The following is a 53,130-nucleotide window of genomic DNA, read 5'->3' as shown; positions in this document are numbered from 1 at the left end:
GCTGAGGCAGGCTAGGAAGCTTCCCAAGTCGTATGCAGTCGAGATAATCGACGTCTATGGGCAGAAGGTGTCGATAGACGGCGTCAGGCAGGTCTTCCGCACCTACGATGCCGCAGAGTCGTACGCGCGCATGTACCGGCAGAGCTTCTCGCAGTACCGGTTCAAGGTAGTGGGCTCGCAAGAGCCTGCGAAAGGTTATTAGTCGAGCAAGGTTCGCTTCCCCGCATGGACCTGAGCCAGTTCCTGACAAGCGCCAAGCCAAAGGTCTTTCTTGCGCCAAACACGTCTGACCAGGAGCTGATAGGCAGGGCAAAGGCCAGGCTGGCAGAAAACGGCATCAGGCCAGAAGTAATTGAGGTAAATTATGACATGCAGCTGCTTGACCCCGGCGACCTGTTTGTCAGCTACGATCCGCCCGACCTCGTGGTCAGGACAGTCTACGACAAAAAGCCAAGCGGTATTGTCAAGATGAAGAGCGTGGCGATGATAAAGCTCTAGCCCTCCATACTCCTTATCATTTCTATAATGCCTTCAAACGGCTGCTTGTTTTCCGTGCCGTCCTTCATCGACCGTACTGTAACCTTGCCCTCTGCCATGTCGCTTGCCGCGACTATTACTGCTATCGTGGCGTCCCTGCTTGCCGCGTCGTCAAGCTGCTTGCGCAGCGCCCGTCCGAGGATGTCATAGTCTGCCGGTATGCCGCTGTTGCGCAAAAGCGACGCCATCTCTAGCGCCCTGCCCTTCATGTCGTCGCTTGCGTACGCGACGTACACAAGCGGCCGGGCCTGCTTTGTTACCGCGCCGCGCTTTTGGAGCGCCATCAGGATGCGCTCTATCCCGCCGGCCGCGCCCGTAGCGCCGATGTCCTTGCGGCCAAACGCGTCTGTCAGCCTGTCGTACCTCCCTCCGCCCACGAGCGCGCCCCCGTCCGAGTTTGCGTCAAAGACCTCAAAGACCATGCCAGAATAGTAGTCAAGCCCGCGCACTATGCCGAGGTTCAGAAAGGCGTTGTCGACCTTCCTCGACTTGAGCGAGTCCATGAGCGACACGAGCCTGTCCCAGCCTTCGAGGTTCTGGATGTCTGCTGAAATGGTGGCATAGTCGACAGAGCCCTTTATCTGCGACAGGTCGAGCAGCGCCTGCAGCTTGATGGGGTCTACCGACTCTTTGTATTCTTCAATGACTGCCGGCGCGCCCTTTTTTGACACCTTGTCGACTGCCCGGAACATCTCTAGCACCTTTTCTTCTTCTGTTATGCCGAGTTTTTCCCTGATGAACTGCTCGATTACCTGCCTGTCGTTTACCTGAATTGACACTTCAAGGCCCAGCTTTTTGAAGAACGAGGCCACAAACTCTATAACTTCTGCGTCGGATTCCTGCGACTTGGGGCCGTAGACTTCGATGTCCCACTGGTGGAAATACCGATACCTGCCTGCCTGCGGCTCGTCGTAGCGCCACACGCCGGCAAACGACGCGAGCTTGACTGGCATCTTCAGGTCGCGTCTAAGCGCCACATACCTGGTGAGGCCAATGGTCAGGTCAAAGCGCAGGGCCACGTCGCGGTCGCCCTTGTCCTTGAACGCGTAAATCTCGTTTGAGATAGAAGCCCCGCTCTTTGCCTCTAGAGTCGACAAAAGCTCGATGGGCGTTGGCTCCATCATCTTGAAGTTGAAAAGGCGCGCGGTCTCGAAGAACCTGTCGCGCACATAGTTTATGCCGTCAAGGTCTTCGGGCTCGACGTCCCGCATCCCGCGGGGAAGCTCTATCTTCACACCTTCAACACAAGGTTGTCAGCATTTAGATTTTGCGTTAGGTAGTTATAGCAAACCGTGTGATCAGCCCTGATGGCCGGCGGCTACCGATTTCTGGAGCACATGACAGACGCTGTCATCGAGGCCTACGGCGAGACCCTGGAGGAGGCGTTTGAGCAGGCGGCTAAAGGCCTCAACGACACCATGATAGACCTGAAAGATGTCAGGCCGGACCGCGAGATCAGGATAGAGGCGGAAGGGCACGACCTGGAGTCGCTTTTGTTTGACTGGCTGGACAAGGTGATGCTCGTCCTTGTCGCAGACGGGATAGTGATGTCCGAGTTTTCTGTGAAAATCAGCAAGAAAGACGGCGGGTATTTGCTTGCCGGCGTTGCAAGGGGCGAGAAACTGGACCTGAAAAAGCACGCGTACAAGGTGGAGATAAAGGCAGTCACCTACCACGAGATGATGGTAAAGCAAGAGCGCGGCAGGACAACGGTGCGGTTTCTGCTCGATCTTTGAGAATCCTTATTAGCGCGTACCCTCCCCGCCTACCCGGACAGTAGGATGACTGAAGAAAAGATAAACGTCGTAGGCATCAACGTGCTGAAGCAGAACGGGGCAAACGTGGACGAGATACTGAAGCAGCTGATATACAACGCGTCGGTAGAGTTCACCGCGTACTATTACTTTACAAACCTGCGCGCGCACTGCACCACGCTTGAAGGCGAGGGTCTAAAGGGTGTCATAGAGGACGCGCGCCTTGAAGACCTGAGCCATTTCGAGTCGTGCATACAGCGCATCTATGAACTGGGCGGTTCACTGCCAGACGACGCAATGGAGTTTGTGCGCATGTCAGGCTGCGAGTTCCTGCAATTACCAAAGCCGACGCCGACTGACCACAAAGAGATAATGAAAAAGTGCCTGGCGGCAGAACAGGGTGCAATCGTGAACTGGAACAAGATGTGCAACCTCACTTTAGGAAAGGACCCGTCCACGTACGAGATTGCCAAGGACATCCTGAAGGAGGAGATAGAGCACGAGTCGTGGTTCCTTGAATTGCTGTACGGCCGCCCGTCGGGCCACATGCGCCGGAAATACGCCGGCGAGCGTCCGCACACGCACAAGCACTCTAGGGCTCTGTCGCAGCTCTAGGCCTCTTTTTCTGCCTTTTTCACAAAGATATAGTTCATGACAAAGGCAGCGATGAGCGCGCCGATTATGGGGCCTGCCCAGTACACCCAGTGAAAGTCCCAGTAGCCTGACACGAGCGCAGGCCCAAACGTCCTTGCAGGGTTCATGCTTGCACCGGTCAGCGGGACGCCTACTAGGTGGAGCAGAAATATCATGCCGCCGATTGCAATGCCTGCAAAGCCGGGCGCCGCCTTTTTGTGGACTGCCACCATGTATATCGTAGTCATAAGGAAGAAGGTCAGTATCACCTCAACTGCAAACGCCGCGCCGGCGCTGCCTTCCAAGAATTCGCTCGGCCCGCCCTGTACGCCATAGTTGACCTCGCTCGCAAAAGTCGGGATGATGGCTGCAAGCGTCGCAGACGCCAGGACCGCGCCTATCAGCTGGAAGGCGATGTACGGCCCGCCGTCTTTGGGGCTCATCCTCTTTGTAGCCATCATGGCTATGGTCACAGCAGGGTTGATGTGCGTGCCTGACACGTGGCCGAACACGTAGACCATGAGGCCTATCACTGCGCCGTGCGCAAACGAGATTATGAGGAGGGCGTCCGGCCCCATGCCGAGGTCAAACATCGCTATCGCTATTGTGATTGCAAGCGGTCCAAAGAAGACCAGCGCATAAGTTCCGATGGCTTCAGCAAGCCATGCTCTTGGGTTTACCACAGCCCCTAAGCCAGAATAAGTCTATATAAAATAATCGACCTTTCTTCTCATAGCAATTCGAGAAAGGCCCTGCAAAGTCTGATGGCGCGTTTTGCGTCCTTTATGGCCTCGGCCTTTGTGTTTCCTTGCCCCCTTGCCTGCGGGATCTCTGGGCAGTAGCCGACGTAGAACTTGCCGTCTTTTTTCACAGCAATATTGTATTCTCTTTTCGCCACGGTATCACTTGAAGCATCTGCTTATAAGAAAATTACTTCTTTTTAGGCCGACATGGCAAGATGTTGCCACAAGTGACGATGAGGACTGCCCCTGTGTTTTTGTGGAATATATTCCAACCCACGCTCAAAATATTCCAATCCCGGAATATCATTCCGCTAGCCGAACCACTTTTCAAGCGACTGGCTCCTGCTGTCCTGGGCCTTCTGCAGCCTGTCAAGCGTGCCTGCAACCCTGTCTGTAGAGAAACTTTTCTGCACGCACAAATAGTCAAGCACCTTTTCCCTGTCGACAGCTCCAAAGTCAATCCTGTCTATCTTGGGTACTTCCGGCTTCAAGAAAATGTCGCGTATTTCCTGGTACGGTACTTCCTGCAGCTGGTCCTTTACCTTGGCGACGTTTTCAAGTTTGCCACTTTCTTTTATCAGCTTGAGCGCGGTCTTGGGGCCAATGCCGGAAAACCCGCCGGGGTTAAAGTCGGTGCCTATCAGTATGCCGACGTCGACCAGCTGCTCGTGCGAAAGGCCGGTCTCCTTCAAGACGTTGTCGTGCTCTATCATCTCCGGCTCGACGTCCACGTACGCGTTGCGGTTTGGCACCTTGCGCCGGCCGCTGACTGCAAGGTTGCGCACGAGCCTTTTTGCGCCAAACAGTATCGAGTCATAGTCCTGGCTTGCAGCAGCGTATGCAAGGTCTGCCTTTGTCAGGTGCGCGGCCGCAGCCTCGCCGTCTGCAGGCGCCTGTACGTGCGGTATGCCAAGCGCCGCCAAAAGTCTCTTCGATTCTTCCACCATGCTTTCAGTCAGAACAGAGGTGCGCTTGCCGTACTTCACCGCGTCTTCCATCCTGCCCTCTTCAAGCGCCTGGCTGTACTGTTTCATCGCTTCCTGCTTGACCTGCTGTCTGCGCTCTACCTCCTGGGTCTTGAGCGCGTGCATCTTGCCGTCAAAGACGTAAACTGGCTTGATGTTCTCCACAAGCAGGTTGACGTTGCGATAGAAAAGGCCGCTCAGGTGGCTCGTTATCTCGCCTTTTCCGTTCATGAGGGGCTCTCCCGTCGGACCTCTTATCGTGGCAAGGAACTGGTAGATTGCGTTAAAAGCGTCGATTGCCACAACCTTGCCTGACAGCTCGGCAAGCTTGATAGGCTGCGCCGTCACAAGCGGCTTTAGGTCAAGCCCCATACGCAGTACTTGGAAAAAGCAAATCTAATATGTTTACTGCCGGTAGTTGCGGAGCGTCTGGGCTATCCAGCCGACGTCCTCCTTGCTCTTTGCAAGCCTGCCGAGCTTTATGCAGTCGCGGATGTCCCTCGACTTCAATCTGTTCCACACCGCGTCCGCTATTGCCCCTGCAACTTCGGCTGAAACGCCGTCCCTGCCAAGGATGTGGGTGCACACCTCTGAAAAACTGCCAAAGGAGTAGGGCTTGAAGTGGAGCACCATGAACCTTGAAAGAAGCGGCGTCAGCATCCTCTCGGTGCCGTTGCTCGTCGCAAACACCCACGTTTTCAGCTGCGTGTTGCGTGTCTTCTGGAACTTGGTCTCTGCAAGTATCCCTGTCTCCATGAGGCTCAAGAGCGCGGTCTGGTCCTTTGCAGGCATGTGCTCTATCTCGTCGACTACCAGATACCGGGGCCTCTTCTCGAAAAGGTAGTCTATCATCCCGGATTTCGTACTGTGGCTTCCGAGAGTGAAAAACGAGCGCTCTAGCTTCATGCACTCCAGCATGAAAAGCGTTTTTGCAGACGCCGGTGGCCCGACGAGGAGTATGTGCACCGGCCTTTCTGACGCAAGCGACATCTTGAACAGTCGCTTCACGTCGTCGTAGCCCACTATGCTCTCAAACAAAGGCTCGCTTGCTGTGGAGCCTTCGACGCGCTGCTTGACATCCTCTATGCGCAGGTCCTCTGCCACTTGTCTGTGTTCGCGCCGTGCGGTATTAGCGGTTCCTGCTAAACATAGGTGCCAACAGGCTCTAATTTTCTAGACCCGAGTATCAGGCGGAAGGAAACGAGCGTATGGCGGCAAGGACGCTCTCGCTCAGCTTCAGCGTGAACGCGGAAGCATCGTCTGACGACATCTTTGATAATTCTTCAAGAAACTGGGTCTTGTCCCGCCCTCGCTCGTACATCCCGCCTGACTCTTTGATGCACAGCGGGAATTTCTGCATCTTTATTCCCTTTGAGTTCAGGTGCCGTATGAACCTGCGGTACGCGTCTGCGTCGTACCACTCTCTCTTTTGCTCCTCGCAGTAGGCTATCCACACGTCTATGGTGTTCTGGAAGAACGCCTTTTCACGCAGCTGTTCTAGCGTCATGCTAAAAGTCGGCGCGCCTCATCTTTGAGCCGCACCTGGGGCAGGCGCCGCCCTTGAACTTGTGGCCGCAAGCGATGCACACGTAGCTGATGCCGCTGCCTCCGCCCAGCATGCCACCAAACCCGCCTCCCTGCCCTCCCATGCCCATCCGGGCCATCGCGCGCCGGCGGACGATGTACGAGATTCCGAGGAACACGGCTATTATGGGAATGAGCGTGAAGAAGCCGAGGTATGGCCAGAGCAGGAAGTTCAGCGCTATGCTTATCGCAAGCGAGACCATTATCCACATCATTGACTGGGCCATCCAGTTCATTTGTTGTGTTTACTTGTCAAGTTTCTTTTATTAAGTTTTCCAACCCGGTTCCGGAAAGAGCTTAAAAGCGCGGGTGTGCTACCTGCCGCGTGCTCAGGGCGCAGGCTCAGCCTTCGATATTTCTGCTCTGCGAGTCGTGCCACTGGTGCGCGACGTTCCTTGACAAGACAAAGGTCAAGGACAGGTGCCTAATCTGCACGGGCGCGTCGCTGTCAAGCTTTCCCATCATGCCCGACGAGTCGTTCACGCTTGGATTTGACGACAAGCGCGGCCTTGAAATGGACTTTGGCCGGCGCAGGAAATGATCAGGTTTCTATTGTGACTTCAAGTTTGTTGCCTTCCCTGTCCCAGGCGCCTATAGTCTCGTCCTCGTAGGGAAAGCTGATTATGACAGAGACTAGGCCGAAAAAGTGGTTCAGGTCCTCAAGCGACGGCCTGTTGGACGCGCCGGGGTGGGAATGCGCCGTGCCGATGTATGCGCCGTCCAGTGGGAGGTCGTAGAGCGAAAAGCCCGAGTAAAACGGCCCGTTTGCAGAAAAAGGCGGGATTACAAGACCGTCGATGGTCACGACGTTGTCCTTCTTTTTCCCCTGCAAAATCAAGATGGCCTCGTTTGGGTGCCACGTCTTGGCAAAACTGATGATGCCGTCGGCTGCCTCGCGCGTGATTACTATGCGCCGCTTCGGCCTCTCGCCTTTCTTCTTGAACACTGCAACAATTTTTGTTCACTTTGATATTTTAACATTGCAAACCAAATGGATAATAAGCAGAACATCCTAGGTGGAGCTGACGATGACGCCGCGATGCTGCTGAGGAAAATAGAAAACAAGATTATAGTCAGGAGGGGCGAGGTCGGAAACGACAGGGACGGGACCCCTCTTCTGATAAACTACAGGGGTGAGGCCTACCGCGTCAACGACACCGCAATTTCTCTTTGGCATCTCTGCAACGGCATAACTTTTGACGACCTTTTGCTTGAAGTCATGCGCATTTCATCCGGCGACGAGGACGACGTGAGGGAGTCGCTTGAAGAAATGGTCTGGCAGTTCCACAAGATTTCAGTCGTGGAAATGAAGGACGAGCTCAGCGCTGCCCACAGATCTGGAACGCGAACATAAAGTAGCCTGCAACCTTTCCGGCGCGCCTGTACGGGTAAAAGTTGCCCCACTCTTTTGGAGCAAGCTCGTGCTTTAGCTCCCTTGCGTCTGATTTTTCCATCGACACTTTTGCAAGCCTCTCGCCAAGTATAGCAGACCACGGAAGCTGCGGCATCGAGTCCTTCTTGTTGACGATTATTGCCACCACGCGGTTTGGGTTCTCCCTGTCAAGGACCACGGAATACGTGCAGTCGTCCTTTTCGCCAAACGGGTCTGCGACTCCCTGCGTGAACGGATCAATCTGGACAAACTCGCGCAGGCGGTCCCTGAGCGAGTCGGCAAGGCCCGAAGCTATGGCAAGGTCTGTTATCGTCAGTTTCTTTACTTCCTCGACTGTCGGCGGCCTGGTGGATGTCGCAAGCACGGTATTGCTCTTGAGGCCTTGATTATATAATTTTTGAGCCTGCAACAAAGGCATAAATTGCAACACCTAAGCAGACTTGATGCTGAGGTACCCAAGCTAGGTAAGTCGTCCTAGACCCTGAACGGGGTCAGCCTCGAGATCTAACGCAGACGTGCTAGCTGATGTCCTTCGGGACTCGTGGGTTCGAGTCCCACCCTCAGCGCTTTTTACAATACCGTTAAAAATCCCCGCGGCTTTGCACACTTGTGGCAAAGGCGCCGGACTCGCTTGAAAAGATATCCGCCGAAGTCGTAGGCTGCCCGCTCTGCAAGCTTGCAAGGACAAGAAAAAACGCGGTGCCCGGTGAGGGTCAGCTTGCAGCCAAAATAATGTTTGTCGGCGAGGCGCCCGGGAGAAGCGAGGACGACAAGGGCCGGCCTTTTGTCGGCGCGGCCGGCAAAATATTGGACGAGATGCTTGCAAAGGCCGGCATACAGCGCTCGCAGGTGTTCATAACAAACGTCGTGAAGTGCAGGCCGCCAAACAACCGGGTGCCTGAAGACGACGAGGTTGCTGCCTGCATGCCCTACCTTGACAGACAGATAGCGCTGATAAGGCCGCGTATAATCTGCATACTTGGCAGGACCGCCTACTCGTCGCTTCTTGGCGGGAGCTCGATAACTGCAAACAGGGGCAAGGTCATCGAAAAGGCGGGCCAGAAATATTTCCTCACCATCCATCCCGCGGCTGCGATATACAACAAGAGCATGCTCTCGCTCCTCGAGGCGGACCTGAAAAAGCTGGCAAAGGAAGTGCAAAAAGTGGAAGGAGGCGGCGCTTCGCTGGAGGATTTTATGTGATGCTGCCCGGCTCGTTTTACCAGAGGAGGACGGAGGAAGTGGCGCGCGACCTTGTAGGGATGGTCCTTGCGCGCACCATTTCACTTGGCAACAAAAAGCACAGGCTTGCCGGCGTTATAGTAGAGACAGAAGCGTACGGCCACGCCGACGACGAGGCAAGCCACGCGTGCCGGGGAATGACTGAAAGAAACGCCGTCATGTTCGGGCCGGTCGGCAGGGCATACGTCTACTTTACCTACGGCAACCACTTTTGCGTCAACGTCTCTGCGAGGTCGCCCGACGCGCCAGCAGGCGCAGTCCTGATACGCGGCATAGAGCCTGTGGAAGGAATCGACATCATGAAAAAGCTGCGCAGAGTCGACGACATGCGTCTGCTTTCATCCGGCCCGGGCAGGCTAACGCAGGCACTTGGCATAACGCGCGCCCAGAACGGGGCGGACATGACTGACCGCGGATCGGAACTGCGGATAGAAAAGGGCGTGCCGCGGGAGGCAATGGCCACGACGCGGGTCGGGATAACCAAAGCAGCAGATAGGCCCTGGCGGTTTGCCGACCCCTCAAGCACGTACGTTTCGCGCAGGGTTGCGGCCGTTGGCCGGCAAGTAAAATAGAGCTCTTTGACCGGTTTTTTACGCAATCCTGACAGGCATGGCCGGTGAATTGATTGGCCACATACAACCTTGTTATGGACGACGACAGGCTGGACCTGAAGCCGGGGGTCCTGTTCAAGATGTATGGCGACATGGACGCGCAGGCAAGGCAGCTGGCAGACGCCGGTATCCGGCACGAGCTTCGAATATCGAGGGATGGCAGGATAAAGACGCGGTTCTACATTGCCGTGTCTGACAGGATGGCGCCGCACCTGCTGTCGGCTGTACAAAAGCAGGCAGAGTCTGAGTCCGGCATCGGCCTGAAGACGTATCTGCACAGGCTTGAGGAGCAACTGATGGCGCAGATGTTTGCCGGCGCAAGCGACCAGATAAACGTCAGGTTCGGCTAGGGGCGCGCTCTATCGACGACGCGTACTCTTTTTCTATTGCAGAAAGGAGCTTTTTGCCAGTTATCCTGCCCCTCGACTTTATCATGGCAGCTATCGACGAGCCGCCTGCTCCTACTCCTTCTTTCACGAACCCCTGGGCAAACGCCCTGAGGCCCGGCTTTTTTGATTCTTCAAAATGCAGGTCGCACGAAAGTATCGGCACGCCGGGCGCAACAGCCCTTACAAGCCCTGCAAGGTCTGCCGACTGGTCGCCGGCAACATATTTGGTTGTTCCGACGCACACGTTTTTCAACGGCACCTCAAGCGACTTTAATACGGCAAGCACCGGGGCCATCTGCGTGCCGCCTGCAAGCATCACCTTTGCGCCGGCCATGACTGCGCCGGCTGCGATGCCTGCGACTGACGGCATCATAGGGTCGCCGACCAGCGCGACTGCCGCAAGCGCGCCTATTCCCTTTTTGGGCTTTGAGCGGGAGATGGCCTGCGCCACCACCTTGTTTTTCAGCGCGTGCGGGTTGTCGGGCATGCTGCTGCTCACCTTTCCCCTGGCGTCGATTCCGATAGCAGTCAGCACGGCAAGCGCGGTCGTCGTGCCGCCGGGGATGCTCTCGCCTATCACTACGAGGTCTGACGCCTTTGCGAGTTGCAATCCAAGCACCTGGCCGTAGTCTATTGCCCTGTGCACGTCGCCTGCGCTCATGGCGTCCTCTGTCGAGATGTTGCCGCCCGGGATGAGGCCAAACGAGACTGCCGGGATGGCCGGCTTGACCTTTGTGCCTGCCTCTACTACCAAAAGCGGGATTTCTGCAAGTGCAAGCGCGGCGCGGGTTATCACAGCCGGCGTCGGCTTGCCGTCAGGTGTTGCAGGCACGCCGGGTATGCACCTGCAGCTGCCATAGTGCAAGAATTCTGCGTCTGCCGGCGACGTGAGCTTTACAAGCTCTGGGTTTGCGCCGGCGACTGTCAGGCCCGGGATTTCGCTTGTTGCGGTGTGCGATATGACGCACGCAAACGCCGGCCTTGACGACGAAAATCTGGCAAGGGCCTGCCTGCTTCCTGAAATGTCCGGGTACAAGCGTCAGTCACCGTGGCCCATGAATTCCAGGAACTCGCGCTCTGTCTTGTGCTGAAGGACGTAGTTGAACTTTTTCTCGTGCCCTATGGTCGACGTGGCCGTAGAACCATAATCATGGCCCGGGTAAACAACGAGTTTCTCGTCCAGCCTTCCCACCTTTTCAAAGAGGCTTTTGTACATCTCTTTGGGGTCGCTTCCCGGCAGGTCGACCCTGCCGCAGTTGCCCACAAACAGCGTGTCGCCGGTGAAAACAAGCTGGCCGTCGAGCACCAGGCACATGCTGTCCTTGGAGTGTCCCGGCGTGTGCACGACGCGGAGCTTGATGCTCCCGACGGTTATCACGTCGCCGTCTTTGACCGTGATGTGGTTTTCAAGCTGCGACGCCTCGTGCTGGACTATCTTGGCGCCTGTTACTTTCGCGACCTGCTCGTTTCCAAGAACGTGGTCAAAGTGCGAGTGCGTGTTGATAACGTACTTTGCCTTCCAGCCGTTTTTCTTGAGTGCGTCAAATATCTCTTCAAGGTCCCACGACGGGTCGATAACCGCGGCCTCATCTGTCTCCTCGTCTGCAACTATGTAGGTAAAGTTTGACATCTGGCCCACTGGAATCTGTAATATCTTCAAAGCACTCCCCTCTCTGCCTCCGGCGGTATTCCTATCCGCTCGACGTGGACAGGGCCCGTGAATTTCCTTGCGGCTTTTGTCGCCAGCCCTTTTTTCATCCTGTGAAATGTTATAGTCGCGTCCGCCCTTACCGCCCTGTCGTGGATGGAGCCGGTGTTGGGGTCAAGGCCCGACGGGACGTCGATTGCAAGCACGTACGCCTTGGACCTGTTTATGGCGTCTATCGCAGACGCGTGCGGGTCAGAGATGTCGCGCTTTATGCCTGTGCCAAATATGCCGTCAAGTATGACGTCTGCAGAGAGGATTTTCCTGCGCACCGCGTCGCTCACCTCTTTTCCGAATATTATCTCGATGCTGTCCATCTTTTCGACTATGCCCCAGTTGAGCCGGGCTTCCTCGCTCTTGACGTCGGAAGGGCTGCCAAGCAGGATGACAGAAGTCTTTGCGCCGTAACCTGCAAGATGGCGAACAGCAACCAGGCCGTCGCCCCCGTTGTTGCCGGTGCCGCAAACGGCCACCACTTTTTTTCCTTTCAGGCTCTTGAACTTGGCTGCCACAAAATCTGAAATGCCGTGGCCGGCGTTTTCCATCATCAAAAAGCGCTTCATGCCTATTGCCGTGTGGCCGTTTTCCTCAATCCTGTACATCTGGTCGGACGTTATGGCCCCGCCTCTCATCTGAAAGGCAGCTCCCGCTCCAACATAAAAACTAATTTTCGTCGTCCTTTGCGAGGAATTCCCTGAGCTCTTTGCTCATGTCAGCCACGTCGCCAAGGGTCAGATCGTCAGGTTTGTCCTTTCGGACCCACGTTATGTAGCCGTCGTTGTCCACGATTATCGCCTTTGAGCGCTCCAGAAAGCGCAGGATCACGGTTATCTTGTAAGTGTTCATTGACGGCAGCAGCCTGCCGAGGTCCCGAAGGCGCGGGTAGCCTTCAAAATTTCTGATGGCCGCAAGAAACTCGTCGACTTCCTGCTCTGTTACCTCGTTTGCCGGCCTTGCCTTTCTGTCTGGCTTTCTGCGCTTCATTTCAGAAACGGGAATTCAAGCGTCGACCTGTCAAGCCCGAGCACCGGCACGTAGAGCGACTGGGCGTCGCTTCCAAGGCTGTCGACGTAGGAATAGTCGCCGGTGAGCCTCTTGAGCTGGATGAACTTTTTCGCCGGCTTGGCTTCCTGAACGACATAGTGGACGGTGGAGTTACCGACGGCGCCGGTCTGTATGAAAAGCACGTGCCTGCCGCCCTGGTTTATGTGGTACAGCATCGGAACGACGCCGAGCATGGACTGCGACGAGTAGATGATGACCTTGAGCATGTCGCCCAGGTTCTCGTATTTCAGGTAGACTATGTCTGACACGCCGGGGATAAGATGGCCTCTACATATTTCCTTTTTGAATTTCTATCCGCTTCTGCGCAGCCCTGACGTATTCCTCGCTTGTGTCATAGCCCACAAAGCGCCTGCCTGCCTGCATGGCTGCTATGCACGTGGTGCCCACGCCGCAGAACGGGTCCAGGACCACGTCGCCGGCAAAGGTATACAGCTGGATGCACCTGAGCGGCAGTTCCACCGGGAACGGCGCGGGGTGGCCTACCTTCCTTGCCGACTCGGCGGCAAAGTCCCAGACGCTCTTTGTGTATTCCAGGAATTGCGCCTTTGATATGGTGCTTTTCTTCCCTTCTGCCTTTCTTGAAAAATCGCCCTTTGAAAACACCAGTATGTATTCGTGCACATCCCTCAGCGTGGGGTTTGAAGCGGACTGCCAGCTGCCCCACGCAGTCGACGTGCCGGCGCTGGAGCCCTTGTTCCATATCACCTCGCCGCGCATCTGAAAGCCAGAGGCAAGCATGTCCTGTATGACGTAGCTGTGGAGCGGTATGTACGGCTTTCTGCCCAGGTTTGCCACGTTGATGCACGCCCGCCCGCCGTCTGCCATGACGCGGTAGAGCTCTGAAAAGACCCGCTGCAAAAGCGAGCGGTACTGCTCAAGCGTGAGGTCGCGGTCGTACTCCTTTCCCACGTTGTATGGCGGCGACGTCACGACGAGGTGGACGCTCCTGTCTGGAAGCTCGTCCATGCTCTCGCTGCTCTTGCAAAAAACGCGATCTATTGATTCAGGCGGTACGATGTTTTCCTGCGCGCCTGCGGCGCTCCCGGATTTTGCAGAATAGAGCTTGCGGCTGTAAAATGCCGACGAATCGTGGCTTTCTCTTCGCGACACTCCAAAGTCGCTTGTCTTTGTGGGGCCGCGCCTTGCCAACGCACTTGGGATGCAGGTCAGGCCTTATAACTTTGCAAGCCCCGGTGTTTTCATACAGTGGCTGACTCTATGCCCCGGCTTCACGGCGCTTTTATACAATTCTCTTGAAGTCTGGTCGAGCATCGCGAGGTAGCGGACAGGATGAAAACAGACATAGCTGCAAAGAGCGCCATTGCGGTATTTCTCACACTCCTGCTAGCTGGAAATGTAGCTTATGCGCAGGGAGGGCCGCCTGACGTCGAGCTTCCCAAGCAGCTTACAGTTGCACTGAGCGACGGCTTTTCAGTCTCGGACATCCTGACAGCGACGATCCCCATGATCACACGTTCTATAACAGACACGCTTTCCATCGACGATTCCACGCAGCCTAACAAAGCCTCGGCAATCAAAATGCTGACAGAGAGCAAGGTCACTATCAAGACCGATGTGAAAAAGAAGCTCAACGCATTCCGCTTCGTCTTCGAGAACCTCGATGTGAGCGATCCTGTTTCAGTCAAGGGGCCTTCTGCGATATCCATATCAAACCCGATTGGCATCACGGACTCGATCGAGCTGTCCGGAGCCCTTGCGCCGAGGGCGCAGCCCGTCATATCGCTGCAGCCTGGGCCGGCCACAGTGCTGTCTCCTGACGGCGACGGCGTTGACGACACGGTAGAAATATCCTTTGACTCGACTGCGAGGGGCACGTACGTCTTTGAGATAAAAGACGCGCAGGGCAATTTGGCATCATCTATAGAAGGGGCGATGGTGGCAGGCCGCAACTCGGTGACATGGGACGGCAAGGATTCATCTGGTAGCGCCGTTTCTCCGGGCACATACACCTACTTCATTTCCGCACGCAGCGAGGGCGGGCTGCGCGCTCCTCCTGCAGAAGGGGACGGGATAATAGTCGTCCAAGGGCCTTCGACTGTTCCGAACTTGCTGCCTGACTTTGAGCTCAATTACGTGACTATCATTGCTGCCGTTGCAGTTGCAGCGGGCGGGACCGCCCTTCTTCTGTTCATGCGCCGGAGAAAAGAGCTCGTGCTTTACCTGCCTGCCGCCGCGTCGGAGGTGATAGGGGACATAAAGGAAAAGTACCCTTCTGCGACGGTAGAAGACTTTATCGAGCAAGTTGAGGGCGGCTCCAAGCTGTACAAAGGGGTGAAGATAGAGAACCCCGGCAAGGACGACGAGAACTGGTTTACCGAGGTCATAAACAAGGCCAAACAGCTTGCTGGCGTGGACTCGGTCAACGTTAGTTACAAGGGCAAAGTACGCGCGGTCTAGGCAATCCGATAACATTTAACTGGCATGAAAGAGGTAATGCCGGTGCCCCGAACAACAGAGAGCGTGCTTGTACTGGTTGCAGCATTTACAATATTGTTGCCGCTGTCATACGGGCATGCACACGGGTCCGGCTCTGTCATTGTAGAAATCGTCCCCGGGGCGACGTACCTTGCCGACAAGGCGTACAGCCCAAGTCCCGTGACTGTCAAGGTCGGAGACACCGTGACTTGGATAAACAAAGACTCCGGCCCGCACACGGTGACGTCGGGCGACAGCTGGTTTGACCGCAACGCCGCCAGGGTTTTTGATTCAAAATTCATATTTCCAAAAAATGAATTCTCGTACACTTTCAAAGAGCCTGGAATCTACAACTACTTCTCAAACATCCAGGGGCAGTATTCGATGGTCGGGCAGGTGATAGTGGAAGAGGCCCCGCCGCGGCTGGCGCTGACAACACAAAAACAGTCGTATGCAGCCGGCCAGACGGTGGTGCTCCGGGGCGAGACTTCGATAGTGCAAAGCGTCCCGGTAGAAATCCAGGTGTTCAACCCGCAGGGCCGGGCCTACCTGTTTGACAGCGCGACTGTTGCAAACAACGGCTCGTTCACGTATTCCTTCATCGCTTCAGACACGCAGGGGACCGGCTCGTACAGGGTCGTTGCAACGTATCTTGGCTCCACCGCCGAAGCGACCTTCAGGCTTGACAAGTCTGCCGGCACCGGTACGGCCCAAAGTTCTGCCATTTCAGTCGCCGCCACATCAAAGGGCGCAGGCTCCCCGGTCACAATAACCCTGAAAAACACAGTTGCAAGCGGCATTTACAGATTCGCTCTCACATTGCCTGACGAGCCGACCTCTGTGCAGGCTCCGCGTGGATGGTCCGCGGACACCGATGGCACGACTGTCGTGTTCTACACCGACGACCGGCCAGTCGAGAGTGGCAAGCGCGTCGCCTTCCGCGTGGCTGCCGGCCCTGCCGTCTCGAGCTTTGACTGGACGGCCTTTGCAGGCAACGGCAGCGAGCTTGACAGCGGCACCGCAAGCGTCCGGGTCAGGCGCTAAGGCAGCTGCCGACAAACTCGGGCTTTAGAGTAAACACTGCTGCTGATTGTTGAGCACGCAAGCGCAGTCACAAAGATATTTATGCAATACGCATTTGTGATAGAAGCGGATACTTTTGGCAGACGCCATCTCGCACGACGTTCTGATAATAGGTTCAGGTCTGGCCGGCCTTCGCGCCGCCATATCTGCTGCGGCTGCCGACAGGAGCCTGAGCGTCGCCGTGCTGTCAAAGGTGCAGGTCATGCGCTCGCACTCGGTGTCTGCCGAGGGCGGGACGGCGGCGGTGCTGTACGAGGAAGAAGGAGACAACCCCGAGTCGCACATCTACGACACGATAAAGGGGAGCGACTTTCTCGGCGACCAGGACGTGGCCGAGCGCCTGGTTAAGAACATGCCCTTTGAGATATACCAGATGGACCACTGGGGCATGCCGTGGTCGAGGCGCAAGGACGGCAGGATAGCGCAGCGCAAGTTCGGCGGCTACTCTTTTCCCCGCGCCACTTTTGCGCAGGACAAGGTCGGATTTTACCTGATGCAGACGCTGTACGACACCTGCCTGAAATACGACAACATCCACTTTTACAACGAGTGGTTCTGCACGTCCATACTGCGCGACTCTGCCTTCCGCGGAGTGACTGCAATAGAGATGAAGACCGGCGACTTTACGGTGTTCAAGGCTCCGGCAGGCATCATCTGCACGGGCGGCGCCGGCAGGATATTCTCATTTTCCACCTACGCGTTTTCGTCAACGCCCGACGGCCTTGACATGGCGTTCCGCGCAGGCCTTGCGCTCAAGGACATGGAGTTTGTGCAGTTCCACCCAACAGGCATCATGCCGTCTGGCATACTGATAACCGAAGGCGCAAGGGGCGAAGGTGGCTATTTGATAAACAACAAGGGCGAGCGCTTCATGAGCAAGTACGCGCCGGGCAAGATGGAGCTTGCGCCCCGCGACGTAGTGTCCCGCTCTATGATAAAGGAGATCCAGGAAGGCCGGGGCTTCAAGCACGAGACGGGCTTTGACTGCATGAAGCTTGACCTGACGCACCTTGGAGCCGAGCGCATAAAGGAGGTGCTTGCAGGAATCCGCGAGATTGGGATAAAGTTTTCCGGAGTTGACATCATCGACGAGCCGATTGAGGTGAGGCCTGTCTGCCACTACATGATGGGCGGCATACACGCAAACGTGGACGGTGCCACGGAGCTGCCGGGGCTCTGGACCGCAGGCGAGGCCGCATGCAACAGCACGCACGGCGCAAACAGGCTTGGCGCAAATTCCACTTCAGAGTGCATAGTCTGGGGCAGGATAACTGGCGAGCTTGCAGCCGAGCACGCAGTCGCAGAAAAGACGCGCTCGTCAAGCATATCGCAGGAACAGGTGGCCGCCGAAGAAAAGCGCATCTACGACGGCATATTCCGCGGGGCCGGGAGCGTCAACCCCTACGACGTGCGCAAAGAGATGACAGACACGATGGACGCAAAGGCCTACGTTTTCAGGAACGAAGAAGGCCTCTCGTCTGCACTGAAAAAGGTGCGCGAGCTCAAGGCGCAGATGTGGAAGCACGTCGACGACAAGGCCAAAGAGTACAACACCAACTTTACAAACGTCATGGAGATAGACTCGATGCTGCGCACGGCAGAAGTCGTGCTGGTGGGCGCGCTCAACCGCAAAGAGTCGCGTGGCGCGCACGCACGCACAGACTATCCTGTCCGCGATGACGCCAACTTCTTAAGGCATACGCTCGCATACCATACTCCGGAAGGGCCGCGCATGGACTGGCACCCTGTAGTATTTACGCGCTACGCGCCTGTGGAGAGGAAGTACTGATGGAAGTCGCAGACCGGAACAACCGCGAGGGGCTCAAGGGCTGGCTCAACCCGGGCCGCTACGGCTGGGAGCGGGTGTCGTACTGGCTGCAGCGCCTGACAGGCGTCGGCCTGCTTGCGTATTTCGTGGGCCACGTCTACGAGACAAGCAGCCTTACGCAGGGGATTGACGCGTGGAACGCCATGCTTGAACTTACGCAGACGCCGCTTGGACACTTGATACTACTGCTCGTGATAGGCATGAGCACTTTTCACTCTGCAAACGGCATACGCCTGATATTCGCCGAAGGCGGCAAGGGTCTGGGCAAACCCGGCAGGCCCGACTACCCGTACGACGCAGTCTCGCTGAACTACCGCCAGAAATCCGGGATATGGATAGCGCTCATACTTGCAGCCGTTGCGATGCTGTACGGAGCGTCGGTGCTCTTTGGAGGCGAATAGCATGCTCAAAGAAAGCCAGATAATGAAAATCCACTACATGACAGGCATAGCCGCGCTTTTCGTAGTGGCAGTGCACATACTCATGCGCCTTGTCATGCCCTACAACCTGAGCCTTGAATACGACAACGTGATACTGAACTACCACAACCTGCCATACGCTGTATTGCTTGAATCTATACTGGTGCTTATTGCGATACACGGCTTTAACGGGCTCCGGATAATCCTGCTTGAGATGCGGCAGAGCAGGGGCTGGGAGGGCTTTGTAACAGTGGTGACTATAGCCGCCATGATGGGCGTGATAGCGTACGGCACGCGCACGATAATCGTAGCCAACGGGCTGTCGCTTGGGTGATAACATTGACAGAGACAATAGAGAAAATCGAACATCTGGACAAAAAGCGTGCAAAGGAGCACAAGGAAAAGGAGATACTGCGCTCGTCAGTCACGCTCAAGGTGCTGCGGGCAAACAGGGCCGCCGGCGAGCCTGCGAGGTACGACACGTACGAGGTGCCCGTGCAGCGCTCGACTACTGTGCTTGACGCGCTCTTGTGGGCAAAGCAGAGCAAGGACCACAGCATAGGCATAAGGTATTCCTGCAGGATGGCGTCGTGCGGCTCGTGCGGCATGAAGATAAACGGCATCCCGCGCCTTGCCTGCTACACCAAGGTGTCCGAGCTTGAAGGGAGCACGATTACCTGCGAGCCACTTGCAAACTTTCCGCACCTGCGCGACCTTGTCACCGACTTTTCCCAGTTCTTTGCGCACCACAAGGACATGAAGCCGTACGTCCAGAACAAGGCCGCGGATCTTGATCCAAGCCAGATAACGAAGCTGTCAGAGTTTCTGCAGACGCCCGAAGACGTCGACAAGTTCTTGCAGTTCTCGTACTGCATAAAATGCGGGCTGTGCTACTCGGCGTGCCCGACAGTCGCAATGGACACCCGGTTCCCCGGCCCCCAGGCACTAGGGCAGGCGTACAGGTACTTTGCCGACACCCGAGACGGCGCTTCAAAGGACAGGCTTGACATGGTGGACGAAAAGCACGGGATATTCAGGTGCCACTTTGCCGGCTCGTGCAGCACGGTGTGCCCGAAGGGAGTCGACCCTGCGCTTGGCATACAGCTTCTCAGGGGCCACCTGCTTGGCTTTTCAAAGAGCGAGAAAAAGGCAGCAGAATTGAAGGACAGAAGCAAGGCCTAGGCGGCCTTTGCCGGGTACTTGCTCTCGTTCACCTGCTTGTTTATGGCGTCGGCCATAAAGTGGTTGCTGACCTTCACCTTGACGTCGTTTATGCCTGCAAGTTTGTAGATGTTGTCCCTCACGTCCTGGGCTATCTTGAACCCGAAAACAGCTGGGCAGAACGGGCTTGTCAAATGAAGATCGACTGCGACCTTGCCGGAATCGATGTCTACTTTGTCCACGAGCTCGAGCTCCATTATGGACACGCCGATCTCGGGGTCCACTATCTTTGTAAGCTCGTCAAAGATCTTCCTGCGCGTCGCCTGCAGGTCGTCGGGCTTGCTTTCGGTGCCACTCATGATGCAGTTAATTCATTCAAAACACTATTTATTCATTGATTAGAGGAAAAAGATGTGCGCCTGGCCGCACTCGGGCGCAAGCCTGCAGGCTATCTCCTCCCTGCCTGACTCGTGCACGGGCTCGATGAGGTCCTTTGTCACCACGTCCTCCTTCTGGCCTGCGTAAAACCCGAGCACGACCACAAACTGCGTGCTGTCTGTCTGGGAGCGCAGGTACAGCAGCTGCCTGTCGCCGACTTGAAGCGAGTCGCAGCCGGAAAGGTCGCTTGGGTACTCTATGAGGCGGACTGGCTGTGCAAGGGCCGATTCCATGCAGACTCGACTGCGAGTTGGCTTAACTTTGCGCAAGCTAGCTTGCGTTAACAAAACGATGTATGCGAGCTAGCTGTTGTAAAATATTAAAATAAAGCGCTCAACGATGCAACTGCATGTACCGCTCCCTGCCCAAGGGCACGATGGACGAGGACGTGCTTGCCTTCCTCTCGTCAATCCAGCACGACCAGTCTATACTGTACTACGACATCGTGGGGAGCGAGGCGCACTCGATAATGCTCAAGGAGCAGGGGATAATCTCGCTTGAGGAGCTGAAGAAGATACTTGCAGCTCTTGAGGAGGCCAAAAAGAATCCCGCCGTCGTCGAGACGGAAGGTGCAGAGGACATACACGAGGCGCTTGAGGCGTTTGTGATAAAGCAGGCGGGGATGGGCGCCGGCGGCAAGATGCACACCGCCCGGTCTCGGAACGACCAGGTGGTGCTTGACATGCGCATGAAGGTGCGCGACGACATAAACGCGCTGTGCGCGTCTTTAATCGACCTGATAGGCGCGCTTGTAAAGCAGGCTGGCAAGAACCGCGACGCGGCGATGCCGCTTTACACGCACACGCAGCAAGGGCAGTTGGGAACGCTTTCGCACGTGCTCCTGTCGTACGCGGACGCGCTGTTCAGGGACCTTGAGCGCGCCTACCTGTGCTTTGGCAGGATTAACCAGTCGCCCCTTGGGGCATGCGCCATCGGCGGAACTAGCATAAACATAGACCGCAAGCGCACGGCTGTTTTGTTAGGTTTTGACGGTCTGGTGCGCAATTCAGTCGACGCCACAACTTCGCGCGACGCGTTCGTGGAATACGTCGCGTCGCTCTCGATACTGTCTACCACGCTTGCAAGGATGGCAGAGGATCTGATAATCTGGTCGACTGCGGAATTTGGGTTTGTCGAGCTCGACGACAGGTTCAGCTCGACTTCAAGCGCGATGCCGCAGAAAAAGAACCCTGACCCGCTAGAGCTTGTCCGCGCCAAGGCCGCGGTGATTGCCGGCCGGCTCGTGTCGGTACTTGGGATAACAAAGGGGCTGCCTTCAGGCTACAGCCGCGACCTGCAGGATCTAAAGCCGCAGCTGCTTGAAGCGTCGACAGCAGCGATAGGCGCCGTCCGCGTAATGAAAGGCGTCGTCGAGACTCTCAAGGTGAACAAAAAGAGGATGCTTGCCGTGTCAAAGACGAGCTATGCTATTTCGCTTGACATTGCAGAGCAGCTGGTCGCAAAAGGGCTGCCTTTCCGCAACGCACACAAGATAGTGGGCGCGCTCGTGGCAAGGGCAGCGGCAAAAGAGGCTCCACTTTCTGAAATCACGGTCAAAGACGCTGCGGCGGTGTTGAAGAAGGTCAGGCCGGAGAAAAAGCTGGGGGCAGAAGAACTTGCGCGCATCGCAAAAGGGATGACACCTGCAAGGTCTATAGCACTTCGCAGGTCCGCCGGCTCGCCAAACAAGAAGGAGCAGGACGAGATGATAAAGGCGGCCCGGACAAAACTTGCCGGCTACGAGGCTGGCGTCGGCAAGAGGACGAAATTCGTCCAGGGCGCGCTTGACAACCTGGCAAAGACAGTCGACAAGTATCTTGCCGCGTGACAAAACCTGCTGGGCTCGCACATTTTGCCCTCCTTTTTACTGCTTTTCGCTTTTTCAAGGTTCGAAATGGGCGGTTTCAGTCAAGAAACCTTATGAAATTCGCTATTTCAGGTGCGATAAGGTTTATATCGAGTCCGAATACTGTTGGATAATGGCAGAAATGTCGCTAAAATCAGACGATCCGAACTACTACGCGCACATGTACAACAAGATGGGGGGCCAGGACGCCGCCACATCCGGAAGAAAGGTTAGGATACTTGACAGCACTCTTAGGGAAGGCGAGCAGCACCCGGGCGTTGCCTTCACCATCAAGCAGAGGATCCAGATAGCCTGGATGCTCGACTCTTTTGGCGTCGACCAGATAGAGATAAGCCCGGTCGTGTCGCCGGACCACGTCGAGGCCACAAAGACAATAATCAAACAGGGCCTGCGCGCCGACATCGTGGCGCACGTGCGCGCGATAAAGTCAGACGTCGACGTGGCAATCGACTGCGGTGCGACGTGGGTCGCCACATACATGGGCATTTCTGACATTCATTTGGCGGCAAAACTAAAGATAAGCCGCGAAGAGGCAAAGATCCGCGCGCTTGAAGTGGCCGACTATATCAAGGCGCACGGGCTAAAGTCGCGCTTTACAATGGAAGATGCAAGCAGGACCGAGCCCGAGTTCCTCGTCGAGATGTGCAAGGAGATGAACAGGCGCGGCATCGAGCGCATCAGCATCCCTGACACAGTTGGCATCATGCGCCCAAGAGGAATGTATCAATTAGTGAGGATGGTCTACGACAACATTGACCGCTCGCGAACGTCGCTTGACGTGCACTGCCACAACGACGTGGGGCTTGCCCTTGCCAACGCGCTGGCAGGCTGCGAGGCAGGTGCAGACCAGATACACACCACAATAGACGGCTTTGGCGAGCGCACCGGCATCCCGTCGCTTGCCGAGACCGCGGTCGCGCTCTCGCTGATATACAAGTCAAACAACGACCTGCGCCTGCACATGCTCAAGGATCTGTCAAAGACGATATCAGAATACGTCGACCTCGGCGTCCCCGAGTCAAAGCCAATTGTCGGCGACAGCGCCTACAAGCACAAGGCAGGCACGCACCTCGCGGCCATCCTGCGCAACCCGGCCGCATACGAGATAATCGAGCCAAAGATAGTGGGCAACCGGCGCAAGATAGTGTTTGGCGAGCTTGCAGGCAAGAACGGCGCCGCCTACCTCCTCTCGCTCTTGGGGCTAGAGACTACCAAGCACGAGGCAGAGCAGCTTGCGAAAGGCCTCAAGGAGCTTCGCATGGGAGACATACTGGAGCTCTACCTTGACGAAAGGCTCGAGAGAAAGATACTTAATGACGAGCCGATGAAAGTAGGCAAGAAGGAATAAGGAAATGGTCAGCTGTCCAGAATGCGATGCAGAGATAAAGGTCCCGACTGACTCTATAGAGGGCGAGATTGTCACCTGCCCCGACTGCGGCGCCAGCTACGAGCTGGTCAAGGGCGCAAACGGGTTTGACATAAAACCAGCTCAGGTTGTCGGAGAGGACTGGGGACAGTGAGCGCCGGCGACGGCAACACCCTTGCTATTCTCTACGATACCATCCGGTGGGAGGAAAAGGCGCTCTACGAGGCAGCCCGGAAAAAGGGAGTCTCGGTAGAAAACGTCGACATCAAGGCGCTGCGCCTGAGGCTCGGCGGTCAGTCCGACTTCAAAGACAGGGTGGTACTCCAGCGTAGCGTGTCTTATTTCAAGAGCCTGCACGCAACGGCGGCACTTGAGGGGCTCGGCGCCAAGGTGATAAACCCGCTCAAAGTCGCAGGCATTACGGGTAACAAGCTGTTTGCCCACATGGAGCTTGAAAAGGCCGGCGTCAGGACGCCAAAGGCGATAGCCGCGTTTTCAGAAGAAGCAGCAATCCAGGCGCTTGACGAGTTTGGCTATCCTGCCGTGATAAAGCCAACCGTCGGAAGCTGGGGCAGGATGATAGGGCTCTTGCGCGACAGGGACGCCGCGCGGGCGGTAATCGAGGACAGGGAGCACATGTTCCCACTGTATCACATCTATTACTTTGAAGAGTTTGTAAAGCGCCCGCCCCGGGACATCCGTGCTATTGTCGTTGGCGACAGGGTGGTTGCGGCAATCTACCGCTACTCTGGCGACGGCGAGTGGAAGACCAACATGGCGCTTGGCGGCCGGGCAGAGGTGTGCCCCGTCACAGAAGAGCTGAACGACATCTGCATGAAAGCCACGAGGGCAGTCGGCGGCCAGATAGTGGGCGTCGACCTGATGGAGGGCGACGACGGGCTGATGGTGCACGAGGTGAACAACACGACAGAGTTCAAGAACACGGTCCGGGTAACGGGCGTCGACATCCCAAGCCTAATGGTTGATTACGCCCTGTCACTTTACAAAAGGTAAGAAAATTGGTATCGCCAAGCTACGCGGTGGAGCTTTTGCAAAAGGCGCTAGAGCTGTACACGCCTTCAAGGTCAGAAGCGGCGCTAGCAAACATGCTCAAGGACAAGTGCACAAACGAGCTTGGCTTTGAGCAGGTGTCAATCGACAGCGTCGGCAACGTGATTGCTTCAAAGGGCACGGGCGAGCCGCGCATACTGCTCTGCGGCCACATGGACACCGTGCCGGGACAGGTGCCCGTGCGCATCGAGGACGGCCACCTGTACGGACGCGGCGCGTCGGACGCCAAGGCGCCGCTCATCGCAATGCTCCTTGCGGCATCGCAGTTTCCAAAGCAGAGCGGCACCGTAATATTTGCAGGCGTGGTCGACGAGGAGGGAAACGCGACCGGCGTCAAGCACCTCGTGAAGAGCAAGCTTGCAGTTGACTATGCCATGTTCGGCGAGCCTTCCGGCATCGAGAACATCACAATTGCGTACAAGGGCAGGCTCGCTCTCCGGCTCACCTGCGACGTGGGCGACAGCGCGCACGCAAGCGCCCCCTGGCTTGCGCGAAACTCCGTGGAAGAGATGTACGATTTCTGGAAGGCTATCAAGTCAGAGATAGAGCGCGTAGGCACGGCTCCAAACAAGGCCAACTCTATCAGCTGCAGCCTGACAGAGATAAGCGGAGGCTCGAGCCACAACGTGACGCCGCAAAAGTGCAAGATAACGATTGACATGCGCATCCCGACTATAACAAACTGCCAGAGCGTGCTTGACACCGTGGACGCGGTGATAAGCCGCGTGGCAAAGGAAAAGGGCGTGAAAGCAACGTACCGCATAGAGGACAAGACCGAGCCTTTTGAGGCGGACCACTCGTCTGCGCTCGTTCGCGCCCTGTCGCTAGGCGTCCTTGACGTGCGCAAAAAGCGCCCGACGCTTTTGCGCAAGACGGGAACCGGTGACATGAACGTGCTTGGAAACGCGTTTAGGATACCCGTCGTGACATACGGCCCCGGCGACCCACACGACTCGCACACAGCCGACGAGCGCGTGAACGTCGACGAATACGTGGCAAGCATCGACGTGTTCAGCAGGGCGCTTTTCCACATGTCGCGCATACACAAGATGCGCAAGGACAAAAAGTAACATCATATAGGCCGCAAGCTGCCCCGGTTGCATGCTCTGGTTCGTAGGCACCGGCATCAACGGCCACCTCGGCCTCAGCCTGGCCGCGGTCGACGTCCTGAAAAAGTGCGACATTGTCTACATCGAGAGGTTCACAAGCCTGCTTGGGAAAAAAGAGCTTGCCGGGCTTGACAGCATCATTGGGAAAAAGGCCGTGCCTGTACAGCGCTGGTTTGTCGAAGACGGCCGGGAGATACTTGAAGCCGCAAAGGAAAAGCAGGTGGCGCTTGTCACGTACGGTGACCCGCTCATAGCAACCACGCACAGCGAGCTCCGCACAAGGGCCGCCGCAGGCTCGATAAAGACAGGCGTGCTCCACGCCGCGTCAGGCATTGCCTCGATAATGGGCGAGTGCGGCCTTCACATGTACAAGTTTGGCAGGACAGTCACGATGATGTCAGAGCCCAAGTCTGCCATAAGCGTCTACAACACGGTATTTGACAACCTGCTTCTCGGCTGCCACACGCTTGTCCTTACAGAGTACAGCCACGACGAGCAAAAAGGCGCGTTCTTTCTGGACCCGTGCACTGCAGTAAGGATGCTTCTTGACGTCGAGCGCGACCAGCGCCACGGCGTCATTTCTGAAGACACGTTTGTCATAGTCGCGTCGCGGATAGGCGCTGAAGACTCGCGCATAGTGTCAGGAAAGATAAAGTCGCTTGCAGGCGTGGGCTTTGGGCAGGGGCCACATTCTCTGATAATACCCGGCTCACTGCACTTTACAGAACACGATGCCCTTGAGGCGCTCACGGTGAGCCTGGATCCGCCTTCTGACAACGCCAAGTCGACAAGGCGCATATCTGTGCAGATGGTGGAGCGCTACGCGCCAAAGGCAAAGGAAGCGCTTTCGCAGATGCGAAACATCCTGCGAAAAGAGCAGGGCGACAACAAGGGCATGTTCGAGGTCCTTGACAACGCAGAATTTTACATCGCAGACGCGGAGCGCTTTTTGTCGCAGGGCAAGCACGAGCTTGCGGTCCTCAGCATGGGGTATGCGGAGGGGCTCATCGACGCGCTGCGGTTCCAGAAGGGAATAAACCCCTGGAATCCCTGAAATTATATATGTGGTTGACCAATGGAACAGGTCGTGTCAAGCCAGGGCGAAAGTCTGCTCACTGAAGGCAAGGTAGCCGAGTTTAACAGGTGGAGGATGTCAAACCTCACAATCAAGCTCGACTTTTCAGGCAAGAACTTTTCAGGCAAGAACCTTGCAGGGGCGTACCTTAACGGCGTGGTCGCGCCAAACGCCAACTTTGCCGGCGCAAACCTGTCAGGAACAAACTTTGTCCAGGCGGACCTGAACGGCGCAAATTTTGAGCGCGCCAACTGCACAGAGACGCTGTTCATGTACGCAGAGATGAAGGGAGCCAAGCTTGCAGGGGCAGACGCCACGCGTGCAAACTTTATGTGGGCAAACCTGCAGGGCGCCGACATGACCGGAATAAAGATGTCGCAGACAGTTTTCGTGGAGGCAAACCTGACAGGCGCCAAAGTCGAAGGCGCGGACAGCGCGGGCGCGCACTTGAAGTACGCCAAGCTCGAAGGCACTCCTTGGGCCGGCAGCAGCTGAGCACCACTGTACATCTCGGACAAACGTTTATTAAGAAATTCAAAGAGGTTTTTGCTGTATGGCGCAGACCCCTCCAGCTACAGGAGGAAAGGTGTCCCGGCGTGACTTTCTAAAACTGATGGCCGCCGCGGGTACCGTCATGACATTTACGCCATTTGTTGACTGGGGCAAGTTCCTGCCAAACCCCGCTGGCGCTGTAAGCGAAAGGCAACCAGTGATTCTGCCAAGCAGCGGAGAGCAGGCCAACGTCCGGGACGTTCCTGTCAACAGTTCTGAGGCCATCGTCTACCCGAGGAGCGAGGACGAGGTCCTCAACAAGGAGGCGTTCAGGACCTGGCAGTTCATCAGGCTCCCTGAAGAGCTCGGTGGCGCAAAGAACGACGCTTCTGCTTTTCGCGTTTACAGCATGGTGTGCCTTCACCTTTGGTGCCTGTGGAAGTACTTCCCGCAGGACGGCCGCAAGAGGGGCGAGTGCCCGTGCCACGGCAGCATGTACGACCCGCTGACCGGCAAGGCGTTTGCAGGGCCAGCGTCGCTGCAGGGTCCGCCTTCAAACGTGCTTCCGAAACTTGACGTCGAAATCGACAGCGAGGGCAAGATATGGATAGTTCCACCCGTGTGGAGTCCCGATAGAAACGGAGTAATTGGATATGGGCGTTTCCTTAACGTATGAGAACAGCCTGACGAGGTTCTTCCGGTGGGTGTACGCCGGGGTAGAGCGAACTATATTCATGGGGATGAAGTTCACGTTCCCCGGCAGGTTCGTGAGCCCGCTTGGCTTCCTCGGCATGCTCACTTTTGTCGTTTTCATCATACTTGGCATAACGGGCGCGCTGCTCATGCTCTGGTACGAGCCGATACTTGACAGGGCCTGGCACAGCGTGGAAAACATCAACGACACCATACCCTACGGCTTCCATATCCGCAACATACACTACCACGCTTCAAACGGCATGGTCATGCTTGCCCTGCTCCACATGTACTACCAGTACTTTAGCGGCAGGTACAAGATCCGAAACGAGATCCTGTGGGTGACAGGCGTCATTCTCGGCGTCCTCACTATTCTCGAGGCGTTCACCGGCTATGACATCATATTCTCCGAGCGCGCAGAGCTGGCAATATCCATCGCGGCGTCGCTGACAAACTCGATACCTATAATGGGGCCGCAGATGCGCGACGCGTTCTTTGGCGCAGGGTTCCACGACTTTATCCTGCGCTTCTACACTTTCCACGTGTTCATGCTGCCAATAGCGTTGCTCGGGCTCATGGTGGTGCACTTCCCGCGCTTTCTGGTATTCGACGTGCCGATGGTCATGGCAGTATCAGGCGCAATGATGCTGACAGGAGGCGTGTTCCCTGTTGGCTTGGGCCTGCCGTTTGAGCCTGACAAGCCGCCGGGCATCACCGTTCCAGAGTGGTACCTCACAGGTCTGTACGCCTTTTTGCGCACCATGTACGACAAGTTCGTGACAGGCGTGGCGTGGCCGGGGCTGTTCATAGGGGCGCTATTGCTGATACCGTTTGTCGACAAGTACAAGAAATTCTCCTGGAAGGACAGGCCCATCATCACCGCGGTGGGCATCACGAGCCTTGCGCAGATAATAGTAACCACGTACTGGGGATTCTACATCGACCCCGACAGGGCAAAGCCGCTGCTCGAGCGCCTTGTCATCGACCCGATATTCTTCTATCTGGTCATGATACTGCTGGTCCCGCTGTCGTTTGGCTTTACCTACATGATGATAAAGCTCGCCAAGCACGCGGAGGCAAACGCCAAGGCGCAGCCCAAGAAGGCAGGCAAGTCCTCGATAGAGATATCGCAGAAATGGCTTTATGCGTTGTTTGTCGTGCTTCTGGGCTTCCAGGTGTACCTCAATATCGCGGCCTACTATGCGATGCTTGACGGCATGAAGAACTACTCGCTGTTCATAGTCGGCATCATGATGCTCGTGTTTGCAGGCATGTTCCACCTGTACAGGTACGGCAAGGCACAGGCAAAGGCTCCTCCGCCCAAGCCGACGCCTCCGGCTCCAAAGGCAGCACCTGCTGCACCCAAGCCCGCACCGGCGGCACCCGCGCAGGAAAAGCCGCTTGCCGCGCCGCCAGGCCAGCAGCCGGCAAAGCCTGTTGAAAAGCCTGCAGAGCTCCCGCCGCAAAAGACTGCAAGCGCTCCGGCAGGAACCAAGTCTGCACAAGCGAGCCCACAAGAGAATCCCGAGCCCAAAAAGACCTGATTCTCAAACTTTATATGTGAAAATAAAAACAGAGTGATCAAGATGGCAAGCAACGCCGGCGGCATCAGCATCGTGGCTTTTGTGATTGCAGTGGGCGTGAGCATCGGCTACTACCAGTACGTCTACATCCCGGAGGTAAACGCCAAGCCTCACCTGCCAGAAGAGGTCCTCAATCCGCCAGAAACGCTGACCATCAAGATCGCGCCAGGTTCGTCTGTTGAAAGCAACGGCAAGTTCTTTGAGCCAAAGCACGTGCGTTCCACGATCGGCATCGACAATCACATCATCTGGCAGAATGATGACGAGGTCGCCCACACGGTGACAAGCGATGACGGCTATGTGGATGCCATAAATGGACCGTTTAACACTATAGACAGCATCGGACTGGTGGCTGGCGGCGAAACATACGAGTTTACATTCACGAAGGTGGGCACGTACGCCTACCACTGCGAGCCGCACCCTTGGATGCAGGCCGAGATTGAAGTAATCGAGAACTTTGCCTAGGCCTTTACTACCTTGATGTATGCAATGTCTGAGAATATCTCCTTGTGCTCCTGTATGAGCGAGACGCGGAACTTGACGCTTGAAGACTCGCCGGCAGGCACGTGATTTGTAGACGAGACAAACTCGACAACTGTCTTGCCTTTCAGCTCGTCCTTGAATATCGAGAGCCTGGCGTAGGGGTGCCTGATCTTTTTGCCGTTGAGCAGGCTGTACGAGAACACGTCGCTTGAATTTTCTATCTGCGAGTTGATGACGACAGAGTCCCACCTGCCGGTGTAGTTTATCGTGACCGTGCCGTGGAGCTCCTGGCCTGCGGCAACCTGCTTTTCCTGAAGCGATATCTTTACCTCGTCGCTCAAGCCGGTCTTAAGCCGCAACGGGCGGGATTTAAACCAATTCTAGCAGTTTATAAAAAATCGTTGAGCAGCATGGTAGAAAAGCTATCGCGAAATGCTTGCGCATGTTCGCCGCCTGCCCTGCCTGCGGCAAAAGGCTGTACGAGTACCGCGACGGACGCTGGACCGAGCAGATATGCTGGCACTGCGGCCACTACTCCTCAAACACGCCGGCGTTCAGCGCCCAGCCCGAGCTTTTCAGGGACGTTGTGCGCAAGAACGGCGCGTTTTTCATGAAAAAATACGCGTACTATGCGCGTTGTCTCACATAGTTGAACGGCTGGTAAATTTTTTGTGAGCAGTGAGGGCATAAAGAAGGGTATCCGTATAAAGTCACGGATTGCGTCTCTCAAGCATCACGATTGATGCCGACGGATCGCCTTCTGGATACATTGCCTGGTACAACCACTCTACAAACGCAAGCAGGATACGCGCGCTCAGGCCTTCGATTCGAAACGACAGGTACGGCGTGCAGCGCATGGAGATGCTTGCCATCTACTTTGCACTTGCAGACAACCAGCGGAACATAAGGAGGATGGCCGAGGGCCAGAGGAAAAAGCGCGTCGTGGTCAACATACGGAGCGACTCCAAGACCTCGATAGAGCAGCTGCAAGGGATATCCGAGGTGCGCGACGGCCTCATGCAGAGGATATACGCCGCAATCAGGAACCTGCTTGAGCGCATGTCGTACATGATAGTCTTCAACCACCTTGACCGGACGCGCAACATAGCCGGCCTGCTTTTGGAGCAGAGGCGCAGGAAGGAGGAGGAGCGCCGGATTGCCTACTGGTCGGAAAGGGGTGTCTATGCGTTTTCACCGCTCCTGGTTACGCCGTCGCTCTCGTGCAGCATCTCTACAGCATAGCCGTCCAAAGAAGGGCCAGGGGAGATTTTGTGAAGTACAGTTGTTTCCAGCCAACCCCCTGACCCTACTCCGTTGCTGGACCAACTTCCAGGAGCAGCTACTCTACGAAGTGAAAATTATAATGACTTTCTGCCGGGTCCTAAAAGCTGACAATACTTCCAGTCTTTGCCCCGTGGCGCTATCGGCGGCACTCTCATCGTGATAACTATATTAACTGACGCTCGATAGTAGTATCGACACTATCTGTTGCAGGAACAAGACACGCCGCAGCGGATGACCAAGGTTGACGATTACACGGTGAGGTACCTCGACTATGGCCTTCCGCGTGAAGGGGCAGAGGACCTGATTCTCCTGCACGGGCTTGGCGCGTCCTCGGAGCGCTGGCTCCGCGTAGCGCCGGCTCTGTCGCGGTACTTCCGCGTGCTCGTTCCTGACATAGTGGGCTTTGGGTACAGTGACAAGCCCGACGTGGAATACACCGTGGACTTTTTCGTCGACTTTTTGGACAAGTTTTTGCAAAACGTGGGCGCAAACAGGCCGCACATGATTGCCTCGTCGTTTGGCGGCCACATCGCTGCAGAATATGCGATAAGGCGCGGGAGGGCCCTGCGCAAGCTGGTGCTGGCGGCGCCGGCAGGCATGATGAAGACCTCGACGCCGGTGCTCGACGGCTACATCATGGCCGCGCTCTACCCTACTTACGAGAACGCGCTCAAGGCGTTTCGGGACATGGCCTTTGACCCTGCCAGCGTGAGCGAGGAGACAGTGCTTGACTTTGTAAACAGGATGAGGCTTCCAAACGCCAAGTACGCGTTCATGTCCACGCTCCTTGGGATAAAGTACGCGCCGCCGCTGAGGGGGAGGCTGTCAGAAGTCATCAACCCGACGCTCATACTCTGGGGCGACTCGGACAAGATGATACCGCTCCAGTACTCGAAAGAATTCAGAGAAATCCCGGGAAGCGAGCTTGTGGTGCTAAAGGACTCGGGCCACACGCCCTACGTGGAAAAGCCCATGACCTTTAACAGGATAGTGATAAAGTTCCTCGCCGGCAAGGACCTGGCGCCCTAGCCTTCCTTCTTTCTCTTCCTCTCTATTGGTATGACGATTACCTGCACCAGGTCGCCGTCCTCGATGTCAAGCGCCTGCCTCTCGGCCTCTGGAATCGAGATCCTGCTGCCGCTCTGGACGGTGGTCTTGAACATCGCGTTGTAAAAGCTGAGACCCCTCAGCATCGCAAAGTAGTTCTGCATTGCATCCATCTGTATGGACGAGACCTGCTTGGCAAGCTCCTTCTGGGCTTCGCTCCCCTTCTCCACTGCCTTCTTGAACGCATCCACCGGGTCGGCCGGGTTGTTGCTAGAGCTCATATGCAGAAGCACAGAGGGCCTGTCATTTATTTAACGTTTGAGGGCGACAGGTTCAATAATGCCTAGAGCCGGCTAGATGGCATGTCGGTTCTGCAGCACCTCAACGCAGAGCTTTCTATAAACAGCGGCCAGGAATTTCTGTGGGAACGCGTCGGGAACAACTGGTACGGCATTCATGGGGGTTCTGTCGTCAGGTTTTCTGCAGCAGATCCGCTGGACCTCGAGTCGTTCCCGGACTGCGTGTCTGCTGAGGAGATCTTCAGGCTCGACGACGATATGGGTGCGATACTTGGCGAGATATCGCACGATCCTCTCGTGAAAAGCCTCGTTGCGACCTACCCCGGCCTGCGGCTGATGAGGCAGGATGCCGAGCAGTGCCTGTTCTCGTTTCTGTGCGCAAGCAACACCAACATACCGATGATACGCAGGATGCTGCGCTCGCTCTGCGCCCGGTTTGGCAGGCAGGTTCAAGTCGACGGGCAGAAATTCCACGCGTTTCCCTCTGCAAAGGCCCTTGACCGCGCAAGCGAGGCCGAGCTCCGTGCCGCCGGCCTTGGCTACCGCGCAAAGGCGATAAAAGCGGCCGCAAGAGAAATAGCGCGAGGCTCGCTAGACCTCGAGTCTCTCAAGAAGGCAAGCTACGAGGACGCCAAGGCTCGGCTGCTGGAGATATACGGCGTGGGCCCCAAGATAGCCGACTGCGTGCTTCTCTTCTCGCTTGAAAAGCTGGACGCGTTTCCGATAGACGTGTGGATAGCAAGGGCGCTTGCAAACCACTACGACTGGCTTTCAGACAAAAAGACGAGCGACAAACTCACTGCATGCCAGTACGAGAATCTCTCAAGCCAGATGCGCAGGTACTTTGGCAGACACGCCGGCTATGCGCAGCAGTACCTCTACTACCACATGAGGCAGGCAGCTGGCAAAAGGTGGTAGCTCACTGCGTGAGGTCGTTTATGCTGTTTGCGATTATGGTCTTTGCCTGAGGCGAGACGTTGTACCGTCCAAGAACGTCCGCAGGGTCGCGTATCAGTGAGTTGCGGAACTCGGGCTCGCTTGCCGCCTTGAGCAGGATCTCACTTATTATCTCTGCTTCCTTCTTTGGCTCCAAGCAAACGCAAAAGTGGGCAGGTTGTATATATTCTTGATGCAGGATTCGTGCATTTGCCAACAAAATATTCGCTAGTTGAAAAGTAAATTTGACTTGCCGTCATAAAGCAAATTCAAGATTTTTGAAGGCAGAACAGACTTGACAGTGGGTATAGAGCTGGTAGGCGACCTTGGCTTCCTGCTCCTCATATGCGCAGGCGTGGGCGCGCTTGCGTACATCTTCAAGCAGCCGATGGTGCTCGGCTTCCTCGTGGCCGGGATTCTCATAGGGCCTTTCGGACCCTTCAAGCTCGTTCAGAACACCGAGATGCTGAACAACTTTTCTGACATTGCGATCGTGCTTTTGCTCTTTGGAGTCGGCCTTGCGTTTCCACTCAGGCAGCTGCGCGCAATCGGCAAGATAGGCACCGGCATAGCTGTAGTCGAGGTGCTGGTCATGCTTGGGATAGGCTTTGGAGTGGGCGCAGCCTTTGGGTGGAACTTTTACGACGCCATGTTCCTTGCAGCCGCGCTTTCCATCAGCTCCACTGCCATCATAGTCAAGGTGCTCGAGGACATGGGCCGGATGGAGGCCACGTCGTCACTTCTGATGATAGGCGTGCTTGTCATCGAGGACATCGTCGCCGTGGTGATGATAAGCGCGATGCACGCTGGCGTGGTGAGCGGATCGTTTGAGTTCGGTCAGGTGCTCCTGACCATTGGCGAGATAGGGCTCTTTATCGGAGGCACGATAGCGGCCGGCGTTATTGCCATGCCCCGGATCTTTTCACTCATCTCAAGGCTTGAGCGCTACGAGATAACCATCATGTTCGCTCTTGGCACAGCCTTTGGGCTTGCATTTCTATCGTACTCGCTTGGCTTTTCTGCAGCGACGGGCGCGTTTTTGGCCGGCGTGATAATTGCAGGCACGCGCTTTTCAGACCAGGTCTCGACTCTCATCCAGCCGACGCGTGAGATCTTTATCGCGATATTCTTTGTCACCATAGGCGCGCTCATGGACCTTTCGACCATATCGGAGTACTGGGTGCCGATAGCGGTGATAACGGTAGTCACGATATTTGGCAAGCTGGGCGCAGTCTACGGCGGCGTCAGGCTGTTCGGGTTTGACAAGGCCTTTGCGATGGGCATAGGCCTTTCGATGGCGCAGCTGGGCGAGTTTTCGTTCATCGTCCTGAAAGTGGGCCAGGACCTGGGCGTGGTCAGCCCGTTCCTCTTCCCAATAGTCGGGACAGTCGTGGCACTCACGACGTTCGTGGGGCCGATGCTGGTAAAGCTTGGCGCCCGGACAGTAGCTGTCTACGAATGACCTGCGCGTTGGTGACCACAAGCTCGCTCTGGCCGGTCCGCCTGCTTGCGTTGCAGTTTATCGACCTGCTCACTCCGACGGTCTGGATGGCAAACCCCTCGTAAAGCCGCCTTATCCTGACAGAGTTGGAGTTTGAGAGCACTACTGTGCAGCCCAGATCTGAAAGCCTCTGGAACTCTTTTGCTAGCGCGACGTGGTCGTCGTAGCCGAAACTCTCGCTGGTATAGTCGGTGAAACTTGCAGTCTTTGTAATCGGGAGGTAGGGCGGGTCAAGGTACACCAAGTCGCCCGGCCTGCAGGCAGAAATCGCGCTAGAGTAGTCTGCGCGCCTGATAGAGACACCATCCCTGTTGAGGATTTCAGACGCCGACATCAGCGCTTCTTTGTTGCATATCGCCGGGCGCACGTAGGTACCGTGCGGCACGTTGAACCTGCCGGCCCTGTTCACCCTGTACAGGCCGTTGTAGCATGTCTTGTTCAAGAATATCATGCGCGCGGCTCTTTCTATCCTGTCCTGCGGCCTGCAGTCGTCCCTGACACGGTAATAGTGTCCCTCGGGATTTCTGTAATACCTCCTCTCGTGCTCCTCAAGTGCCTGCGCCAATTCGTTGACACTGTCCCTGACGCACCTGTACACGTTCACCAGCTCTGCGTTAGAGTCTGAAAGCAGCGCTGGAAACGGCTGCCTTGTCTGCGCAAGGTACAGGAAAAGCGCGCCGCTTCCAAGGAAGGGCTCGATGTACCTTTCAAAGCGGTCAGGGCAGAGCGCCGCAAGGTGCCGGGCCAGCCTGCGCTTGCCGCACGCCCACTTTAAGAAAGGCCAGGTTATGCCGCCCATGAATTGATGGTGCAATGGCAACCGCCTAGAAAAGACTGCCGTGCAAGTTATGCTTACTTGTACCTGTGCAAAAGTTGATCAGCTAGGGCCTTACCACGTTCTTTGCCGCAAAGCGGATGTCCTCCGGCTTGATGGTCTTTCTCCCGGCATGGACGGAAAGCTCGACTGCCTGGCGGGCTATCCTCTCGGCAGCCTCTTCGAGGACCTTTCTCAGCTCGTCCGCGGCGTCGTCGCTGACCCTCTCTGCGCCGGACTTTTTCATGATGCGGTACATGGCGGCAAGGCCAAATTCGGGACCGGATGAAGACATCACCTCTAGTTCGGCCCCGCCCGTTAAAAGTTTATTTCGTGTCCGGCTCTATTTGAGCAGTTGCTGTACGACGCGCACGTGCACCTGACAGACAGGGAATATTCCGGATACATCCTCCACATCCTGACGTCGCTTAGGGCTATGAAGATAGTCGCATGCTCTGTGGCAGTCGACATGGAAACGTCAAGGAAGAGCCTGGAACTTTTCAGCGGCGCGCGCGACGCAGTCAGGCAGTTTGTCGGGATACATCCCGAGTTTGCCGCAAAAGAAGACCTTCAGGAGTTCTTGGAGTTTGCCCGGTCAAACGCGGCTGGCATCGACGGCATAGGCGAGATAGGGCTTGACGGCACGTACGAGGCAGAGCGAGGCGTTCCTTACGAAAAGCAAAAACAAGTGTTCAACTCGATGCTTGCGCTTGCAGAAAACCTGGGCAAGCCCGTGTCGATACACTCCCGGCGCGCCCTTGACGACATACTGGAGATCCTGCCGTCGTTCCGGCTCCATGGCGCGTTGCTCCACTGGTTTGCAGGAAGCAAGAAGCAACTTGCGCGGTCGATGGACATGGGGCTGTACGTGTCGTACGGGCCGGCGCTGGTGTACGCCGACGACAAGAAGGTGCTTTTGAAAAACACGCGCAAAGACAGGTTCTTGGTAGAGACCGACGGGCCTGTGCGCTACTCGCGCTGCTTTGAGGACAAGCCTGCGCTTCCAAGCTCGTTTCTTGCAAGCGTCGTCCTAGCCGCGTCAAAGACGCTTGGGATGCCCTATGCCGAGACCGTGGAAACCCTGGAAAATAACACCCAAGCCTTCCTTTCACAACAATTATAAATTATCAATCACGTGGCTGTTCTGTTCAAATGAACCGCATAAAGCGCATTTCCGGCGAGCTCCTGGAGAAATACCCGAACAAGTTCGGGCTGGAGTTTGACGCTAACAAGAAGGCTCTGGCCGAGGTGGCAGTCGTCAAGTCCAAGGTCCTGAGAAACGAACTTGCGGGCTACATCACCTCGCACCTGCGCAAAAAGGCCGCGCAGGAAAAGGCCTCGTCTGCAATGGCAGAGGAAGTAGAGCCGGAAGAAGAAACTGTCGAAGAATGATAGCAATCCGGCTGCTCGGCGGGGCCAAAAAGGCAGTCGGCAGGCCCCTTGTCGGGCTTGACCGCAATTCTGCCACCGTTTCTGAAATCCTGAATTTCCTCCAAGGCATGTCTTCCGAGCCGCGCCTCTTGCAGCCCGGCAACCTGATAATTGCAGTAAACGGCGTTGATTCGGCCGCGATAGCAGGTGCCAGCACGGTTGCAAAAGACGGAGACGAAGTGACTGTTGTCACGGTGGTGCACGGTGGCTGACAGGTGGTCGGTGCTGGTTGCTGGGGTAAAGAAGCTGGAAGGCGACCCGGGCAAGCTCATAGACAGGATTCGCGCAGCGCACCCAAAGGTGATGGTGCAGGCTGCTGACGCCAAGATTGTCTACGGCCGGGAACACGCCATAGGCGCGCTTTACATAGCTATCGAGGCGCTTGAGAGAAAGGTCATGATGGCAAACAAGCCCGAGACTGAAGTATTACTCCGTCTTGCGTGCACCGACCAGATATCAGAGGCGCTCAAGAGGGCGGGTCTGAAAAAGAGCCATCCGGGCTGCTTTATCGCGTTTTCAAAAGACGCACACGCAATCAAAAAATTCGGCGAACAAATTGCAAAAGAGTTTGAGCTCGACGACTCGGTGCTTTCCCCTGACAAAGCCAAGAAGGCGCGGCTTGAAAAGATGCTTGGCGCAAGACCAAAGGTGGACGATGGGCAGTTCTTTGACTTTCTGCTCGAGCGGGCCGCGATTCTGGTAAAGGGCTAGCTCCCGCGCTTTTCCACAACAGAGCTGAAAATCATGTCTTTTCTGACGACTGAAACGCCGGCGTCCTTGCCAACTATCTCTACAAGTACCACCCAGTCCGGATCTGTGAGGTTGACCTTGCGCTTGACTGCTTCGGCGACGTATTCAATTATCTCCATGGAATGGAGCGCGCTGTGCCTCTTTTCGACAGTCACGCGGAACGAGTCTTCGGGTCCTATGCGCGCCGCCAGATCAGAAGCCGCGCCCTGTATGTCTTCAAGCTCTGCCGGCACCACCTTTTCTATGGGCACAACGCGCATGACATAGCGGATGTCCCACGGCTCGTCCGCTGCAAGTTTCTTTAGCCTTTCAACCACTGAAAGCGGGTCAAGCGCCGTCCTGGCAAGTATTATGCCCCTTATCTCGGTGATCTCTGCTTCTGCGCTTGAGTCGCCAAACGAGCCAAGGAGGTCCAGCATCTCGTCGCATGCTTCCTCCTCCCTGAAGCGGGACGAGGTGACTATCAGGTTAAAGTCGTGCATCCGCAAGCACTTTCCTTATCGCGTCTTGGCTTATCGCGCCCTGCCTTACTATCTTTGCGTCCGGGCCGGACGCGTCGACAACGGTGGATTCTCTGCCGGCGGGCAGTTCCCTGTCTGCCAGTATCGCGTCAAAACCGGAAAGCGACTTTAGCACTGACTGCGCGTCCCTGGGCGCCGGCATGCCTGACTGGTTTGCGCTAGTTCCGACAAGGTACTTGCAGATCTTCAGGACGCCAAGCACGCACCTGTTTGCAGGCACCCTTACTGCAAGGCTGTCCTTGCCGGCAGTCACGCCCTGCGAGATTTTCCTGTCCTTCAGAGGGGCCACTATTGTGAGGGCGCCAGGCCAGAACTTTTCTGCAAGGGCCCTGCCGCGTGGACCCAAAATGACAATCTTCTCTGCGTCGCCTATGCTTGCCGCCAAAACTGGCAGCGGCTTTTTTTCTTCCCTGCCCTTTATCGCAAAAACCCGCCTTACCGCCGCGTCGTTGTGCGGGTCGCAGCCAATGCCGTATACCGTGTCTGTAGGGAACACGACAACGCCGCCTGCCTTGACTATCTGGGCACACCTTTCTATCCCTGCATCTGTGCAGTCGAGCGTTTCGTGCAATTCAATCAAGCCTGACAATGGCCGCGACATCCCTTGACGCCGCGTTCTTCAGCTCGTCCCTCACGGCCTTTGAGACATGCTCGGGTGCCGTCAGGCTGGAAAAGTCCATCAGTTTCACACCGTCAAGTATGTGTACCTGCGGCGCCAGGTCCTTGCCAGAGTCCTTGTGGTTCCGCAGGACTTTGTCGACGCTGTCGGCAACTGTGTCCGGCGGCCCGTTGAATATCGCGGCGTTGTCTACTGAAAGCCTGACTCGGCCGTACTTGTCAAGCACCAGGACCGGCTGCCTTTTGGATTTTAAGAACAGCTTCTTCTTGCTGACCTCGCAGGCAAATATGTGGTAGTTCTTCATGTCAAATATGCGCTGCACGCCCTCGTTGACTCCGAAAAGCTCGCATGCAAGCACATGAGCCTCATTGTCGCCAATCTCCACCGCGTTTGCAGTTCCGATGTCAAGTGACACGTTGCCCATCGCAGTGACGCGCAAAAGCGAGCGCTCGCTGACAAACTCTGACTGGATTGTTATCGACTCTGGCAGCGCGCCCCTCTCAAGTGCCAACTTTTTGACCTGCTCTGCAAGCTCGGAAATGTCCTCGGGCCTCGGGTCGTTCACGGTCTTTTCGACCTCCTCGTGGATCATGGCCGCAGCAACGCCGATGGACGATATCACCTCGGCGTGCTCGGCTATCTTGTGCGCAAGCTGCATCTTTTTTGCGACGTGCGGGACAAGCACCGACGCGCCGCCTCCGCCCCCGACAAAAACTATTCTGTCACGCTTTAGCTTGTACTCCTTTACCATCGGCTCGACTATGTCAAGCACCTTCTTTGCAGAAATGTCAAGGATAATACTTGCCGCCTGCTCCATCGTGGTGCCTAGCCTGGCTGCAAGTATGGAAAGCGCTAATCTGGCAGATTCCTGGTTTGCATAGGCATAGTCTCCTTCAGGTACGGCGCCAAGCGCGTTTGCCGCACACGTGTTTGTTATTGCAAAGCGTTTGCCCCCTGCCTCTATTGCAACATAGTCTATAGGGTCGCCCTCCCTGGGGCTGAAGGTTATCACCTGCCCTCCCTCGAGCTCTTCTGGCCTGGCAAAGCAGGAATAAGGAAGCCCTGCAATGTGCGCCGATCTCGGGCCCACGTCCGTTATCTTGCGGCCTGACCACCTGACAAGCGAGCCTCCCGCGACGCCTGCGACCCTGACGTCAAGCGACCTGATGCAGGTGGGGTGCTGCATTATCGTGACGTAGCGCACCTCCGGCCTGCCGTCCTTTATGACGCAGACGTTGGTCGAAGTCCCTCCGACTTCAATGAACACGCCGTCGATTACGCGCAGGTGCAAGAGCGCGCCGGCGACACTTGCCGCCGGCCCTGATAGAACTGTGATTATCGGCTTGCTCCGAAAAGTGTTCATGCTTGTGACGCCGCCGTCGCCTTTCATGATGAGCACAGGCGCAGCTATGCCTTCGTTTCGCACTGCAGACTCGACAAACCTCGCAGTGCCGGTCGCCTTGGGAAGGATGCCTGCGTTGATGGCGGCAGTGAGCGTCCTTATCTCAAGCCCGTATATCCCTGTGAGCTCGTGGCCGGCCGTCGCCGGCACGTCGGACTTTTGCATGACGAAAAGCTCGTTTGACGGGTCGTCGACGCCGTACGCTTCGCTCACCACAATCACCTCGGCGCCTTCCTGCTTTAATCCCGATATTGCCTGCTTGACCTGCCCGTCGTCTAGGTACTTTGACGTGTCTAAAAAGCGGTAACTTGTGTGCAGGTACTTGTTTGGCGCAAGCTCGACGTCCTTGACGTTAGTCCTCTTGATCACGTTTGATTTTTCAAGGCCGACGCCCATGCCTATGATTCCGACCCGCGCCGTGTCGCCTTCAAGCAGCGCGTTGACCGCCTGGGTGGTGCTGTGCGATATCAGCTCTATCTCGGAATTCTGGATAGAGTGTTTTTGCATCAGCGTCTTTAGCGCCTGAACTATGCCTGTTGATACTCCTTCTGCCGACGAGTGGGTCGTGGGAACGGTCACTTTGCCTATTATGGAGCCCCTTGCCATGTCTATGGCGACTGCCTTGGTGAACGTGCCCCCTACGTCGATGCCAACGCGTATCCTTCTTGCCTGCATAAATGTTAGGCAAGCCTAACAGTCCTGAAATGTAATTTAAACCCTGTGTGAGTACACTGGTAATTCTTGAGCGGATTTTCGGTTTCCAAGCAGGCTGTTAATTTCGGGGGATGGAGTGGTAACTTGGGAGGATGGAAGTCCAATAACTTTATCAGAATAGAGTCTATCTACTGCACAATTGAGAACGCCGCAGTGGGTTAAGAAACTAGGGGGCCATGCCGGTGAGTTGTATGTTGCTGCAGAATTATCGAAGAGAGGTATTCCAAATGCGCTCTTGCCAGAGAACTTCTCTGGTGACGATCTTATAATTGGCGGAAGAAATGGGAAAGCATTAGGTTACGTGCAGGTTAAATCCTGCCATCCTGATAGAGCTGATACTTTTCTACTAAAGGAAGAACATGAAAAATGGGTATCCGCTAAGGACAATGAATTTGTCGTGTTTGTATGGCTTGGTTCTGCTAAAAAGAATGAGAGTCCTGTCTATTGGATCGCACGAAGAAAAGATGTCGGATACGCTTGTGTCAACCTCAGACCTTCCAACAAAAATATCAAAGAACGCAGATTTGCTCCTGATGAAGAAAGCGGTCTGAACAGAAAATGGAAGTACCCTACCAGACTAGAAAAAAAGTGGCGGAACGATTGGGCTATTTTTAGGAGCTATATGCCTTGATACTTAGCTCTGCATCCTGATCCAACAGCTGTCTTTCCCGTTTGCCAACCACGCAAACCCATTCGCTCTCAAGATGCCGTTTATCTCCTTCCATTCCTGCCTCTCAAGCCATGCTTTCTGTCTGAACTTGATGCAGCCCTTCTCGTGTGGAAGAGAAGGCTCGGAAAGCCTAGCTTTCTCGGTTAATTATCCATTAGCAGCCTGACAACGCACATCACCCTGTATCCAAAAAATTGCACCATTTTCTTGTGCTTAAAATGGTGCATGGTGCACCATTTCCGCTGGAAAAATATTGTATCATTTTTTGAGCGTAAAATGCGGCGCTGCGTCATTTTTTCCACTGGAAACGCGCATGAACGTGCCGAAAAGGTAGCTGTGCCCGGAAGTTAATTACCCGTTCATTTGAGAATAACGACATTTCTTTTCTGGTCACAGGAAATACACCCAAAATCTTTAATTCTGACGCCGTTTTCCACCATCAGGTATGCAGCTGACGGTTAACGACTTTTGCGCCAGCGTACTGAAGCTGGACAGGGGCATACGGTTTGTCGGCGTCGCCAACAGGGAAGGCAAGCTGATAGCCCACGCCTACCGAAAAGGTATAGTTCCACTGCTCACGCCGCAGGAGACTGAAGTCTCGGTGCTGCAGTCGTTCATCAGGATGGGCACGCGCGCAACGCTTGAGCAAAAGATCGGCGAGACCGTCTACGCCTTTACGATGTACAGAAAGGTCAAGAGGGTCACGATACCACTGCGCAACTCTTCCAAGATAACGCACATCTTTATGGTCTCTTTCGACCTTGACGTAGACCACGAGCCGATAATCATCAACAAGATAATCCCTGAACTCGAAAACCTGGTCCTCTAGTCTTCGTTCTTGTCAAGATGCTCATGCTGCACGTGCATCGCAAGCATCTCGTCGCTGTCAAACTGCTCGCCGCAAAACTGGCAGACGCCCTGCTTCTTTGATTCCATCGGGCAGCGTCTACACTAGGCCGCCATAGTATAAAAGGGCTGTCAGTCAGAGCGCGCCTTGAGCCACTGGCCGACTTTTGGCAGAACGTTGTTTTGCGAATACGAGCTTGCAATGAGCCCGACGTGGCCCGTGTGGAACCTCATCAGGCGCTTGTCCTGGCTTGATACCATGTCGTTGAGCGGCGTGCTGCAGTCAGGCGACACGAGGTGGTCCTCGTCTGCGACGAGGTTGAGCAGGGGCACCGTTATCTTTGACAGGTCGACTACAAGGTCGCCCAGCATGAACTCGTTCTTGGCAAGCAGGTTCTTCTGGTAAATGTCTGAAATCCACTGCCTGAATGTCTCGCCTGCAATCTGCGGCGTGTCGTAGAGCCACTTTTCTATGCGCAAAAAGTTGCCCACAAACGACTCGTTGTCGATGTTCTGGACCAGATTGAAATACTTTGCAACTCCCTGCTTGAACGGCTTGAGCGCGGCATAGCACGCATACAGCTGCTCCGGCGGCAGGTTGCCAATCGTGTCGCGCATCTTTACCACGTCCATGTTCTTTGCCATGTTGCCAATGACAGTAGAGTCGCGCTCTGTGTCAATGACCGGCGCAATGACTGCCAGATTGCGCACTTTTTCCTGGTGGAGTGCTGTATACATGATTGACATGCTTGCGCCCATGCAGTAGCCGTGAAGCGTCAGCCTGTCGACCTTGTTCTTTTTCAGGACCGTGTCGACGCAGTCGTCAAGGTAGATATTGACATAGTCGTCAAACGAGACGTACTTGTCAACGCTAGTCGGGTCCTTCCAGTCCACAAGGTAGACGTCAAAGCCCTGCTCAAGCAGGCTCTTTATCCAGCTCTTGTCGGGCTGCAGGTCAAGCACGTAGGACTTGTTTATCAGCGCGTAGACTGTGAGGATAGGAGTCCTTGCGGTCTTGCCCACAAGCGGCCTGTAGTGCAGCAATCTGTATGTCCTGGTCTCCGCTATCACCTCGTGCGGGGTCTGCCCGACCTCGACCTTGCCGGCGGTGTGCAGGACATAGCGCGCCTTTTCCAGCTTGCGGTAGTTCTCTTCGAGGTCGCGCGCAAGGTCGTTTGCAGGCTTGTCCTTCTTTTCAGCCGGAGCGGCAGGCTGCTCTGCTTTTTCAGGCTTAAACTCTTGCTGCGTCATCCTTCGAAGCCTCCATGCCCTTTTTCAGATCCCTTACCGCCCTCTTCAGCTCGTGCACGTCCTTCAGTATCTCGTCGACCTCGCTTCTGGTCGGCAGGTTCAGCGCCTTGAAGTTCTTCTCGGTGATTGCCTGCATCGCCTTTGACATGTCCATCTGGCTGCTGAACACCTTGCCGTAGACTGACGAAAACTCGGGCGACGCAAACAGGCCGGTGAACGCGTCTTCAAAAGACTCTATCACTGCCTTGCGGTAGTTGTCAAAGTCTTCCTTTGTCGCAAACTGCTTTGGAGATTTTTCAGCCGTGTCCTTTGCGGCCTTGGCGTAGGCAGTGCTTACAAGCCCCCAGTATGCGTCAAGGTGGCCCTTCATCTCTGCCATTATCTTGCCCAGTCTTGCAAACTCGTCGGCGTAAGAAGCGAAATCCTTGGAAAAGGCGTACATAGGACCTATCGTGGGGAGTTTCAGGACTTCTGTCCATACATCAAACATCTTGGTTGCCTGATCCGGCGTCATGCCGGCAGGCGCGTTGTTATCGGTCTTTTCTTGCATAGCTAGATACCTTCTATTATTGACTAACCTAGAACTCCACTGCCAAACTATTATAGTTTCTCTATAGAGAAAACGCATAATACCATAGATTGTTATGTAAATTTTATACTATAAGCTGTAAAAACCGTACCTTCCACAATTGCAGAATTGCAGACGTGTCAGCCGGGGTGACGGCGTAGGATAAAACATGCGCGGCGGATCTAAAAAAACATTTTATAAAGGAATTGCCCCGACGGTTCATGCCAGCGTTGGCTGCGGGCTCGTAGCTCAGCATGGATAGAGCGCCTGCCTTCTAAATTCTGTTGAAGACAGCCGGAAGTCGTGGGATCGAAGCCCACCGGGCCCGCTTACTCCACTTATCGAGTCCCCGTATTAAAAGCACAGAAAACACGAAATTAGCGGAGGGAATACGAGGAAACAAAAGTTACAAGAAGAAAAGAAGCAAGGATCTTTTGAAGGACGATGATGTTAGACGATGGTACGAAAACCTGTGCAGAAGCAGCAAGCTGAACGCTGATGTATATTTGAGAAGATTGAGGCTGTTTTGTGAGCAAAGACGCACGACGCCAAAGAAGCTCGTCGCCATCGGAACAGCTAACGCAAAACAGGTCGAAGACATGCTGCATGACCACGTCCAGCAGCTTGAAACACAAGGGTATGCGCCATCGTATATCAAGGGTGTTCTAAAAGCAGTCAAGTCATGGCTTTCGTACAACTATGTCGAGCTGAAGCGAAAAATCAAGGTGGCAAATGCAGACATGGCAGTCACCTTGCAGGACGAAAGGGTGCCCACAAGGGAAGAGCTGAAAGCCATACTGAATCATGCTTCGATAAGAGCAAGGACAAGCGCAGGCTTGATTGCATTTGCAGGGTTGAGGCCGCAGGTTCTGGGAAGTGCGTCTGCTTCCGACGGGCTGACTCTTGGAGATATTCCAGACTTGAAGATAGTCGACGGAAAAGCTGTGTTTCAGACTGTGCCGGCGATGGTAATCGTAAGGTCATCTCTGAGCAAGGCAAGGCACAGGTACTTTACGTTCCTTACAAGCGAAGGATGTGAATATCTGGCTGCATACCTTGACAAGAGAATTGCAGCAGGCGAAGCCATCAACGAAAGTTCGGCTGTGATAACTGTAAGCCAGGGGTATCTGATGAAGGGAAAGAACAAGGATGCTGGAAAGAAATTCGTTACAACGCCGGCAATCACAAAAGAGATCAGAGAAGCTATGTTGGCGGTAATCAAGGCCAGACCTTACGTTCTGAGGGCGTACTTTGACACCCAGCTGCTTTTGGCAGAGAGCCAGGGCAAGATTGCACACGCGTACAGACAGTTCTTCATGGGGCACAAGGGGGACATCGAGGCAAGGTACACGACAAACAAGGGAAGATTATCTGACGAGCTGTTGACAGACATGAGAAGAGCCTTCAGGGAATCAGAACCGTTTTTGAGCACGGCCGCAGAGGTCCAAGAACAGGACAGAAAACAGCTGCTGCTAGAAATGTGGAGGGAGCAGGCCAAGCTGTACGGTATAGACCCGATGAAGATAAAGATAGAAAAGCAAAGGGTGACAGAAAGAACCACAGACGAAAACAAGCCACTTGGCATCGAAGATGAAATGTCTGCGATAAAAGACGCGATTGCAAGGGCAAGGGAATCAGTTGACGAAAAGTACGAGAGCAGACTGGTGGCAGGCGAAGAAGAGCTTGTCGCCTGTGTCCAAAGTGGATGGGATATAGTGAAAGAGCTGAGGAGCGGCAAAGTTCTTGTCAGGAAGAAGGTCTGCTGTCATCATCAGCTAGCAGTTTAAGTAACGTCTCTACAACCCCTTCCTTCTTTTTGTAGGCATCTTCGGATATTGCTGACAAAAACACGTTAACGATTTTCAGATAAGGCTCGACAGCACTGCTCACAATAGCGTCAACAAATTCATGTCTTAACGTCTGCAGCGCTTCATCGACCTCTAATGAATAGATGAATATGTTATCGCCAACAACTTCGCCATCCTTCTTGGAGTCTGCCTTTGGCAGCCAGACGACTCTAAAGTCAGCCTTTATTCCTGATCTGGCTTTTAGCCTTTCTAACTCTTTTTGGAGTACTGAAGTGCCGTTGCGTTCCAATCTTGGATTCATTGCCAAATGAGGCGCTGAATTCCTAAAAGCCGTAAATTCCTGGAATGGAAACACTGTCTGAATTTACTACGTAATATTTGATGTGATTTTTTGTGCCTTAAATATCTGGAATGCATCATAATGTAGCGCAAATCAGGACCAGACTACCATCTGTCCGGGATGACAGGACGGAGGGTCTGCAGATACTGGAGAACAAGAGGGCCGCTCCTGAACCAGCGTCTTGGATAGGATTTGTTTGGGAAATACACTGTGGTGCGTGACGCACCAAAGAACATAAATGCAAGGAAAGCGAGCTGGGTAAGACAGTTGCCGAATGTTTGGCTGTCGAGACTGGCCCTCGATTTCCGCCTTAAATATTTACGACGTATGTTATAGTGTAGCATAAACTAAAAAATCAAAACGACCGTTGTTGTCCGTCAGGACACAAAAACCCTGTTGGTACCGTGGTACCAGAAGAATGCGGTGCAGTATAGCACCAACCTACTTTGAAATATCTTTTCTCTATGAAGCAGCGCAGTTTTGCTGCCCCGGGCATCAAAGAACTTAAATACATGATATATAAGTAACGGATTTTCGACTGGCACCAGTGGTGCCACTCCTGCAGGCTGGTACCATCTGGTGCCAAATTTTGATACCAGGGGTATCAAAATAGGGCTGTCAGAAGACAGTATTTGGTACCAGAGCACGGATATGTGATACCACTGGTATCATCTTGAGCGATACAGCCACCAAATTTGGTACCACTGGTACCAACTTTCAGCGGGATGTACAATACCCGCGATGGCACCAAACAAGTTCAAACGGTACCACAAGGTTCAAGGAACAACCAGCCAGCGGTGGAAAATAACGTGAAGAACAACCATCGTCGTCCCGACTTGATACACCTGACAAGGTGACACGTCAGATGTTATCAAACCTGTAACCCGATGGATCACCAAAATGATAGGAAGAAGAATATTTGCCGCCGCAGAGCATTGCTAATGTGCTTTCAGACACTGCTTACAGTTCTGCGGCCAGATGGCAAAGATGCTGCATGTACCTGCAATGCAAAAAATAGTTGCTGTTGGTGCCAACAAAATCTCCCCGCATTATCAATTTTCATGTCCAATTTTCTTTTACCTTATCATACATTTTCTATCTGCTCAACTACGTTGTATGCTAAGATTCTGCCGTTTGTTTACGATTGATATCTGCCGTGACTCTGTGATGCTGCTTCCATATTTTCTATCTGCAGTCTGTCCTTTACATTCTGCATTGTACATCCAATTTTCTATTCGCGTTATTTTTGATGGTACTGTTCCACATGTATTAGCTACTACAAGACATCATAGCTATTTTGGAAGAATCTATTGCTCCTCTTCGTTTCCAGTGGATATCAGCTTCGAGCTCCCGCTGAATGTTTGCCATATTTTTACGTCAAGTTCCGTTGCCACTGCCAACAAATAATCATACTTCAAGAATCCGCTTTATCTGTCTTAGAAATTCATGTTCTTCTTTTACTATCCTGCTCAGCTGCGAGCATAAACTGGATTCCATCTGCAGATATGCATCTTGAAGCTTCAAAAGGTGCATAGCATTTTATTGTGTAAAGCTGCCTGGTGACCGCCTGCCAGAGCAGACCTTCCTCATTTACCGGCTTTGAATCATCCTTCTGTCAGGACTGTTCTTATTTCTTCTTCTATCGATAAAGTACACCACAAACCCTGCCACCGTGGTCATAAATCCAATCATCAGCAAAATCGCCGAGATCGTCAGCGATTGCAGATATGGCTCGCTTGCATCAAACATTGGTGGATGGCCAAAAGCTGCTACAAACTTGACATTCTGCTCATTGCTGTTCTTGATAGTCAGCGTATAGTTTCCAGCCTGCTTGACTGGAAAAGTACCAATAAGTGGCTGGCTCTCGGAGCCTATCCTGGCCTTGAGCACGATGCTACCGTCTGGAGCAGCAACTTGTACTCCAACTTCCTTTCCTTCCTTGAGCACTGCAGCAAACATGCCGACTGTCTCTCCATTTCCAGTACCTGCAAAATATTTGGTCATGGGGAATGTCTGCCCGAGTTCTAGTGATATGCCCGGCTGCTTTGATGCAAACGCATCTGTGTACATGACCAGTAGCAACACAGCTGCAAAAACCATTGCTGTTCCTGCCTTGAGCAGCAGTATACCTCGGCTCATACAGCCGTATGCATCATGACTTTAAAAGGCGCAAAAGTGCCCTTCAATTTTCCTGCCTTTTATGTGCACATGGCCGTTTGGCTTGTGGATGTATTCGTGACGTTACTATCAACATTGGTAATAGTGGTATTATTTTCCTCGTCAGCTGTTGTTAATTCCACTACTACTGCCACCATCATGCAACAACAACAGCAGCCGTCTAGCCTCGATCTGCCGGGCCAATTTATATCGCTTCTATTCAAGCTCTTCAGTGACGGCGTTGCCGGCTCGTTTGCCTATCTTGTAGACAGCCTAGGCGGCGAGCATGGAATATACTTCTTTTTGGTGTACCTGCCTGTAGTACCTGATGCTACTAGCTCTTTCTATCTTGCAAACGGCGTTAGTAGCAACGATACAGTCGGGATTGCAATCCAGAGTGTGTTTGCATCAGTGCAAAACGTCTCGCTGGTGTTCTATGTCCTTGTGCTAACGTTTGCCGGCCTGTCCTATGCATTTGAATCAATCCGCATAATGAAGGAAGGTACCGCTTCCACCATACTTTCTGAAAGCCTGTTGACTCTGGTGCTGATGTTTGTTGCCCTGCCAATATACAACACTGCGGCTTATATGATCAACGTAATTACTGCGCCAGATTCAAGCCTGATTCTGCGGCAGGGCGATATCATGGGCATAATAAAGTCGACATTAAGCCCGCCGGCTGTCAACCCTGCTCAAACGGTACTGAGCTCTATAATGTCTGTCTTTGTCTTTATCCTGGACCTTTTGGCGCTTATCTCGATAGCGGTGTTTGGTGCCATGCGCATATTCTTTGTAGGAGCGCTTGTAGCCATGCTGCCTCTGCTCCTTGTTCTGCGCCTGCTTCCGCTGACCAGAAATCCGGCCAATTCCTTGATTGAAATGCTTGTCGGGTTGATGCTCTCAAGTCTCATGGCTGCCATATTCCTGAGGTTTGGATTTGAAGTGTCTTCCCAGTGGGGCGGCCTGCTTTCCACCTTGGCAGGATTTGGTACCTTGGTGTCAGCTTCACTGATGCCTACCATACTGGCGCCAAGGATTGGAAGCGTATTTTCAAGCACCGCAGGCATGGTGGCAACAGCTACCACTGGCGCTACTGTCGTGGGTTCGTTTGCCGGAGCTGGCGCGCTAGCTTCAGGGATGTCAGTTGTGCAGACTGCAGGTGGTCTTGGCAAGGCATTTGGTCCTTCTTCATCTTACACTGATCCGATCAGCAGCAGAATTGTGGGCTATACAAGTGGGTTACGGATAGTTGCGCCAGCAATGCTGGTAGGAGGGGCAAGGGGAGCCGGCCGTGGATTAGCAGAGGCTGTCAAAGGGATAAGGGTTGGGCCAGACCTGATGCCAGCGGGAATCAAGGTGCAGCCTGCAAACCTGTCTTCAAACTTGCAGAACATAAGAGAAAGGGTGCCTTACAACACAGCTTTGCTGCATTTAGAAGGGAGGACATCCGCACTGGCATTTACGCCAATACGGGGTGAGAGCGCAGAGCATGGATGGAACTTTGTAAACAAGGTCTCAAACATGGAGAATAGACAATTGGCTGCAAAGCTTGCAACTGCTTTTGGTGAGCAGTCTCTAAAGCAGAATCCAAAGCAGACGGCCATGCGCTTTAGAGAAACTGTAAAACAGCTTGAAGCAAATCCCGTTCTTGCAAGCAGAATAGCGCTGCATCTAGAAAAGTTCGAACAAACAGGAGGGCCGCCATCAAAGGAAGCCACTGCAAACTTATTTCATAATAAAAATACGTTCAAACAAAGACTGCAGGAAGAGAATGCGAAATTAAGAGAAAAGAAGCGTGCCAGCGAGAGAACCTTACGATTCACAGATACACCGGTGTCGCTATCAAGCCTGTTCCCCGATGATAAGTAGCGTATTTGCTAACTTGACTCGCCAGCTTAGCTTTCAGGCCATCTATCAGCCGCTATGTTCTTGAACAGAACGACACCTTCGCCGCCGTGAAGCTCCCTGTCAATCATCTTCATCTCTTCCTTTATCCTTCTGCACCTCTGCCTGTTCTTGGCTTTCTTTGCTTCAAAATACTCATCATAGAGGTCATCAATTTTGTTGTACAGAATGAATGCCTCCTTTTTGTACGCAAGCCATTCTTGCTTTGTCATTCTGTCCATCCTCTCTCCACCCTGCCACAGATGCTCGTCTGGATGTTTTCTCCATCCCAGCAGCTTGTTCCATTGGAGCGTACCTGTAGCGACATCTACCATAACTTCAGAATTAGTATCCCGACTTGGAAGAGCAGCGACAGATTCAGAGCTTTGGTACACTCTTTCTGTACCTGTCGCAGCCCCTTTTTCGATGGATGCCAAGGAGCCATCCAGCCCATAGCGATAAACATCTCTATCAGAGATGGCTGCTTCGATGAGGTCCAGCCAGCTGGATGTTGCGTCCTTGTCTTTTATCCAATATTTGTCCTTTAGTATCTTTATGCTATCGTGGTCGGGGTAAGAAATTATCAACTGATCCTTCTTTACAGGAGTGACACTTTGAATTACGTGCAAGGCAATCATTCTGACAAGGCCGTGCTTGTCAGATTCAAATGCAATTCTTTTGTTGGTCAGGGTTAACGTTCCTGCGCTGTGGACTTTCCTGCCTGATTCACTACTACTTTCCAGCACTGCTCTGCTTTGGGCTATTTGTTCTTCATCTGCATCTAAAATGATCATTATCGTTTTCCCTCCCTTTTTGTATCCTCTTCGCTCCACTTCCATCATTACGGCTGCGAACGCATTTTGAAATAGTCTCTCACAACCTTATCCACTATGAAATACCTGCCGCCTTCCTTGCGCACAAGGTCGTACTCGATAAGCTTTGTAAGCAGCCTTGGCAGGTGCGTCAGCCGAATGTCTGCATCTTTTGCAAGCTCAGAAATTGTCTTTTCTCCAGCCGCAAGCGATTCAAGCACGCGCCTGTAGTTGGTGCTCTTGTAGTTCGGAAGATCTTCGGTCACAATGTAGTTAACGTACAGGTAGAGCGCGCCAGTAGTGCTGGTCAAAATGCGTTGATAGGTCTCTTTGACGGACTCTCCTTCCGTCTGTGCCTCTGCAAGCATTACAAGGTAGAACGGGTGGCCATCAACGAGTGAATAGGCGTCTTCGCAGTCTTGCGCAGTGGCACGAGGGTTTGACTTTGAGAAAAGATCTATTGCATATTCCTTTGCAAGAGGCTTTACCTCGATGATGGCAAAGTGACCAAAGAGGGGGCTGCCACCTTCGCCGAGGATGTTGCGCAGATAGTGAATTCTAGAACCGCTCACTATGAAGGAGACGTTCTTCCTCCGCTCAAGGACTGCGCGCAGAAAGTCAAGGATGTTTTCAAGGCCATCGTACTTGCTGTACTCTGTCACGTGCTGGAACTCGTCTATCATTATCACGACTCTCTTTTTGGAAGCTTCGGAGATGCGGTTTGCATATTCGAAAAAGTTGTCAAGGGCACGGTCGTACTTGCTGTCCCTATCTTTTATGTAGGGGTCTATCTCTATCGCGGGCTGCCCCGTGCTGTCCAGCTTCGCCAGGAACCTGGCACGCAGACGCCTTATCTCTGCAAGCTGCCCAAGCGAGCTTGTTATCTTGGACAGGAGTTGCGATGCTTTTGGCAGGCCCCTTGCATATGCCCTTGTCAGTTCTTCTGTCAGCACTTCGGCCAGCTCCACAGGTGAATAACGGTACTCCCCAAGGTCGACGTATACCGGGATGCAGCCTGCGGCATGGTTTTCTTTTTCAAGCTCGCGCTTGACCTTTTGCAATATGGTGGACTTGCCTATCCTTCTGTGGCCTATGAGGGCAAAGTTTGCGTTTGCCTTCTTGTCAGTCATGGCTTTTAGAATCCTTCCTACTTCGCTCTCCCGGTCGATTACGTCTTCAGGCGGCTTGCCGATCATCATGTATGTTATCTAGCATATATGTAGGCTGACATATATGTTTATTGACATAACGTTCTTTCAATCTCCGCTGCTTGGAGATTCACGTTTTAACGATGTTCCAGACGGCGCGGATACATTCAACTGGTACAAGCCTTTCAATCTCCGCTGCTTGGAGATTCACGTTTTAACAGTTTCCGCGCTGTCGCTGCACCGCCGCGCTTGGCCTCCTTTCAATCTCCGCTGCTTGGAGATTCACGTTTTAACAGACTTGAACGAGAAATCTACCCATTCTGTTATAGTCTTCTTTCAATCTCCGCTGCTTGGAGATTCACGTTTTAACTTGAGCTGTCTTACGCTTAGAAATCTTTACATCGTCATCTTTCAATCTCCGCTGCTTGGAGATTCACGTTTTAACGTTTAATTTCGTCTGCGATAACGGGCCTGTGATTTATGCACTTTCAATCTCCGCTGCTTGGAGATTCACGTTTTAACGCCCAGGTCCTTTGTCGAGTAAAAGCAAGGGTATTCAACACTTTCAATCTCCGCTGCTTGGAGATTCACGTTTTAACCAAG

General features: G+C 54.4%; 69 protein-coding genes, 1 tRNA gene and 1 CRISPR repeat array (1 of these 71 only partly in view). Of the genes, 39 read left to right on the top strand and 31 right to left on the bottom strand.

The annotated features are described in order from the left end of the window. Positions 1-202, top strand: partial view of a hypothetical protein gene (locus tag HXY31_RS06900; RefSeq protein ID WP_292641246.1) — the 3' portion only. Its footprint begins 164 nt before the window's first position; the window shows 202 of its 366 coding nt (coding positions 165-366); its start codon lies off the left edge, out of view; the stop codon is at positions 200-202. A gap of 23 nt (positions 203-225) precedes the next feature. Next, positions 226-498, top strand: coding sequence for a hypothetical protein (locus HXY31_RS06895; protein WP_292641243.1), 273 nt, complete (start codon positions 226-228; stop codon positions 496-498). On the opposite strand, the gene hisS is transcribed toward HXY31_RS06895, so the two are convergent. Next, positions 495-1,772, bottom strand: coding sequence for a histidine--tRNA ligase (hisS, locus tag HXY31_RS06890; RefSeq protein ID WP_292641240.1), 1,278 nt, complete (start codon positions 1,770-1,772; stop codon positions 495-497). The two genes, HXY31_RS06895 and hisS, sit on opposite strands and share 4 nt — an antisense overlap. Positions 1,773-1,844: 72 nt before the next feature. Between hisS and HXY31_RS06885 the strand changes: the two genes are divergently transcribed. Next, positions 1,845-2,273, top strand: a complete 429-nt coding sequence (locus tag HXY31_RS06885) for an archease (RefSeq protein WP_292641238.1) — start codon at positions 1,845-1,847, stop codon at positions 2,271-2,273. A gap of 45 nt (positions 2,274-2,318) precedes the next feature. Further along, a complete protein-coding gene (dps, locus tag HXY31_RS06880; RefSeq protein WP_292641236.1) occupies positions 2,319-2,906 on the top strand; it encodes a DNA protection during starvation protein in 588 nt (195 codons plus the stop codon). On the opposite strand, the gene HXY31_RS06875 is transcribed toward dps, so the two are convergent. The 6 genes from HXY31_RS06875 to HXY31_RS06850 all read right to left on the bottom strand — a co-directional run bounded on the left by HXY31_RS06875 (position 2,903) and on the right by HXY31_RS06850 (position 6,452). Continuing rightward, a complete protein-coding gene (locus HXY31_RS06875) occupies positions 2,903-3,607 on the bottom strand; it encodes an MIP/aquaporin family protein (RefSeq protein ID WP_292641234.1) in 705 nt (234 codons plus the stop codon). The two genes, dps and HXY31_RS06875, sit on opposite strands and share 4 nt — an antisense overlap. Positions 3,608-3,654: 47 nt before the next feature. Further along, complete coding sequence (locus HXY31_RS06870; protein WP_292641231.1) at positions 3,655-3,822, bottom strand: type II toxin-antitoxin system HicB family antitoxin; 168 nt, start codon at positions 3,820-3,822, stop codon at positions 3,655-3,657. A gap of 156 nt (positions 3,823-3,978) precedes the next feature. Next, positions 3,979-5,004, bottom strand: coding sequence for a flap endonuclease-1 (gene fen, locus HXY31_RS06865; protein ID WP_292641229.1), 1,026 nt, complete (start codon positions 5,002-5,004; stop codon positions 3,979-3,981). 33 nt (positions 5,005-5,037) lie between these two features. Continuing rightward, complete coding sequence (locus tag HXY31_RS06860) at positions 5,038-5,736, bottom strand: hypothetical protein (RefSeq protein WP_292641227.1); 699 nt, start codon at positions 5,734-5,736, stop codon at positions 5,038-5,040. Positions 5,737-5,818: 82 nt separating this feature from the next. Continuing rightward, entirely contained in the window at positions 5,819-6,139 is a 321-nt protein-coding gene (locus HXY31_RS06855; protein ID WP_292641224.1) for a hypothetical protein, read from the bottom strand. Between the two features lies 1 nt (position 6,140). Further along, positions 6,141-6,452: a hypothetical protein gene (locus tag HXY31_RS06850; RefSeq protein ID WP_292641222.1), complete on the bottom strand. Its 312-nt coding sequence runs from the start codon at positions 6,450-6,452 to the stop codon at positions 6,141-6,143. Between the two features lie 89 nt (positions 6,453-6,541). Between HXY31_RS06850 and HXY31_RS06845 the strand changes: the two genes are divergently transcribed. Beyond that, positions 6,542-6,757: a hypothetical protein gene (locus HXY31_RS06845; RefSeq protein ID WP_292641220.1), complete on the top strand. Its 216-nt coding sequence runs from the start codon at positions 6,542-6,544 to the stop codon at positions 6,755-6,757. Here the strand turns inward: HXY31_RS06845 and HXY31_RS06840 are convergent, their stop codons facing one another. After that, a complete protein-coding gene (locus tag HXY31_RS06840; protein ID WP_292641218.1) occupies positions 6,758-7,162 on the bottom strand; it encodes a Mov34/MPN/PAD-1 family protein in 405 nt (134 codons plus the stop codon). Positions 7,163-7,207: 45 nt separating this feature from the next. On the opposite strand from HXY31_RS06840, the gene HXY31_RS06835 reads away from it, so the two are divergent. Next, complete coding sequence (locus tag HXY31_RS06835; protein WP_292641216.1) at positions 7,208-7,570, top strand: hypothetical protein; 363 nt, start codon at positions 7,208-7,210, stop codon at positions 7,568-7,570. Here HXY31_RS06835 and HXY31_RS06830 read toward each other — a convergent pair. After that, positions 7,536-7,973, bottom strand: a complete 438-nt coding sequence (locus HXY31_RS06830) for a hypothetical protein (protein WP_292641213.1) — start codon at positions 7,971-7,973, stop codon at positions 7,536-7,538. The genes HXY31_RS06835 and HXY31_RS06830 overlap by 35 nt on opposite strands. An 81-nt stretch (positions 7,974-8,054) precedes the next feature. Here HXY31_RS06830 and HXY31_RS06825 point away from each other — a divergent pair. From HXY31_RS06825 to HXY31_RS06810, 4 genes are all read left to right on the top strand, one after another. Then, positions 8,055-8,175 (top strand) — tRNA-Ser (locus HXY31_RS06825). A gap of 43 nt (positions 8,176-8,218) precedes the next feature. Continuing rightward, positions 8,219-8,812, top strand: a complete 594-nt coding sequence (locus HXY31_RS06820) for a uracil-DNA glycosylase (RefSeq protein WP_292641211.1) — start codon at positions 8,219-8,221, stop codon at positions 8,810-8,812. Next, entirely contained in the window at positions 8,812-9,423 is a 612-nt protein-coding gene (locus HXY31_RS06815) for a DNA-3-methyladenine glycosylase (protein WP_292641329.1), read from the top strand. Before HXY31_RS06820 ends, HXY31_RS06815 begins: the two co-directional genes overlap by 1 nt. A gap of 53 nt (positions 9,424-9,476) precedes the next feature. Further along, positions 9,477-9,812 (top strand): hypothetical protein, encoded by a 336-nt coding sequence (locus HXY31_RS06810; protein ID WP_292641208.1) that lies wholly within the window; start codon positions 9,477-9,479, stop codon positions 9,810-9,812. On the opposite strand, the gene cobT is transcribed toward HXY31_RS06810, so the two are convergent. The 6 genes from cobT to HXY31_RS06780 are packed head-to-tail and all read right to left on the bottom strand — an operon-like array spanning position 9,799 to position 13,770. Beyond that, complete coding sequence (cobT, locus tag HXY31_RS06805; RefSeq protein WP_292641206.1) at positions 9,799-10,887, bottom strand: nicotinate mononucleotide-dependent phosphoribosyltransferase CobT; 1,089 nt, start codon at positions 10,885-10,887, stop codon at positions 9,799-9,801. The two genes, HXY31_RS06810 and cobT, sit on opposite strands and share 14 nt — an antisense overlap. A 3-nt stretch (positions 10,888-10,890) precedes the next feature. After that, positions 10,891-11,511 carry an MBL fold metallo-hydrolase gene (locus HXY31_RS06800; RefSeq protein ID WP_292641204.1) on the bottom strand — a complete coding sequence of 207 codons (621 nt, stop codon included), beginning with the start codon at positions 11,509-11,511 and terminating at the stop codon, positions 10,891-10,893. After that, positions 11,508-12,188: an NAD(P)H-hydrate epimerase gene (locus tag HXY31_RS06795; protein WP_292641202.1), complete on the bottom strand. Its 681-nt coding sequence runs from the start codon at positions 12,186-12,188 to the stop codon at positions 11,508-11,510. Before HXY31_RS06795 ends, HXY31_RS06800 begins: the two co-directional genes overlap by 4 nt. A 31-nt stretch (positions 12,189-12,219) precedes the next feature. After that, positions 12,220-12,540, bottom strand: a complete 321-nt coding sequence (locus tag HXY31_RS06790) for a hypothetical protein (protein ID WP_292641200.1) — start codon at positions 12,538-12,540, stop codon at positions 12,220-12,222. Beyond that, complete coding sequence (locus HXY31_RS06785; protein ID WP_292641198.1) at positions 12,537-12,869, bottom strand: hypothetical protein; 333 nt, start codon at positions 12,867-12,869, stop codon at positions 12,537-12,539. Before HXY31_RS06785 ends, HXY31_RS06790 begins: the two co-directional genes overlap by 4 nt. A gap of 19 nt (positions 12,870-12,888) precedes the next feature. After that, positions 12,889-13,770, bottom strand: a complete 882-nt coding sequence (locus HXY31_RS06780) for a site-specific DNA-methyltransferase (protein WP_292641196.1) — start codon at positions 13,768-13,770, stop codon at positions 12,889-12,891. Positions 13,771-13,911: 141 nt separating this feature from the next. On the opposite strand from HXY31_RS06780, the gene HXY31_RS06775 reads away from it, so the two are divergent. The 6 genes from HXY31_RS06775 (at position 13,912) to sdhB (ending at position 19,569) form a co-directional block, all read left to right on the top strand. After that, positions 13,912-15,039 carry a FlgD immunoglobulin-like domain containing protein gene (locus tag HXY31_RS06775; protein ID WP_292641194.1) on the top strand — a complete coding sequence of 376 codons (1,128 nt, stop codon included), beginning with the start codon at positions 13,912-13,914 and terminating at the stop codon, positions 15,037-15,039. 42 nt (positions 15,040-15,081) lie between these two features. Further along, the gene (locus tag HXY31_RS06770) at positions 15,082-16,101 is read left to right on the top strand and encodes a plastocyanin/azurin family copper-binding protein (protein ID WP_292641192.1); all 1,020 of its coding nucleotides are present in this window, start codon (positions 15,082-15,084) and stop codon (positions 16,099-16,101) included. 115 nt (positions 16,102-16,216) lie between these two features. Further along, positions 16,217-17,929 carry a succinate dehydrogenase/fumarate reductase flavoprotein subunit gene (locus tag HXY31_RS06765; protein WP_292641190.1) on the top strand — a complete coding sequence of 571 codons (1,713 nt, stop codon included), beginning with the start codon at positions 16,217-16,219 and terminating at the stop codon, positions 17,927-17,929. Then, on the top strand, positions 17,929-18,369 hold the full coding sequence (locus tag HXY31_RS06760) for a succinate dehydrogenase (protein ID WP_292641188.1): 441 nt from the start codon (positions 17,929-17,931) through the stop codon (positions 18,367-18,369). Before HXY31_RS06765 ends, HXY31_RS06760 begins: the two co-directional genes overlap by 1 nt. 1 nt (position 18,370) lies before the next feature. Next, a complete protein-coding gene (locus HXY31_RS06755) occupies positions 18,371-18,721 on the top strand; it encodes a succinate dehydrogenase (RefSeq protein WP_292641186.1) in 351 nt (116 codons plus the stop codon). Positions 18,722-18,726: 5 nt separating this feature from the next. After that, positions 18,727-19,569, top strand: coding sequence for a succinate dehydrogenase/fumarate reductase iron-sulfur subunit (gene sdhB / locus HXY31_RS06750; protein ID WP_292641184.1), 843 nt, complete (start codon positions 18,727-18,729; stop codon positions 19,567-19,569). Here the strand turns inward: sdhB and HXY31_RS06745 are convergent. Both HXY31_RS06745 and HXY31_RS06740 read right to left on the bottom strand, forming a co-directional pair. Then, on the bottom strand, positions 19,566-19,907 hold the full coding sequence (locus HXY31_RS06745) for an iron-sulfur cluster assembly protein (RefSeq protein ID WP_292641182.1): 342 nt from the start codon (positions 19,905-19,907) through the stop codon (positions 19,566-19,568). The two genes, sdhB and HXY31_RS06745, sit on opposite strands and share 4 nt — an antisense overlap. Positions 19,908-19,946: 39 nt before the next feature. Beyond that, positions 19,947-20,219 (bottom strand): hypothetical protein, encoded by a 273-nt coding sequence (locus tag HXY31_RS06740; RefSeq protein WP_292641180.1) that lies wholly within the window; start codon positions 20,217-20,219, stop codon positions 19,947-19,949. Positions 20,220-20,335: 116 nt separating this feature from the next. On the opposite strand from HXY31_RS06740, the gene argH reads away from it, so the two are divergent. From argH to HXY31_RS06690, 10 genes are all read left to right on the top strand, one after another. After that, positions 20,336-21,814, top strand: a complete 1,479-nt coding sequence (gene argH / locus HXY31_RS06735; protein WP_292641178.1) for an argininosuccinate lyase — start codon at positions 20,336-20,338, stop codon at positions 21,812-21,814. Between the two features lie 160 nt (positions 21,815-21,974). Continuing rightward, entirely contained in the window at positions 21,975-23,201 is a 1,227-nt protein-coding gene (locus tag HXY31_RS06730; protein ID WP_342816149.1) for a 2-isopropylmalate synthase, read from the top strand. 4 nt (positions 23,202-23,205) lie between these two features. Beyond that, positions 23,206-23,373, top strand: coding sequence for an alpha-aminoadipate/glutamate carrier protein LysW (locus tag HXY31_RS06725; protein ID WP_292641174.1), 168 nt, complete (start codon positions 23,206-23,208; stop codon positions 23,371-23,373). Further along, positions 23,370-24,233: a lysine biosynthesis protein LysX gene (gene lysX, locus HXY31_RS06720; RefSeq protein ID WP_292641172.1), complete on the top strand. Its 864-nt coding sequence runs from the start codon at positions 23,370-23,372 to the stop codon at positions 24,231-24,233. The genes HXY31_RS06725 and lysX overlap by 4 nt, the downstream gene beginning before the upstream one ends. Before the next feature lie 5 nt (positions 24,234-24,238). Next, positions 24,239-25,360, top strand: coding sequence for a M20/M25/M40 family metallo-hydrolase (locus HXY31_RS06715; protein WP_292641169.1), 1,122 nt, complete (start codon positions 24,239-24,241; stop codon positions 25,358-25,360). Between the two features lie 31 nt (positions 25,361-25,391). Continuing rightward, positions 25,392-26,453: a diphthine synthase gene (gene dph5 / locus HXY31_RS06710; RefSeq protein ID WP_292641167.1), complete on the top strand. Its 1,062-nt coding sequence runs from the start codon at positions 25,392-25,394 to the stop codon at positions 26,451-26,453. Positions 26,454-26,486: 33 nt separating this feature from the next. After that, a complete protein-coding gene (locus HXY31_RS06705) occupies positions 26,487-26,969 on the top strand; it encodes a pentapeptide repeat-containing protein (protein ID WP_292641165.1) in 483 nt (160 codons plus the stop codon). Between the two features lie 58 nt (positions 26,970-27,027). Then, positions 27,028-27,642 (top strand): ubiquinol-cytochrome c reductase iron-sulfur subunit, encoded by a 615-nt coding sequence (locus HXY31_RS06700; protein WP_292641163.1) that lies wholly within the window; start codon positions 27,028-27,030, stop codon positions 27,640-27,642. Next, positions 27,620-29,203, top strand: coding sequence for a cytochrome b N-terminal domain-containing protein (locus HXY31_RS06695; RefSeq protein ID WP_292641160.1), 1,584 nt, complete (start codon positions 27,620-27,622; stop codon positions 29,201-29,203). The genes HXY31_RS06700 and HXY31_RS06695 overlap by 23 nt, the downstream gene beginning before the upstream one ends. Positions 29,204-29,245: 42 nt before the next feature. After that, complete coding sequence (locus HXY31_RS06690; RefSeq protein ID WP_292641158.1) at positions 29,246-29,707, top strand: plastocyanin/azurin family copper-binding protein; 462 nt, start codon at positions 29,246-29,248, stop codon at positions 29,705-29,707. Here HXY31_RS06690 and HXY31_RS06685 read toward each other — a convergent pair. Next, the gene (locus tag HXY31_RS06685; protein WP_292641155.1) at positions 29,704-30,066 is read right to left on the bottom strand and encodes a hypothetical protein; all 363 of its coding nucleotides are present in this window, start codon (positions 30,064-30,066) and stop codon (positions 29,704-29,706) included. The genes HXY31_RS06690 and HXY31_RS06685 overlap by 4 nt on opposite strands. Positions 30,067-30,167: 101 nt before the next feature. On the opposite strand from HXY31_RS06685, the gene HXY31_RS06680 reads away from it, so the two are divergent. The 3 genes from HXY31_RS06680 to HXY31_RS06670 all read left to right on the top strand — a co-directional run bounded on the left by HXY31_RS06680 (position 30,168) and on the right by HXY31_RS06670 (position 32,038). Continuing rightward, complete coding sequence (locus HXY31_RS06680; RefSeq protein ID WP_292641152.1) at positions 30,168-30,374, top strand: hypothetical protein; 207 nt, start codon at positions 30,168-30,170, stop codon at positions 30,372-30,374. Positions 30,375-30,442: 68 nt separating this feature from the next. After that, positions 30,443-30,967: a hypothetical protein gene (locus HXY31_RS06675; RefSeq protein ID WP_292641150.1), complete on the top strand. Its 525-nt coding sequence runs from the start codon at positions 30,443-30,445 to the stop codon at positions 30,965-30,967. A gap of 273 nt (positions 30,968-31,240) precedes the next feature. Further along, positions 31,241-32,038, top strand: a complete 798-nt coding sequence (locus tag HXY31_RS06670; protein ID WP_292641148.1) for an alpha/beta hydrolase — start codon at positions 31,241-31,243, stop codon at positions 32,036-32,038. Here HXY31_RS06670 and HXY31_RS06665 read toward each other — a convergent pair. Then, positions 32,035-32,337, bottom strand: coding sequence for an AbrB/MazE/SpoVT family DNA-binding domain-containing protein (locus tag HXY31_RS06665; protein WP_292641146.1), 303 nt, complete (start codon positions 32,335-32,337; stop codon positions 32,035-32,037). The genes HXY31_RS06670 and HXY31_RS06665 overlap by 4 nt on opposite strands. An 81-nt stretch (positions 32,338-32,418) precedes the next feature. On the opposite strand from HXY31_RS06665, the gene HXY31_RS06660 reads away from it, so the two are divergent. Further along, complete coding sequence (locus tag HXY31_RS06660; protein ID WP_292641143.1) at positions 32,419-33,273, top strand: DNA glycosylase; 855 nt, start codon at positions 32,419-32,421, stop codon at positions 33,271-33,273. Position 33,274: 1 nt separating this feature from the next. Here the strand turns inward: HXY31_RS06660 and HXY31_RS06655 are convergent, their stop codons facing one another. Then, positions 33,275-33,448, bottom strand: coding sequence for a hypothetical protein (locus HXY31_RS06655; RefSeq protein ID WP_292641140.1), 174 nt, complete (start codon positions 33,446-33,448; stop codon positions 33,275-33,277). 144 nt (positions 33,449-33,592) lie between these two features. Between HXY31_RS06655 and HXY31_RS06650 the strand changes: the two genes are divergently transcribed. Beyond that, positions 33,593-34,753 carry a cation:proton antiporter gene (locus tag HXY31_RS06650; protein WP_292641327.1) on the top strand — a complete coding sequence of 387 codons (1,161 nt, stop codon included), beginning with the start codon at positions 33,593-33,595 and terminating at the stop codon, positions 34,751-34,753. Here the strand turns inward: HXY31_RS06650 and HXY31_RS06645 are convergent. Both HXY31_RS06645 and HXY31_RS06640 read right to left on the bottom strand, forming a co-directional pair. Further along, positions 34,689-35,591, bottom strand: coding sequence for a Dam family site-specific DNA-(adenine-N6)-methyltransferase (locus HXY31_RS06645; RefSeq protein WP_292641136.1), 903 nt, complete (start codon positions 35,589-35,591; stop codon positions 34,689-34,691). The genes HXY31_RS06650 and HXY31_RS06645 overlap by 65 nt on opposite strands. 82 nt (positions 35,592-35,673) lie before the next feature. Further along, positions 35,674-35,901, bottom strand: a complete 228-nt coding sequence (locus tag HXY31_RS06640) for a histone family protein (RefSeq protein WP_292641133.1) — start codon at positions 35,899-35,901, stop codon at positions 35,674-35,676. A 60-nt stretch (positions 35,902-35,961) separates the two neighbouring features. Here HXY31_RS06640 and HXY31_RS06635 point away from each other — a divergent pair, with 60 nt between their 5' ends. The 4 genes from HXY31_RS06635 to cgi121 are packed head-to-tail and all read left to right on the top strand — an operon-like array spanning position 35,962 to position 37,748. Beyond that, positions 35,962-36,729, top strand: a complete 768-nt coding sequence (locus HXY31_RS06635; RefSeq protein ID WP_292641131.1) for a TatD family hydrolase — start codon at positions 35,962-35,964, stop codon at positions 36,727-36,729. 29 nt (positions 36,730-36,758) lie between these two features. After that, a complete protein-coding gene (locus HXY31_RS06630; RefSeq protein WP_292641128.1) occupies positions 36,759-36,998 on the top strand; it encodes a hypothetical protein in 240 nt (79 codons plus the stop codon). Then, positions 36,995-37,249, top strand: coding sequence for a MoaD/ThiS family protein (locus tag HXY31_RS06625; RefSeq protein WP_292641125.1), 255 nt, complete (start codon positions 36,995-36,997; stop codon positions 37,247-37,249). The genes HXY31_RS06630 and HXY31_RS06625 overlap by 4 nt, the downstream gene beginning before the upstream one ends. Next, positions 37,224-37,748, top strand: coding sequence for a KEOPS complex subunit Cgi121 (gene cgi121, locus HXY31_RS06620; protein ID WP_292641122.1), 525 nt, complete (start codon positions 37,224-37,226; stop codon positions 37,746-37,748). The genes HXY31_RS06625 and cgi121 overlap by 26 nt, the downstream gene beginning before the upstream one ends. On the opposite strand, the gene HXY31_RS06615 is transcribed toward cgi121, so the two are convergent. The 3 genes from HXY31_RS06615 to HXY31_RS06605 are packed head-to-tail and all read right to left on the bottom strand — an operon-like array spanning position 37,745 to position 41,004. Beyond that, complete coding sequence (locus HXY31_RS06615) at positions 37,745-38,269, bottom strand: THUMP domain-containing protein (RefSeq protein ID WP_292641120.1); 525 nt, start codon at positions 38,267-38,269, stop codon at positions 37,745-37,747. The two genes, cgi121 and HXY31_RS06615, sit on opposite strands and share 4 nt — an antisense overlap. Further along, positions 38,256-38,879 (bottom strand): L-threonylcarbamoyladenylate synthase, encoded by a 624-nt coding sequence (locus tag HXY31_RS06610; protein WP_292641118.1) that lies wholly within the window; start codon positions 38,877-38,879, stop codon positions 38,256-38,258. The genes HXY31_RS06615 and HXY31_RS06610 overlap by 14 nt, the downstream gene beginning before the upstream one ends. 1 nt (position 38,880) lies before the next feature. Next, positions 38,881-41,004, bottom strand: coding sequence for a hydantoinase/oxoprolinase family protein (locus tag HXY31_RS06605; protein WP_292641116.1), 2,124 nt, complete (start codon positions 41,002-41,004; stop codon positions 38,881-38,883). Positions 41,005-41,182: 178 nt separating this feature from the next. Between HXY31_RS06605 and HXY31_RS06600 the strand changes: the two genes are divergently transcribed. Together HXY31_RS06600 and HXY31_RS06595 are read left to right on the top strand one after the other, a co-directional pair. Further along, a complete protein-coding gene (locus HXY31_RS06600) occupies positions 41,183-41,674 on the top strand; it encodes a hypothetical protein (RefSeq protein WP_292641114.1) in 492 nt (163 codons plus the stop codon). A gap of 484 nt (positions 41,675-42,158) precedes the next feature. After that, the gene (locus HXY31_RS06595; RefSeq protein ID WP_292641111.1) at positions 42,159-42,542 is read left to right on the top strand and encodes a hypothetical protein; all 384 of its coding nucleotides are present in this window, start codon (positions 42,159-42,161) and stop codon (positions 42,540-42,542) included. Between the two features lie 149 nt (positions 42,543-42,691). Here HXY31_RS06595 and phaC read toward each other — a convergent pair whose 3' ends face one another. Continuing rightward, positions 42,692-43,810, bottom strand: a complete 1,119-nt coding sequence (phaC, locus tag HXY31_RS06590) for a class III poly(R)-hydroxyalkanoic acid synthase subunit PhaC (RefSeq protein WP_292641109.1) — start codon at positions 43,808-43,810, stop codon at positions 42,692-42,694. Next, positions 43,791-44,360, bottom strand: coding sequence for a poly(R)-hydroxyalkanoic acid synthase subunit PhaE (locus HXY31_RS06585; protein ID WP_292641107.1), 570 nt, complete (start codon positions 44,358-44,360; stop codon positions 43,791-43,793). Before HXY31_RS06585 ends, phaC begins: the two co-directional genes overlap by 20 nt. Positions 44,361-44,893: 533 nt before the next feature. On the opposite strand from HXY31_RS06585, the gene HXY31_RS06580 reads away from it, so the two are divergent. Further along, positions 44,894-46,165, top strand: a complete 1,272-nt coding sequence (locus tag HXY31_RS06580; RefSeq protein WP_292641105.1) for a hypothetical protein — start codon at positions 44,894-44,896, stop codon at positions 46,163-46,165. Here HXY31_RS06580 and HXY31_RS06575 read toward each other — a convergent pair. Both HXY31_RS06575 and HXY31_RS06570 read right to left on the bottom strand, forming a co-directional pair. Next, entirely contained in the window at positions 46,125-46,487 is a 363-nt protein-coding gene (locus tag HXY31_RS06575; RefSeq protein ID WP_292641103.1) for a hypothetical protein, read from the bottom strand. The two genes, HXY31_RS06580 and HXY31_RS06575, sit on opposite strands and share 41 nt — an antisense overlap. A 1,629-nt stretch (positions 46,488-48,116) precedes the next feature. After that, positions 48,117-48,626, bottom strand: a complete 510-nt coding sequence (locus HXY31_RS06570) for a hypothetical protein (protein WP_292641100.1) — start codon at positions 48,624-48,626, stop codon at positions 48,117-48,119. A 54-nt stretch (positions 48,627-48,680) separates the two neighbouring features. On the opposite strand from HXY31_RS06570, the gene HXY31_RS06565 reads away from it, so the two are divergent. Further along, entirely contained in the window at positions 48,681-50,552 is a 1,872-nt protein-coding gene (locus tag HXY31_RS06565; RefSeq protein ID WP_292641097.1) for a hypothetical protein, read from the top strand. 26 nt (positions 50,553-50,578) lie between these two features. Here the strand turns inward: HXY31_RS06565 and HXY31_RS06560 are convergent, their stop codons facing one another. Then, positions 50,579-51,406, bottom strand: a complete 828-nt coding sequence (locus HXY31_RS06560) for a hypothetical protein (RefSeq protein ID WP_292641095.1) — start codon at positions 51,404-51,406, stop codon at positions 50,579-50,581. A gap of 2 nt (positions 51,407-51,408) precedes the next feature. Beyond that, complete coding sequence (locus HXY31_RS06555; protein ID WP_292641092.1) at positions 51,409-52,578, bottom strand: ATP-binding protein; 1,170 nt, start codon at positions 52,576-52,578, stop codon at positions 51,409-51,411. Between the two features lie 54 nt (positions 52,579-52,632). Beyond that, positions 52,633-53,126: direct repeats of the CRISPR family, unit length 37 nt; unit sequence CTTTCAATCTCCGCTGCTTGGAGATTCACGTTTTAAC. Positions 53,127-53,130 lie beyond the last annotated feature (4 nt).

Origin of the sequence: Nitrososphaera sp. (assembly GCF_013388945.1) — an archaeon.
In the GTDB taxonomy this organism is placed as follows: Archaea; Thermoproteota; Nitrososphaeria; order Nitrososphaerales; family Nitrososphaeraceae; genus Nitrososphaera.
The sequence above is the reverse complement of the archived record's forward strand: the minus strand, read 5'-3'. Positions and strand labels throughout refer to the sequence as shown.

What these genes read in the sequence shown, in the direction of transcription:
- HXY31_RS06895 (WP_292641243.1), top strand. Translation starts at nt 226, where the DNA reads ATGGACCTGAGCCAGTTCCTGACAAGCGCCAAGCCAAAGGTCTTTCTT.
- HXY31_RS06885 (WP_292641238.1), top strand. Translation starts at nt 1,845, where the DNA reads ATGGCCGGCGGCTACCGATTTCTGGAGCACATGACAGACGCTGTCATC.
- dps (WP_292641236.1), top strand. Translation starts at nt 2,319, where the DNA reads ATGACTGAAGAAAAGATAAACGTCGTAGGCATCAACGTGCTGAAGCAG.
- fen (WP_292641229.1), bottom strand. Translation starts at nt 5,004, where the DNA reads ATGGGGCTTGACCTAAAGCCGCTTGTGACGGCGCAGCCTATCAAGCTT.
- HXY31_RS06855 (WP_292641224.1), bottom strand. Translation starts at nt 6,139, where the DNA reads ATGACGCTAGAACAGCTGCGTGAAAAGGCGTTCTTCCAGAACACCATA.
- HXY31_RS06850 (WP_292641222.1), bottom strand. Translation starts at nt 6,452, where the DNA reads ATGAACTGGATGGCCCAGTCAATGATGTGGATAATGGTCTCGCTTGCG.
- HXY31_RS06835 (WP_292641216.1), top strand. Translation starts at nt 7,208, where the DNA reads ATGGATAATAAGCAGAACATCCTAGGTGGAGCTGACGATGACGCCGCG.
- HXY31_RS06815 (WP_292641329.1), top strand. Translation starts at nt 8,812, where the DNA reads ATGCTGCCCGGCTCGTTTTACCAGAGGAGGACGGAGGAAGTGGCGCGC.
- HXY31_RS06795 (WP_292641202.1), bottom strand. Translation starts at nt 12,188, where the DNA reads ATGAGAGGCGGGGCCATAACGTCCGACCAGATGTACAGGATTGAGGAA.
- HXY31_RS06790 (WP_292641200.1), bottom strand. Translation starts at nt 12,540, where the DNA reads ATGAAGCGCAGAAAGCCAGACAGAAAGGCAAGGCCGGCAAACGAGGTA.
- HXY31_RS06775 (WP_292641194.1), top strand. Translation starts at nt 13,912, where the DNA reads ATGAAAACAGACATAGCTGCAAAGAGCGCCATTGCGGTATTTCTCACA.
- HXY31_RS06760 (WP_292641188.1), top strand. Translation starts at nt 17,929, where the DNA reads ATGGAAGTCGCAGACCGGAACAACCGCGAGGGGCTCAAGGGCTGGCTC.
- HXY31_RS06755 (WP_292641186.1), top strand. Translation starts at nt 18,371, where the DNA reads ATGCTCAAAGAAAGCCAGATAATGAAAATCCACTACATGACAGGCATA.
- HXY31_RS06745 (WP_292641182.1), bottom strand. Translation starts at nt 19,907, where the DNA reads ATGAGTGGCACCGAAAGCAAGCCCGACGACCTGCAGGCGACGCGCAGG.
- HXY31_RS06740 (WP_292641180.1), bottom strand. Translation starts at nt 20,219, where the DNA reads ATGGAATCGGCCCTTGCACAGCCAGTCCGCCTCATAGAGTACCCAAGC.
- argH (WP_292641178.1), top strand. Translation starts at nt 20,336, where the DNA reads ATGTACCGCTCCCTGCCCAAGGGCACGATGGACGAGGACGTGCTTGCC.
- HXY31_RS06730 (WP_342816149.1), top strand. Translation starts at nt 21,975, where the DNA reads ATGTCGCTAAAATCAGACGATCCGAACTACTACGCGCACATGTACAAC.
- HXY31_RS06725 (WP_292641174.1), top strand. Translation starts at nt 23,206, where the DNA reads ATGGTCAGCTGTCCAGAATGCGATGCAGAGATAAAGGTCCCGACTGAC.
- dph5 (WP_292641167.1), top strand. Translation starts at nt 25,392, where the DNA reads ATGCTCTGGTTCGTAGGCACCGGCATCAACGGCCACCTCGGCCTCAGC.
- HXY31_RS06700 (WP_292641163.1), top strand. Translation starts at nt 27,028, where the DNA reads ATGGCGCAGACCCCTCCAGCTACAGGAGGAAAGGTGTCCCGGCGTGAC.
- HXY31_RS06695 (WP_292641160.1), top strand. Translation starts at nt 27,620, where the DNA reads ATGGGCGTTTCCTTAACGTATGAGAACAGCCTGACGAGGTTCTTCCGG.
- HXY31_RS06690 (WP_292641158.1), top strand. Translation starts at nt 29,246, where the DNA reads ATGGCAAGCAACGCCGGCGGCATCAGCATCGTGGCTTTTGTGATTGCA.
- HXY31_RS06680 (WP_292641152.1), top strand. Translation starts at nt 30,168, where the DNA reads ATGTTCGCCGCCTGCCCTGCCTGCGGCAAAAGGCTGTACGAGTACCGC.
- HXY31_RS06670 (WP_292641148.1), top strand. Translation starts at nt 31,241, where the DNA reads ATGACCAAGGTTGACGATTACACGGTGAGGTACCTCGACTATGGCCTT.
- HXY31_RS06665 (WP_292641146.1), bottom strand. Translation starts at nt 32,337, where the DNA reads ATGAGCTCTAGCAACAACCCGGCCGACCCGGTGGATGCGTTCAAGAAG.
- HXY31_RS06660 (WP_292641143.1), top strand. Translation starts at nt 32,419, where the DNA reads ATGTCGGTTCTGCAGCACCTCAACGCAGAGCTTTCTATAAACAGCGGC.
- HXY31_RS06645 (WP_292641136.1), bottom strand. Translation starts at nt 35,591, where the DNA reads ATGGGCGGCATAACCTGGCCTTTCTTAAAGTGGGCGTGCGGCAAGCGC.
- HXY31_RS06640 (WP_292641133.1), bottom strand. Translation starts at nt 35,901, where the DNA reads ATGTCTTCATCCGGTCCCGAATTTGGCCTTGCCGCCATGTACCGCATC.
- HXY31_RS06630 (WP_292641128.1), top strand. Translation starts at nt 36,759, where the DNA reads ATGAACCGCATAAAGCGCATTTCCGGCGAGCTCCTGGAGAAATACCCG.
- HXY31_RS06625 (WP_292641125.1), top strand. Translation starts at nt 36,995, where the DNA reads ATGATAGCAATCCGGCTGCTCGGCGGGGCCAAAAAGGCAGTCGGCAGG.
- HXY31_RS06615 (WP_292641120.1), bottom strand. Translation starts at nt 38,269, where the DNA reads ATGCACGACTTTAACCTGATAGTCACCTCGTCCCGCTTCAGGGAGGAG.
- HXY31_RS06605 (WP_292641116.1), bottom strand. Translation starts at nt 41,004, where the DNA reads ATGCAGGCAAGAAGGATACGCGTTGGCATCGACGTAGGGGGCACGTTC.
- HXY31_RS06595 (WP_292641111.1), top strand. Translation starts at nt 42,159, where the DNA reads ATGCAGCTGACGGTTAACGACTTTTGCGCCAGCGTACTGAAGCTGGAC.
- phaC (WP_292641109.1), bottom strand. Translation starts at nt 43,810, where the DNA reads ATGACGCAGCAAGAGTTTAAGCCTGAAAAAGCAGAGCAGCCTGCCGCT.
- HXY31_RS06585 (WP_292641107.1), bottom strand. Translation starts at nt 44,360, where the DNA reads ATGCAAGAAAAGACCGATAACAACGCGCCTGCCGGCATGACGCCGGAT.
- HXY31_RS06575 (WP_292641103.1), bottom strand. Translation starts at nt 46,487, where the DNA reads ATGAATCCAAGATTGGAACGCAACGGCACTTCAGTACTCCAAAAAGAG.
- HXY31_RS06570 (WP_292641100.1), bottom strand. Translation starts at nt 48,626, where the DNA reads ATGGTTTTTGCAGCTGTGTTGCTACTGGTCATGTACACAGATGCGTTT.
- HXY31_RS06565 (WP_292641097.1), top strand. Translation starts at nt 48,681, where the DNA reads ATGACTTTAAAAGGCGCAAAAGTGCCCTTCAATTTTCCTGCCTTTTAT.
- HXY31_RS06560 (WP_292641095.1), bottom strand. Translation starts at nt 51,406, where the DNA reads ATGGAAGTGGAGCGAAGAGGATACAAAAAGGGAGGGAAAACGATAATG.
- HXY31_RS06555 (WP_292641092.1), bottom strand. Translation starts at nt 52,578, where the DNA reads ATGATGATCGGCAAGCCGCCTGAAGACGTAATCGACCGGGAGAGCGAA.